This is a genomic window from Streptomyces sp. NPDC051219 (assembly GCF_040682335.1).
GTDB lineage: Bacteria > Actinomycetota > Actinomycetes > Streptomycetales > Streptomycetaceae > Streptomyces.
Genome location: NZ_JBFBAS010000016.1, coordinates 56,450 through 111,739, shown reverse-complemented (window position 1 = coordinate 111,739; position 55,290 = coordinate 56,450). Strand labels below are relative to the sequence as shown.

Below are 55,290 nucleotides of genomic sequence, written 5' to 3'. Positions count from 1 at the left end.
CCAGGTCAACCCGGGCGGCCCGGGCGGCTCGGCGATCGGCTACCTCCAGGCGTATGCGGGCATCGGCTACCCCGCCCCGGTGCGCGCCCAGTACGACATGGTGGCGATCGACCCGCGCGGGGTGGCCCGCAGCGAGCCCGTCGAGTGCCTGAACGGCAAGGAGATGGACGCGTACACACAGGTCGACCAGACTCCGGACGACCAGGCCGAGACGGACCGGCTCGTGGCCGCCTACAAGAACTTCGCCGAGGGCTGTGTGAAGCGGTCCGGCGAGATCCTTCCACACGTGTCCACGGTCGAGGCGGCCAAGGACATGGATGTGCTGCGCGCGGTGCTGGGTGACAAGAAGCTGGCGTATGTCGGCGCCTCGTACGGCACCTTCCTCGGCGCCATGTACGCGGACCTCTTCCCCAGCCGCGTCGGCCGGCTCGTCCTGGACGGCGCGATGGATCCGACGCTGCCGGCGATCGAGCTGAACCGCGACCAGACGGGCGGCTTCGAGACGGCGTTCCAGTCCTTCGCGAAGGACTGTGCCGCACAGGCGGACTGCCCGCTGGGCAAGGGCGGCACAGCCGACGCCGGCAAGAAGCTCACGGCGTTCCTCAACGAGCTCGACGCCGACCCCGCGCCGACCGGCGAGAGCCGCGTCCTCACGGAGTCCCTCGCCACCACGGGAGTGATCGCCGCGATGTACGACGAGTCCGCCTGGCCGCAGCTGCGGGAGGCGCTCAGCCGGGCCATGGAGGGCGACGGCGCCGGGCTCCTCGCCCTCGCCGACAGCTACTACGAGCGCGAAGAGGACGGCTCGTACGCGAATCTGATGTTCGCGAACGCCGCCGTTAACTGTGTCGACCTGCCGCCCGCGTTCACCGGGCCGGAGGCGGTCGCGGCGGCCGTGCCCTCCTTCGACAAGGCATCCCCGGTCTTCGGCAAGGGTCTTGCGTGGGCCTCGCTGAACTGCACGTACTGGCCGGTGAAGGCCACCGGAAAACCCCAGCGCCTGGAGGCGAAGGGGGCGGACCCGATCGTGGTCGTCGGTACGACGCGGGATCCGGCCACCCCCTACAAGTGGGCCGAGGCGCTGGCCGGCCAGCTCTCCTCCGGCGCACTCCTCACGTACGACGGCGACGGCCACACGGCGTACGGGCGCGGCAGCGACTGCATCGATACCGCGATCAACCGCTACCTGCTGGAGGGCAAGGCTCCGGCCGACGGCACGAAGTGCTGAGCGTGAGGGCCCCCGCCGGACACCGGTGCGGGGCACCCTCAGGAACCCTGTAGACTTGGCGCCGCTGCTGATGCGAACCTCTTCGTGCCCGGAGGGGTATTTCTGCAGCTTGCCGCCTTAGCTCAGTTGGCCAGAGCAACGCACTCGTAATGCGTAGGTCTCGGGTTCGAATCCCGAAGGCGGCTCAGAGAAACCCCAGGACTCACTCGCCGTGACCTGGGGTTTTTCCTTGCTCGGGGCATGCCGCATCACACGGCCGGGGTGCCGCGAGATGGCTTGCGTGAGCGATGCGTGAGCGGAGGGGTTTTGAGGGGCTCGGTGGATGGGTCGGCGTCCCTCCTTGGCAGTCCGAGTTGGAGCGAGCAGCGTGAACTCTGCGGCTGGCCTGGCCCCTCGACGGCTGGTGAGACGGCATGCCTCCTATGATCACTTGTCGCGTTGACGTGTCCTAGGGGGGAACATGCCGTCACGTCCATCCAAGATCAGAGAGTATCGTCTCGCTCTCCTCGTGCCGCTCGCCATGCTTGCCCTTACCGCATGCACCTCGACGCTTCCCGATATGGCGGGCCGTGAGCTGCAGGCCGCCCAGGACGAGGCGCAGGAGGCCGGGTTCACCAACCTCAGGTCGGAGGATGCTCTCGGTCAGGGCCGAGCGCAGGTCTGGGACCGGAACTGGGTGGTCTGCGATCAGGATCCCAAGCCGGGAGAAGCGGACCCCGACGAGCTCGTCACCTTCACCGTGGTGAAAACGGATGAGCAGTGCCCCGCGGGCACCCCCGGATTCAGGGTCCGCCCGGGTGACGAGATGCCGGACCTTACGGGCAGGAGCTTGTTCGATGCGGAGGAGGTCCTCGTGCTTGTCGATGGGGTCGAGGACGAGGACGCTACGGGGAAGGGGCGCAGCACTCTGGCCCAGGCGCGTGACTGGAAGGTCTGCTCTCACGAGCCCGCCGCTGGAGATGTGATCGAGGAAGTGATCTCGCAGATCGGCGAGCCGGTGGAGGACCCTGCTGTCACCCTGCATGTCGTGAAGGTGGAGGAGAAGTGCCCGTAGGGGCGGACCTACGCGGAGGGGCGGATCGGCGCTGCCGTCCATATCGGTGGCGAGCAAGAGCCTTGCCGTGCGGACACGAACGAGCAACATGCCGGCGTGCCCGCTGCTTGCCGCGAGTGCGATTCGCACTTGGCGATCTGGGCATGCAGTGGATTCCCCTGGGCGACCTCCACCCCTGCGGTAATCGATCACCACGGCCGATAGGGCAGTCGCAAGCCGGTCGCGACTGGGCGCATCCGTTCCCATCCGGCCTGACTCCCTACCGAAAAGTGAAAGTCATGCGCTGTCGGCATTGCCCGGCACAGGATGAGGCTTTGGGAGCACAACGGAGTCGTGCGCAAGCGGAGGGCAGCGTGGCCAAACTGACAGAGGAAGAGCGCCAGCGGCGGGCGGCTGCAAGGGCTCGGAAGCAGGCTCTCGTGGCTGAGGAGGAAGACCGGCAGGCCACCGAGCGACGCGAGATGTGGGCTCGGGAAGGGATGCGTTTGACCTGGGTGGAGTTTGAAGCCGACAAACCCTGCCGGGGCTGCGGAAAGCCCATGTATGACCGGTTGGGTAGTCAGGGGCGCCGTGTTCGGACAGGTCCTCGTCGACGATGACCTCGATGGACAGCTCGGCTGTCTGGAGTTCCTCGCGGAGTCTGCTGTAGGCGGCCGGGTCGGTGACCAGCAGTTCCGGGTGGTCTGAGGCGTTCCCGACTGCCCGCAGGTGGTGCAGCTTCAGCTGCTGGACGCCGAACGTCTGCAGGATGCGGGCCAGCGGCAGCACCTCATCGATGTTCCGCGATGTCACGGTCATGGTCGCGCCCGTCGTCACGCCGAGTTCTCGCGCGAGATTGAGTGCGCTGAGCGCTCCCTGGTAGCTGCCGAACCTGCGGATGCGGTCGTTGGTCGAGCCGACGCCTTCCAGCGAGACTCGCAACAGGTCCAGGTGGGGAGCGATTTCGGTCAGGCGGCGCTCGATGCGGTACCCGTTGGTGCAGATCTCGACGCGCTGCCCCAGCTCTTCCTTGGCGTACTGGACGATTTGGGCGAGGTCCCGGTAGACGAACGGCTCCCCGCCGAGCAGCGTGACGGCCTCGGTGCCGTACCGCTCGCGCATCAGGGCGAGGAGGCTGACGGCCTCGTCGGCGGTGAATGCGTCGGCGTGCTGGAGCCTCTTGCCGTGGAAGCAGTGCAGGCATTCGAAGTTGCAGCGGTACAGCAGCTGGAGGTACAGCATCCGGATCTTCCGGATCCCGGTGACTTCCCCGATCACGTGGGCTCCTTGGGCTGGTTGCCTGATGAGAGCCCTGATCGTGGCTGATCCTCCGGGGACCGCGTCACCGCGTCTAGGGACAGTTCGAGGACGTCCTGGGACGTTTTCCGTGCGCGGTGAAGCTCTCGAGGATGCCGAGAAGCTGCGCGGTGTCGGACAGATCGGGCAGTACCACGGATGCGCCGGCGGAGGTCAGCTCCTCGGCGCTGTGGACACCTGAGGCGACCGCGATGATCTCGGAGCCTGTGGCGAGGGCGGCCTCGACGTCTCGCGGTGTGTCCCCCACCAGCACCACGGCCACGTCGGCCGGCACCTTGTGGAGCCGGCCTGCGCGCTTGCGTGCGACGGCCACAAGGTCAGGACGAAGCTCGGCGTCCGCGCCGTATGCCCCGGCGGAGAGGTCCAGCACGGGGTCGAGACCGAAGGCGGACAGCTTCACGCGGGCGTTGGCCGCGATGTTGCCGGTCAGGACCGAAGACACCCATTCGTCGTGTGCCGAGGCCGCCTTGATGCCAGTCCCGGGAAGGCGGGCCCCACGTTGCCGTGAAGGTAGCCCTCCCGGTCGAGGGCGGCCAGGCGCTCGATCTGCTTGCTCCCGGTGAACTGGACGCGACCGCGGCGCACGAGATCGGAAGCGAGGGCCTCACCGAACTGCCAGGACTTGATCAGTGAGGTGTTCGGGTCGGTGAAGACGTTGGCCTCGGCGCCCGAGCCGTAGGCGACAAGCAGCGGCAGATGGTCGTACAGGAAACCGAAGTTGCGTGATGTGCGGGCGAGATCGGCGAGTCTGGGATCCGGCGTCTGTGCCGCGCCACCTGCGCTCATCAGAGGGGTACCGCTCTTCCTTGGCTGCTGTGCGACGTGTGGCTTACGAGGCTGCTGGAGTGCAGTGAAGGGATCATCGAGCCGAGCGCCGGGGACTGTTCGGGCGCCAGGATTTTCGCCGTCGCCGTCGCCGGTTGACGGAACACTTGGCGAGGGCCGGAGGCGGCGACGTCGAGTCGGGCGCACCGCGGCGGCCGGTCTCACGGCTTGCCGATGTCCACCGTCCATACCCCCGTGCCGTCGTACGCCTCCGGGGTCGCGGTCAGTACCTGACCTTCGCCCTGGCCGGCCGCCGAAGCGCAGACCGCGTGCGCGTGCCGCCAGTCGACGCCCGCGACGGTCGCCTGTTCCACGGCGGCCGCACCCGCGAAGTCGAGAGGCAGGAACTCCAGGCCGGGAAGCGCTCCCGTGTGCGCCGCCGCACCAGGAAGCTCCATGCTTGCCGCGAACAGACACAACGCGGGGACGTGCGCGCGTTGAAGGGGATCGTCGACCTCGACCACGGCCAGTCCGGACAGCAGGCGGTGCCCCCTGCACAGGGCGACCACCGCCGTGTGATCCAGGATGATCACCGGCGCTCGCCCAAGCGACCTGCGGCGATTTCCGCTCGCCAGGCCTGAGCCTCGCGTACGTCCTCATCGGTCAGATCCGGCCGCAGGTTCGCGCGGACGTACGCGATCGCTCGTGCCGTCCGCTCGGCCCGTTCGCCTTCGGTGGGAGTTGCCGCGACAACGCGTTCCACGTACGCGCGAGTACTGAGTCCTCGCTCTTCGGCCAGCGTGCGAAGGCGATCTCTTATACCTTCGTCGATCTTGATCGTCGTGTCAGCCATAGCGGGAGAATACCAATGAATACCACGGTCGGTGCCCGCGCTCGAAGGGTGACCTCGCGCGCACCCCGGACACGTCCACGGTCACCGATCTCCTTCAGGCGGATCGCGGGCCCGGCCGAGTGCGCCCCGCACGGCGCGCGAAGCGCGCAAAGTAGCACAGGGGGTGTGGGCCGGAGGGCGGGTTACCCGCACTGGTGCGAGTGCGGCAGACTGGTGCGGAACCCCGGCTGTCCGGCCGGGGCGAGCGCGTGTCCAGCCGCAGCAAGGAAGTCGCCAGATACGTGAGTGACGAGCCCGACGCCCCGGACCCCGTCGACGAGGGCGCGTTCGGCATCGACGCCTTCTCCCTCGACGACCGGCTGCGGCTGTTCCACTTCGCCGCCGCCGAGAAGCGCCACGAATACCTGTGGCTGCTGCGTGCCTTCGACCGCGGACGCGCCAACTACCAGGTGCTGCTGCACGCCTCGGACGCGGTGGGACTGCTGGAGCGGCTCGCGGCCGACCATCCCGCCGCGGGTACTGTCGGTGAGGTCCAGCCGCTGCTCGACGCGCTCGCGGAATGGCAGATCCTGGACCGGTCGTACGACGGGACGCGCGCCGCGAACCTCGCGGAGTACCGCAACCGCCACTACGTCTACCAGTTCACCCAGGCCGGATACCGGGCCTACCGGGCGGTGGAGGACGTACTCGGCGCGCGCCTGGAGGACGCCCAGCTCTCCCGCCTCGTCTTCCCCGACATCCTCGGTGACCTGCGCGCGCTGGCCGAGGCCAACGTCGCGGGGGACGCCGAGGAGGTGTACCGCAAGCTCGGCCGTCTCGACTCCGTGCTGAACGAGATGGCGCAGCGCGCCGCCCGTTTCTACCTCATGCTGGGTGACCTGGCGCGCACCAACGACACCCGGCCCGAGGTGTTCCTCACCCACAAGGACACGCTCCTCGCCCACATGCGGGAGTTCACTGCCGAACTCGGACGCTACGCCCCGCTGCTCGCCGAGGCCGTAGAGAAGGCCGCGGTCACCGGTGTGGACCGCATGATCGAGTACGCGGCCGAGGCCGACGAGCGGCTCTTCCGCAGCCCCGCCGAGCGCCTGGCGGACTGGCGGCACCGGTGGGACGGCATCGTCCACTGGTTCGCGGAGCGCGAGCACAGCGAGACCGAGCGGCTGCAGGACGCCACCGTCACCGCGATCCGCTCCGTCCTTGCCCTGCTGCGCCGCGTCACCGAGGCGCGCCGGGGCGGGGTGAGCCGGGAGAGCCAACTGCGTCACCTCGCCCAGTGGTTCACCTCCTGCGAGAGCGACGAGGACGCGCACGCCCTGTTCCAGGCGGTCTTCGGGCTCGGCGCACCCCGCCACATCGCCGTCCCGTACGCCGATCCCGAGCAGATCCCGGGGCGTACGTCCTGGTGGGAGGCCGAACCGGTGGAGCTGGCCCGCACCCTGGTGCAGTCCGGCCGCACCCCCGCCCTGCATGGTCCCGGCCGCATCGAGCGCAACAACGACCGGCGGGCCTTGCTCCGCGCCGGGCAACTGAAGGAGCAGGCCGAGCGCCGCAGCGCCGCGAACGCCCTCGCGTCGGACGGCGTGTACGGCCGGACGCTCGACGAGCCCGAGACGCGGGCTCTGCTCGCCCTGCTGGACGTGGCGCTCGCCGCCCGTGTCCCCGCCAGCCGTCTGGTCACCGCCGCCTCCGGCTCCGCCCACGGAGTACGGCTCACCCTCACCCCGGCCGAGGGCTCCACCACCGTCGACACCGTGCGCGGCCGCCTCCACCTCGACGGGCTGCGCCTGGAGGTCACCGCGGGAACCGCGTGCACCGTATGAAAGCGGCGGGTACTCCGACGGGCAGTCCGACCCACCAACAAGGCAGGACCGCATGAGCCGCGTCGCCGAGGGCGTCTCCCCGCTCGAACTCGCCGACTACCAGAAGGCGGTACGGCTCGTGCTGCGGCATCCGCTGGTCACGCCCGGTTATCCGGACAGGGTGGCGCTGGCGACCGTGCGCCGCTGGGCCGGGCAGCTGCGCACCGATCTGATGGAGGTGCTCGGCTACCGGCTCGTCACCACCGCCGACACCGCCCGGTTGCAGCGCGCCCAGGACGGCCTGGACGCCACCCGCCCGGCCCTCACCCGCGCGGGACGCCCCTTCGACCGCCGCCGCTACGCCTACCTCGTCCTCACCCTCGCCGCCCTGGGCCGCCACGGCGCGCAGGTGGCCCTGGGCGAGCTGGCCGACGCGGTCGCCGCCGACGCCGTACGCATCGACGGACTCGGGCTCGACACCGCACGCAAGCCCGACCGGGACGCCTTCGTCGACGCCGTCACCTGGCTCACCGAACGCGGCGCGCTCACCCTCGCCGACGGCTCCGCCACCGCCTGGGCCGGCGATCCCGAGCGCGCCGAGGCCCTGTACGACATCGACCGCGAGATCCTCCTCGCCGTCCACCACCCGACCCGCGTCCTGCAGCACCTGGCCTCCGTCACCGCGCTCCTCGACTCCGGCAGCGCGCTCGGCATGTCCGCCGGCCGCGCCGGTCGGCGCCGCGACCAGGCCCGCCGCGCCCGCCGTCTGGTGCTGGAGAACCCGGTCGCGTACTACGCCGACGCGGACACCGAACTCCTGGGCCAGTTGCGGGCCCCCGCCCTCGCCGAGGACCTGGAGCGCCTGACCGGGCTGACAGTGGAGCGGCGGGCCGAGGGCGTAGCGCTCATCGACACCTCCGGCAGGCTCTCCGACATCCGCTTCCCCGGCGGTGGCACGGTCGCACAGGCCGCGCTGCTACTTGCCGCCCGGATCAGCGCCGCCGTGCAGCGTTCCGGACGGCACGCCCTCGAACTGCTGCCCGCGCCCACCGCCGCCGAACGCCTCGCGGCCCGCGCCCGGCGTATCGACGCCGCCCTTCCGACGCGCTCGGTGATAGCCGAGTTCGCCGCGCCCGACGAGCCTGACACTGCGGCCGCGTACCAGACGCATGAGCCGTATGAGACTCATGACGAGGCGGGAGAAGAGCGGGGAGAGAGCCGGTATCCCTTCGTCACCGACTCCTGGCTGCGCGGCAGGCTCAAGGAGATCACCGGTGAGTACGGTGCGGGCTTCGCGGCCGATCTGCGCGGTGACCCTGGCCGGCTGCTCGACCAGGCTCTCGACCTGCTCGCCGCCATGTCGCTCATTGCCCGGGTCGACGGCGGAGCCCTCGCCCTTCCGCTGCTCGCCCGCTACCGCGGGGTCACCGCTCGGGTGAAGACTCGTACGGCGGCCCAACTCCCAGCCCAACTGCCCGCACAAACCGCTCTGTTCGCCGACGACCCTGTCAAGGACCCGACTCCGTGAGCACCCCCACCCCAACCGCCCGCTACGTTCCCACCCGCGCAGGGATCATCAACCTGTGGGACTACCGGGACGAGGAGTTCTCCTTCGCCGGTGGCTGGCTGGTGCTGCGCGGCCCCAACGGATCCGGCAAGACCAAGGCTCTGGAAGTCCTCTTCCCGTTCGTCCTCGACGGCCGTATCGATCCCAAGCGGCTCAACCCGTTCGCCGCCGAGGACCGCACGATGAAGTCCAACCTGCTCTTCCGCGGACAGGACAGCGCGCTCGGCTACGTCTGGATCGAGTTCACCCACCGGGAGACGGGCGAGGCCGTCACCTGCGGCATCGGGCTGCACGCCCAGCGGCACCGCGACACACCCGCTCGTTGGCACTTCGTCGCCGAAGGCCGCGTCGGCGAGGACTTCTCACTCCTCACCGACGACGACCGGCCGATGACGAGGAAGCAGCTCGCCGCCGAGCTCGGACGCGAGCTGATCGCCTCCACGGCCGACTACCGCGCCGCCGTCGACCAGCGCCTGTTCGGCCTCGGCCGGGAGCGGTACGAGCAGCTGCTCACCCTGATCCTCACGCTGCGCCGCCCGCAGCTCGCCAAGAACCTCGACCCGGCCAAGCTCTCCGACACCCTCATCGCGGGCCTGCGCCCGCTCGACGACGACCTGATCGCCGAGGCGGCCCGCTCCTTCGACGACATGGAGTCCGTGCAGCGCACCCTGGAGGGGCTGGCCGCCGCCGACGACGCCACCCGCGGCTTCCTCGCAAGCTACTCCACCTATCTGCGGGTCCACGCCCGCACCGCCGCGGACCGGCTCACCACCCGCCGCGCCGAAACCGCCGAGCGCGCCACCGCACTGCGCGCCGCCGCCGCGGACCTTGCGGCGGCCCGCGAGCAGCAGGCCGCCGCCGAGACGCGCGCCGAGTCGGCCGACGCCTCACTCGCCGCCCAGCGCGCCCGTCTCGACCAGCTGCGCTCCTCCGCCGCCTACCAGGCCATCGAGCAACTGGCCGACCTGGAACGCCTGGTGCGCACCTGCGAGCAGACCGCGCGGCAGACGAGCGCCGAACGCGAACGCCGCACCGCCGCCACCGGCCGCGCGCGAGCCGAGGCCGAACACGCCGCCCGGCTCGCCGCCGAACTCGACGCCGCCGTCTCCCGGGACGCCGCCACCGTCGCCGACCACGCCCACACCGCTGGCCTCCCCTGGACCCCGGCGGACGCCGAGCCCGCCCGCCTCGCCGAGCGCTCCGCCGCGCTGGCCGCCGCCCGCCACGAGGGCGTCGGGGCCGTGCGCGGCGCCCAGCAGGCGGCACGCGGGGCCGAGCAGACCCGTGACCTTGCCCGACTCTCCCTCGACCGCGCGCAGGAGGCCGTCGCCGCGGCCGAAACCGCCGAAACGGCCGCCGAGGCGGCCCTCGAATCCGCCCGTGAAGAGGCCCGTACGGCGCTCCGTCAGTGGACGGAGGTACACGGCGCGCTCCTCGCCCGAGCGGAGCGAGATGGGGGTCCCCCCGGCCGAAGGCTGGGGGAGGGGGCCGGCCGACTCGCCGAAGCCCTCGAACTCGTCGGCGAGGCCGAGGCGGTCACGCTTGCCGACGCCTTCACCGAGGCCACCGCTCCCGCCGTGCAGGAACTGCGCGACACCCTCGCCTCCCTGCGCGCCCTACGCACCGACGTCGAGCGCCGCCGCGCCGAGACGGAAGCCGAACGCGACCGGATCGCCGCCGAGCAGGACGATGCTCCACCTCCGGCCCGCGGACGTGCTGCCGAGCGCGCGCTCGGCGACGGTGTGCCGTTGTGGCAGCTCGTCGACTTCGACGACGACCTGACGAATCGTCAGAGAGCGTACCTGGAAGCGGCGTTGGAGGCGTCGGGCCTTCTCGACGCCCTCGTCACCGCCGATGACACCGTCGTGACGGCCGGGCGCAGCGAGGGCTACCTCCGTGCCGGTGCCCCGGTGAGCGGACCGAGCCTCGCCGACCTCCTGAAGCCCGACAACCCCGACAACCCCGGGGGCGCCGGGGACCCCGACAACACCGGGGACCCCGCCGTGGTCCCGGCCGCGCGGATCACCGCCGTACTGCGCTCCGTCGCCGTCACCGGCGACCTCGACACCGGGACCCCGCAGATCAGCCCCGACGGCCGGTACGCGGCCGGGGTCCTGGTCGGTGCCCACACCAAGGAGCACGCCGAGTACGTCGGCGCCACCGCCCGCGCGCGCCGACGCGCGGCCCGGATCGCCGCCTGCGAGACGCTGCTGGCCGAACTCGCCGACCGGCTCGACGAGGTGGCGCGCGAGCAGGCCCGTACGGAAGCCGCCCTGGAGGCGTACGCCGCCGCCCGAGCCGCCCTGCCCCGCACCACCGGCATCACGCAGGCCCTGCGCGAACTCGACAAGGCCACGGCGAGGCTGCGCGCCACCCGCGACACCGCCGACGCCGCCCAGGCGTCGTACGACGAGTCGGTGGCCGCCTGTTCGGTCGCCGAGCGTGCCCTGCGCCGTACCGCAGCCGAGCACGCCATCGAGATCGAGCGCGTCGACGCCGTCGAGACCGCCACCCGCGCTTTTGAGGCGGCGGTACGCGAACTCACCGTCCGCCGCCGCGAACACGTCCGCCAGCTTGAGGCCGCCCAGGCAGCCGCCGACCGGCTCACCGCCGCCGCCGAGGACGAGGAGGCGGCGCTGGACGCCGAGCGCGCGGCGCGCCGCCGGCACACCGAGGAGGCGGCGGGACTTCAGGCCCTTCAGGAGGCCGTCGGGGCCGAGGCGCAGGAGGTGATGCGCCAGGTGCAGGAGGCCGAGGACGGGATCGACGCCCTGATGAGGGAGGCCGAGGCGGCTCGCACGGCCCAGCACGCCGCGATCGCGGGCACCGCCGCGGCCGAGGCCCGCCGTACGGCCGCCGCCGAGGCCCGGTCGGTCGCCGCGGCGGAGGAGAAGGACACCGCCCGCGGCCTGCGCCCGTACGCCGCCCGCGAACTCCTCGACATCCTGCGCTGTCCGCCCGGTCTCGCCTGGCCCGCCCAGGAGGCCGACTGGGCCGGCGAGGCACTCCCGCCGGCCGTGATCGCCGTACACGAGGCGATCCTCTCCGCGACCCGCGACCTCACCCCCACCGAAACCAGCCTCAAGCAGTCCGTCACCCGTCTCACCAAGGCGCTGGACGACCTGCAGGCGCAGCTCGCCGCCGCCGGCCAGGACTACCGGCCCGAATGGGACGGCTCCGACGGGGTCATCCTCGTCCGCGTGGCCGACGAGGAGGGCCCGCTGCCCGTCGCCGCCTTCGCCCAGAAGATCGCGGCACACCGCCGTGACCAGGCCGAACTGCTCTCCGATTCCGAGCAGCGCATCCTGGAGGACGCCCTGCTCACCCGGCTCGCCCAGCAGATCCACGACCGCACCGTCGACGCCCGTGACCTGATCCGGCGGATGAACACCGACATGCGGGCACGCACGATGTCCTCGGGGACGACGGTCGGCGTGAGCTGGCTGCTCGCCGACCATCTCGACGACGAGCAGCGCGCCGTCTGCGTCCTCCTCGACGCCGACGCCGCCCGCCTCGGCCCCGAAGGTCTCGCCCGGGTGCGCACCCATTTCGCCGCGCAGATCAAGACCGCCCGCGCCCGCCACCGCGACCAGCCCTACCGGGAACTCCTCGCCGAGGTCCTCGACTACCGGCGCTGGCGGCAGTTCGCGTTCCAGCTGGTACGTCCCGACAAGACGGAGGAGAGGCTCACCCGCGCCCGGCACAGCCGTCTGTCGGGCGGGGAGCAGTCCGTGTCGCTGCACCTGCCGCTGTTCGCCGCCGCGCACGCCATGCTCAACTCCGCCGACCCGCACGCCCCGCGCCTGCTCGCCCTCGACGAGGCCTTCGCGGGCGTGGACGACACCGGGCGCGGCGAACTCATGTCGCTGGCCGCCCAGTTCGACCTCGACCTGTTCATGACCGGCTACGACCTGTGGGCCGCCCACGCCTCCGTGTCCGCCTCCGCCCACTACGACCTCGCGCACACCGCCGTCGACCACACCGTCTCCGCGCTGCTGCTCGTCTGGGACGGCGACCGGCTCCTCGCCGATGACACCGGCGATCTCACCGCCGCCCTCGGCTCGCCCGGCACCCGGCGCGTCCCGACGCCCGAGGAGGCCGCGGTTGTCGACTGAACCGCGTGAGCACCGTGAGTACGACGAGTTGCGGGGCGAGGGATGGACTCGGCTGCTCGCCGCCGCCCGCCGCAGGCTGGAGCGCACCGGGGGCGTGCTCGACGGCGACATCGGGCTCGCGCGGCCCAGCGAGGCCGAACGTCGCACCGTCATCGGTATCACCGGCCGCTACCGGCCCGAGACCGCCCAGCGCCTCGCCGTACCCCTGCGCGACCTGGACGGGTATCTGCACGACCGCTACGGCACCGGCCTCCTGACGACCCTCGGCCGGCTCCACGGCCCGCTGCGCGACCGGCCGGCCGAACGGGCCGACGAGGACGCGCGCCGCGAACAGGCCCTGAAATCCGCCCACTCCAGCCGGCTCGCCGGAGAGGGATGGTTCGCCGCGTGGTTGGAGCGGATCGCCGCCGACGGCACTCTCACCCGTCTCGTACGCCGCGGGGACGCACCCCTCCTCGACGCGGCGGTACGCGTCCTGGAAAGGCTCCCCGGTGACCGAAACCGGTTCCCCGGTGACCAGGAACGGCCCCGCGCGCACCCGACCGGCCTCCTGCCGCTTCCGGTCCTCGCGGAGTGGGCGACCGGCGACACCAAGGCCCTCGTTCCCGGCACCCCGCTCGAACAGCTCGTCCTGCGCGCCCTCGCCCAGCGCGGCGGCGACAGTTCTGCCGTACCGCGCGAGCGGGCCGGGCGGCGCGCCCTGTGGGAGAGCGCCGGAGCCATTGCCGACGACCTCGCCAGCCAGGTACTCGTCCTCAACATCGGGGCCGAGGGCGACACCGTGGTCTGCGACTGGCTGCGCGATGCCGCCGACTTCGGCATTCCCTTCCGGCTCACCCTCCACCAGCTCGCGACCGACCCCGTCGTCCCCGCCGCCCGCACCATTTTCGTCTGCGAGAACCCGGCCGTACTGCGCGCCGCGGCCGGCGAACTCGAGGACACCGGCGCCGCCCTCGTCTGCACCGAGGGCGTCCCGTCCGCCGCCTGCCACAAACTGCTCGGCGACGCCGTAGGCGCGGGAGCCCGGCTGCACTGGCGCGCCGACTTCGACTGGGCCGGCCTGCGTATCACCGCGGACGCCGTGGCCCGCCACGGTGCCCGCCCCTGGCGGATGACCGCCGCCGACTACACGGCGGCACTCAGCAAGGGCGAGTCCACACCGCTCGCGGGACCGCCCGCGGCCAGCCCCTGGGACCCCGAACTGGCACGTGCCATGGAGGAGTCGGGCAGCACGGTCATGGAGGAACGCCTCCTCCCGGCGCTCCTGTCCGACCTCATCCGCACCTGACCCGGCGAGTCCGGTGGCCGGCTCGATCTGTTCACCCGGGAGTGTCGTCCGGTGTTCACCCACGAGTGGGGGCCTGGGGTCGAGGACGAGTTCGAGGACGCGGACGAAGGCCTTGGCCAGGAGCTGTTGATTCAGCTTGGGCACTCTCGATTGAGACCTTCATCGGCCGGAACCGGTGCGTCAGGCGCCTTCGCCGGTTCGTTCGCGTTCCGTGTCCGGGGAGAAGCGGAGTCGGTGGGGGACCAGCGATACCCGCGTTCCGTTGCGACGCTGCCTCGCAGAGTCAGACCTTGACGACGCGGACGTCGGGGCCGCACAGCATGAGGAGGTCTTCTGGGTCCGAGGTCAGGACGGTCACCGGCGCGGGCGAGGCCAGCGCGGTGGCGGCCACGATGGCGTCGAGGGCGTACTTGTGGCCGTGCAGGCCGGCTGCGGCGAGGAGTTTGCCGGCGTGGCGGGCGATGGCTTCGGTGGGCGGGATGATGTTGACGCGGGAGACTGCGTAGTCGAAGCGGGCCTGGTTGGTCTTCGGGTCACGGGCTTCGACGAGGGTTACGGAACTGGTGACGACACGGATGTCCTCGGCCTCGGCCGCGGCCAGCCACTCGGTGAGCTCGGGAGTGCGCCGTACGAGTTTGGACAGGCCCTCGCAGTCCAGGACGAGCGCGCCGCTCACGCGGCGTCCGCCGAGCCGGCCGAGTCACCGCGCAGGATCGCTCGCTTGGCCTCGACCGCGGCCTGGTCGACGGGGCCGTGTTCGGCTTCGGCGTCCTCGATGAGTTCACGCAGTCGGTCCCGTTCCAGTTGGCGCTGGATGAGGGCTTCGACGTAGGCGGACATGCCGCGCTTGCCAGTACGTGCCTTGAGGGCGGCGATGGTGCCTTCGTGGAGCGAGACGGAGACCGGACGGACGGGGCCTTCGCCGGGGGCGGGGTCGGGAGACGCAACCATGAAGTCATTTTAACAAAACTCTTGTTATTCGGTGGGTGCTTCCGTGTCTCCGTAGCCGTCTGGAGGCGGGTGGTGGACTGCGCTGCGGGGTAGAGAGGATCGGTGATCGCCAAGCATGCCGACACGTCCCGCGGGATGACGCGCGAGGAGCTGCTCGCACTTCCTGCGGCCGTGGACCTGGAGACAGCGAACCGCGCACTGTCCCTCAGCCGGACTACCGGGTACGACCTTGCCAAGCGCGGCCGGTATCCGTGCACGGTCCTCCGCCTGGGTAACGCCTATCGGGTGGTCACCGCCGACTTGCTCAACCTGCTCCACATCGAGGAACCGGAGAGCGTGAGGGCCGAAGAGCCGGCTGGCATGACGCCGACGGCCGAGTCCAGTCGTCCCCCTTTGGGCTGTTGCTGTTGTTGCGCGTGCCGCTGCGCTCGTCGGTGCGAGGGGTGCACGCGATGGGCCTGCGAATCCTGAGCGCCGACTCACCTGTGCGATGTCGACAAGCTGTGTCAGCATGGTGCAACGAGGGGCTGTTCAGGCAGGTGTCTTGCCTCGCCGGGTGGCGGGGAGCGCAAGGGGAGCGCGGACGCCTTTGGACCGTGCAACACGGGATGCGGACGGCTGGACCGCTACACGTGCTCTGATCTGCGAAAACAGGATCTGATGCGACCACGAGGCACACCCCATCACGATCTCTATCGACCTCGTAATGCGTAGGTCTCGGTTCGAATCCCGAGACGGATCCGCTGAAGCCCAGCTCAGATCTTGTCTGAGCTGGGCTTCTTGGTTCAGCGGATGCGACCGCGACGCTGGGCGCGTGCCGCGGGGCTGTCGGTGAACGCGTCTCCCATGCGCCGCATCACGTCGTCCGACAGGGCGATCTCCCCTTCACGTACCGCCGGGTCCGACTTGATCCGAGTGTGCCGAAGGATCTCCATGGGCTGCCGACGGGACTACTTCGCGTCGGCATAGCACTCCACCACCGCCGTCGTGAACGGGAACCGCACCGGTGTCTCGCCGAAGGCGATCCGCCCGGCCAGATCTCCGGCGGCGCGGACAGCCTCCGCGACTGCCTGTGCCTCCTCGGCCGGGCAGTGCACGATCACCTCGTCGTGCTGGAAGAAGACCAGTTCGGCCTTCATGTCTGAGATCGTCCGGCGCAGGGCGGCCATCATCAGCAGCGCCCAGTCGGCGGCGCTGCCCTGGACGACGAAATTCCGGGTGAAGCGGCCCCGGGCGCGTGAGTTGCGTGAGGCGTATCCCGGGGTGAACTGCTCGTCGTGGCCCACGGCTTGGGCGTCCTCCTGCGGCATACCCGCCTCGCCGTCGTCCCCCGATCCCGCGGCAGGTGGACACGTGCGGCCCAGCCAGGTCCGTACGAGGCGCCCCTCTTCGCCCGCCCTTGCCGCGTCGTCGACGTATGCCACGGCCCGCGGGAAGCGGCGGCGTAGTGCGGCGAGGTTCTTCAGGCCGTCGCCGGAGGTCTGCCCGTACACCGCGCCCAGCACGGCGATCTTCGCCATGTCGCGGTCGCCCGAGAACGCCCGGTCCGACACCGCCTTGTAGAGGTCGCCGGGCTGTCCGGCCACCTCCATCAGACCCGGGTCGCGGGAGATCGCGGCCAGCACTCGCGGCTCCATCTGATCGGCGTCCGCGACGACGAGGCGCCAGCCCGGATCCGCGACGACCGCCCGCCGGATCACCTTCGGGATCTGCAACGCGCCGCCGCCGTTGGTCACCCAGCGGCCGGTGACCGTCCCGCCCGGTACGTACTCGGCTCTGAAGCGGCCGTCCCGGACCCAGTTCTGCAACCAGCCCCACCCGTGTGCCGTGTAGATCCGGTACAGCTTCTTGTACGCGATGAGCGGGGCGACGGCGGGGTGGTCGATCTCCGCCAGCTCCCGGCGCCGGGTGGATCCGACCTTGATGCCCGCCTGAGCAAAGGCCTTGATGACGTCCGCCGGCAGCTCGGGCCGCACGCGTCGGCCGAACGCGGCCGACACCTCGTCCGCCAGCTCGGTCATCCGGCGCGGCTCGCCGCCGCCCGCGTACCGCTCGCCGAGCAGTTCGTTCAGCACGCCCCGGTGCACATCGGCCCGCCACGGCAGGCCCGCCCGGTTCATCTCGGCGGCCACCAGCATCCCCGCGGACTCGGCCGCCGTGAGCAGCCGCATGCGGTCCGGGTGCTCCGCCGTTTCGTGCCGTCGCTGCTGGTCGGCGTACACCTGCAGCAGTGCCTCGAGCGGGACGGGCACAGGCAGCGGCTCGAAGAGCGAGGACTGCGAGCCGGGCTCGGGCGACCGCTGCGGCGGATCGGGCGGTACGGGTGTGTTGCGCAGCCGGGCCCAGGCCGCGGCCGCGGAACGGGGCTCGCCGAGCCGGCCCTCGTGGCCGAGCAGCAGCAGCTCCGCGTCCTCGATGTCGTAGCACCGCTCGACGCGGACGCCCGCGGCGAGCAGGCGCGGGTAGATCTCATGCGTGGACCGCCAGACCCAGCGGGCGGCCCCGGGCCGCGCGCGGACGGCCTCGGCCAGGTCGTTCTCCCTACGAACGGGCCCAGCAGGTAGCCCGTCGGGCCCCAGGGGTACGACGTGCACCTCGCCCTCGCCCTCGACGAGGGCCCACCGGTCGCTCATGGTTTCGAGTGTGACAGCGGGCACTGACAAAGACCGGCGCGAAGGGGCCGTCCCCGGCCGCACCGGCATGCCCGGCCCGAATCGGGTCTCTCAATTCGCAGAACTCTCTTGCGACCACATCCCGGTGCCGGGATCCTCCCACCATGGCTGTGGAACCGCACTGCTCGAAGTGCTGCCCGGTGGAGGAGCCCGCACTGGCCGAGCCCGACCGGCTCTCCAGTGGCGCGGCGGCCTGGGTGCTCGGCGTCGCGACGCTGCTTGTGGGCGGATACGTGCTGCTGATGTGGGGAGCGAGTCGGCTGTTCGGGTGAGGGGAGGGCCGAGGTGCCTGGGACGGGGCGGGCCGGGATGGAGCCGATCGAGTAGCGGTGGTCGTCGACGGGCCAGCCCGGCGGTACTTCGCGCGGCTGCGGGCACACCTGAGGTGCGTGCCCGGCCGGGCACGCACCTCAGGTTCGGACCGCGGTCAGCTCTGCTTCGGCCGGCCCTTGCCCTGCATGTGGGACGGCGCAGCCTGCGTCTCCGGCCGGCCGGGCTGCGTCTCCAGCGACTCGTTGTGCTGCTGGGTGCCGCGCTCGGCCGCGTGGCGGGCCTGCTGCTGCTTGCGGTCGCGGTTCTTGTTCTTCGCCATGTCGTTTCTCCTGAGAGAGACTTGGGGGAATGGTGCGTCGTCCCCACGAATGGGGGCGAGGTTCACGTCAGTCACCTTCGCAGGACCCGGCCAAGAGCACACTTCGAAGCGTCACAGCGCGTAATGACGGCCGGTCAGGCTACCTGCGCATCGCTCGTACGGCGGCAGCAGCGAGGCCGTCACGGCGATCACCGCGCACGCCGAGGCCGTTGCGCCCAGCGACTGCCACGGCACCGCCACCGTGACCGGCGCGGACAGCCTGGCGAGTGCCGCGCCCAGGCCCGCCAGGTTCACCGCCGTCACGGGGACGCCGAGCACCACGCCGATCGCGACGCCGAGCAGGCTCTCGCCCGCGACCACCCGCAGCACCTGGGCCCCGGGTGGCGTCCGCCAGCCGTAGAGCTGCCAGTTCACCGCATCGGACCGAGGTGGCCATGACGAGGGTGTTGGCGAGGGCCGTCGCCGTGTACACCAGGGCGATCCCCAGCACCACCAACAGGCCGAGCCGGGTCTGTGGGCTGGTACGCGGGTGGGTGTCGCGGAGGTCACCGGCCACCAGCGGCAGCCTGCCGACCGTTTCCCCCGCGCCCGGATCGGTCACCGCGCGGGCGTGGGACTTGGTGAGCGCCGTGCCCTCCTCCCGTACGAAAACCGCCGTAGTCGCCGACGGCGACAGGACGGTTCCCGGCACGTCCACCGGATTCAAGTCCGGTCCAGTCACGACCAGTTCGGCTGCCGTCCGCGTCCGTGCCTCTGCCGCCGTCGCCTCTGCCACGCTCCAGGCCGAGCCCAGCAGGGACCCGGCCAGCGTCACGGTGACACCAGTACCCGGCCCAGCCACGGTGCACCTTGCGCGCCCAGCACACAGCCCGCCGCCGAGGCGGCCGCCCCCACGGCCAATGCCTCCGCCAGCAGCAGCCGCCGCAGCTGCCCGGGGGTCGCCCCGGCCGTACGCAGCAGGCCGAACTCCTGCCTGCGCAGCGCCACCGCGAAGGCGAACGTCGACGCGACGACGAAGACCGAGACGAAGCCGGTGACTCCGGCGGCCGTGCCTAGCAGGGCATTGACCGCCATCAGTGCCTCCGCGTCGCGCTCCGGGCCTACGTCGGCGGCCGCGGCGTCGACGCCCACGGCGTCCCGCGCACCGTCCTGCGTGACCGGGCCGAGGGTGCGCAGCTCGCGCACGAGTTCAATATCCACAGGCTGTGGATGGGTGAGCTTCTTTGCCACCCGGGTCGTCGAAGGGCCCCGCTCCACCCTGCCCAACAGCGAACCCAAGCTGCGGGCCCTAATCGACAAGCTGAGCGCGAAGTACGGCACCGTGCTGGTGGTCGTCGACCAGCCCGCCAACATCGGCGCCCTGCCGCTGGCCGTCGCCCGCGACGCGGGCTGCCTGGTCGCCTACCTGCCCGGGCTGACTATGCGCCGGATCGCCGACCTCTACCCCGGCGAGGCCAAGACCGACGCCCGCGACGCGTTCATCATCGCCGACGCCGCCCGCACCATGCCCCACACCCTGCGCGCCCTGGCCGCCACCGACGAGACCATCGCCGAGCTCGACATGCTCGCCGGATACGACGACGACCTCGCCGGCGAAGTCACCCGCACCGCCAACCGGCTGCGCGGCCTGCTCACCCAGATCCTGACGATCCTGCATGCCAAGGCTGAAAGCGCCGGACGGGAAGTCATCGCCGTGGACCCCCGCAACACCTCCCGCGAGTGCCCCGAATGCGGGCACACCGCGAAGGAGAACCGGCCCACACAGGAGAAGTTCCACTGCGTCTCGTGCGGCCACCACGCGCACGCTGACACGGTGGGCGCTCTCAACGTTCTACGGGCCGGGCTGGTCCGTCGCGACGCCAACCCGGCATAGCGAGAACCCCCGTCCTTCAGGGCGGGGAGGAGTCACGCTGTGGTCCACGAAGCACGACCACCACGGCGACCGACCCTTGACGAAAGAGATAGGGGCACCCCCCGGTGTATTGACCTACCGCCCGGCCGAGCGCACCAGCTGGGCGTACGTCTCCGGCGCCGGACGCAGCCGCCGGCTTAGCAGGGTGCCCGGGTCGACCCCGTACCGTCCATGAAGCCCGCCGCGATCGCCGAGTAGGCCGATTCGGCGGCCCGGGGTAACTGCGACCATCCTGGTAGCGGCGGCCCATTCTCGTGAGGAGGCACATCCATGTCAGCAGGGCACACGGTGGTAACCACCGGGCCCGCGCCGGAGTCCGAGCCAGGGCCCGGGCCCGGGCCCGCGTCACAGCCCGCGGCCGGGGCAGACCCCGTGGTCAAGGAGATGCAGCGCGCGGTCGACGGCATCTCGCAGCGCATGCTCGCGCTCACCGTCCGCCGCCTGGAGCGCGACGTCCTGGTGTCGCGGACCGTGTGTCCCACCGTGCCGGCGCGGGTGGAGTACGAGCTGACCGAGGTGGGCCCCAGCCTCACCCGCCTCATCAAGCCCCTCACCGACCGGTCCCTCTGTCACCGCTCCGCGGTCGCCGGTGCGCGACGCGCCTGGGACGGGGACACCGGCTGATGGAGACGGTCGAGCGGGCCTTCGGGGCCGCGCTGTACGCCCACGACGACACCGGTCTCGACGCGGGCGCGTCGCTGCTCGCCGCCGATTCGGCGCGCTGGCCGGACATCGGCCGGGAAGTGCTGCGGCGCGGCGAGGGGTTTGTACGGCAGGCGTGGGAGCGCGGCTGGCAGCCGGCCGACGTCGTACGCCTGGTCCGGCGCGACCTCGATGACCGGCACGTACGGCTCCTCGCCGATCTGGTCGCCGCCGAGGGCCGGCGGTACGCCGGGCTCCCGCCCCGCTGGTCCGGTCAGTTGCGCGATCTCGACGCCCGGGTGTGGTGGGAGAGCGACGGTGAGTACGCCCAAGGCCTCGCCCGGCGCGAGTCCGCCGACCGGTTCTCGCTGACCACCGCGTTGCTGGAGCTGCTGCGCCTGCTCATCCGGCTCCCGTCGATCGAACCGGTCGGCCCCGTTCCGGGCGACCCGGTGCACGTACCGCCGCCGGCGCACGACGAGCCGCGCATGCTCACCCGGATCCGGGCGCTGCTCGCCAAGGCGGAGGCGACGGAGTACCCGGAGGAGGCGGAGGCGCTGAGTGGCAAGGCGCAGGAGCTGATGGCCCGGCACAGTGTCGACGAGGCCGTGCTCGCGGCCGCCCGTGGGGGTACGAAGGACGCGCCCGGCGCCTGCCGGATCGGTGTGGACGCCCCGTACGAAGAGGCCAAGGCCGTACTGCTCGACGCGGTGGCCTCGGCGAACCGTTGCCGCGCGGTGTGGAACGGCGCTTTCGGTTTCTCCACGGTCGTCGGTTTCGAGGGGGACCTGGAGGCGGTCGAACTGCTCTATACCTCGCTCCTCGTCCAGGGCACGGCGGCGATGAGCCGTGCGGAGGCGGGCCAGCGTGCCGGCGGCCGTAAACGGACGAAGACGTTCCGGCAGTCGTTCCTGCTGGCGTACGCGACCCGCCTCGGCCAGCGGCTGGCCGCCGTCACCGGGCATGTCATCGAGGAGGCGTCCGGGACGCTCCTCCCGGTGCTGGCGGCACGGGAGGTGGCGGTCGCCGACCGCGCGGAGCGGATGTTCCCCGAGACCACGACCACGAGGCTGCGTGGCGCGACAGACCGGGACGGCTGGGAACACGGCACAGCGGCGGCGGACGACGCCCACATGTCGAAGCAGCCCCGCCCCCGGATCCGCCCACCGGCCTGACCGGCTGAGCCCGGCCCCCGTCCCCGGCTCCCACGTCCCCGGCCCCCGTCCTCGGCCCTCGCCACGGCGCCGGCCCCGACGGTAGGACGCGGCCCCCCCCGCACATGGCAGGGCGGGCCTGCGCCCCGTCGTGCCCGACATGGAATGCCGGAGCAGCTCCGAGGGGCAGGCCCGCCCCTGAACGACAGCCTGACGTCAGGTCAGGGCGTCGGGAAGCCGGACGGCAGCTCGGACGGCAGGTCCGACGGCAGACCGGTCCCCGGCTGTCCTTCCGTCCGGGCGAAGGTCTCCTTCAGCCCCGCGCTCCACGAAACCTGCAGCGTCTTGCCGTCGCTCGCCGCCATCGTGCCGCTGGTGCGGTCGGTGTTCCCGTCCATGCACTTGAGCGTCAGCGTCTGCTCCGCGACCGTCCCGGTGCACACGTGCTCGCCGGCCAGCGCGACCTGCTTTCCGTCGATGACCATCGCGACAGTCTTGCCGCCGGTCGTCGAGAGCCAGCTGCCGTCGACACCACCGGGCTTCGTGTCCCCGCCGCCGGACGGAGCACTGGGCTGAGTGGTACCGCCCGCGCCTTCCTTGCCCGCGTCGCCGCCACCGTCCTTGTCGCTGCTGCTGCAGCCGGTCAGTACGAGCGCGCCGGCGAGGGCCGCCGCGGCAGCGATGGTGCGTACGTGCGTGAACACTGGACTCCCCTGGGTCGGTTGCAACGCGCCAAGCTACCAGGAGGACTTGCGCACGCCGGGAAGGAACCCTGCGTGTGCCTCCTCACGCACGCGGACCCGGGACAGCCCGAACTTGCGGAGATGTCCGCGCGGCCGGCCGTCCACGCTGTCGCGATTGCGGACGCGCGTGGCGCTCGCGTCCCGCGGCTGGCGCCGCAACTCCTCCAGCGTGGACCGCCGTTCGGTGTCGGACGTGAAGGGACTGCGCATCAGTTCCTTGAGTTCGGCGCGCCGGGCCGCGTACCGCTCGACGATCGCCTTGCGCTGCTCGTTCTTCGCGATCTTGCTCTTCTTTGCCATCAGACCTTCACTCCCCGCGCGCGGATCCGGGACACGGCGGCCTCGATGCCGATGGCGTCGATCGTCTTGACGGCCTTGGCGGACAGGGTCAGCCGGACGTACCGGCGCTCGCTCGCCAGCCAGTAGCGCTTGCGCTGGATGTTCGGGTCGAAGCGGCGGGACGTGCGCCGGTGTGAGTGGGAGATCTGGTGGCCGAAACCCGGCTTGGCGCCGGTCAGTTGGCAGTGGGCGGACAAGGGTGACGCACCTCTCTCGTTCCGTCGTGGGCGTTCATGTTGAACATGGAAACCATTTCCATATACTACCCACATGGCCCGCAACGAACTCCGCCCGATCATCAAGCTCAGGTCCACAGCCGGGACCGGCTACACGTACGTCACCCGCAAGAACCGCCGTAACGACCCCGACCGACTGACCCTGCGCAAGTACGACCCGGTCGTCGGCCGGCACGCCGACTTCCGCGAAGAGCGCTAGAGGAGGCCCGCAGACATGCAGACCGGAATCCACCCCGCGTACGGCCCCGTCGTCTTCCGCGACAAGGCGGCCGACTTCGCCTTCCTCACTCGCTCGACCGCCACCAGTGACAAGACGGTCGAGTGGGAGGACGGCAACACGTACCCCGTCATCGACGTCGAGATCTCCTCGGCGAGCCACCCCTTCTACACGGGCACGGCACGTGTGCTCGACACCGCCGGTCGCGTCGAGCGGTTCGAGCGCCGCTACGGGCGGAGCCGGGGATGAAGCTGCCCGTCGTCATCGTCGGCGGGCTCCACTCGGACGCCCGCAAGGAGGTCGTGGACCGGCTGCTGCGTACCGTGCCGAGCAGTGTCGCGCTGCACCACGACCTCTCCACGGCGGCCGGGGGAACCGTGCGGCGCACGGTCCGCGACGCGCTCGGCGAGCGGGACGCGGGCGATGCCCCCCTGGTCAACGACTGCGCCTGCTGCGCGCTGCGGGAGGATCTGGTCCCGGAGCTGGAACGGCTGGCCGACGCGGGCCGCACCCGGCTGGCCGTGGTCGAGCTCTGGGACTCGGTCGAACCGAAGGCGATGGCCGAGGTGGTCGTCGCACACGGGGGTGACGTCCTGGACCTCACAAATGTGATCACTGCCGTCGACCCCGCGCTGCTGCTGCCGTACCTCGGCTGCGGTGACGACCTCGCCGAAGCCGGGCTCGAGGCCGCCGCCACCGACCAGCGCACGGTGGGGGACACCTGGGCGCGCCAGCTGGAGTACGCGCCGGTGCTCGCCGTGGTCGACAGTGAGGAGGCCGAGGAGGCGGACGCGGCGCTGCTCGGGCAGCTCCACCCGACCGCCCGCCGAGTGGCGGCCGGCTCCGGCGAACTCGCCGAGGCGGCCTTTGCCGGCTTCGACGTGGAGGCGGCGGCGGCCCGCCAGCACCCGGCCTGCGCGCTGCTGCCGCAGGACGCGGAGGAGTCGGGCGTCGGTACGTTCGTGTGGCACCGCCGCAGGCCCTTCCACCCGGAGCGGCTCTACTCGGCGCTGGAGGACCTGACCTGCGCCGCCGCCCGCAGCCGCGGCCGGTTCTGGCTCGCCGACCGACCGGACACACTGCTGGCCTGGGACGCGGCGGGCGGCGCACTGTGCGTCGAGAACGCCGGCCCCTGGCTCGCTTCGCTGCCCGACGCCGCGTGGGACCTGGTCCCCGCGGTACGCCGGGCCGCCGCAGCGCTCGATTGGCACCCCGAGCACGGTGACTGCTGCCAGCACCTCGTCTTCACCTCGCCCGGCCTCGACCGGGAGGGGCTGGGGCGGCTCCTGGACTCGTGCCTGCTGACCGACGCGGAGTACGCGGCCGGCCCCGAGGCGTGGAGGCGCCTGCCGCATGCCTTCGACTCCCTGCTCGACCCGGTTTCCTGACCCCCTGTCCGCTGCATACCCGTCCGCTGCATACCTGTCCGCTGCACGCCTGTCCCTGCACGTCGCATCCGCTGCACACTCATCCGCTTCCAGGAGGAGAACCATGGCCCGTCGTCCCGACCCCCGCAAGCCGCTGAAGGCCCGCCCCAATCCGCTCGACGCGGCCGGCATTACGTACATCGACTACAAGGACACCGACCTGCTGCGGAAGTTCGTCTCGGACCGAGGGAAGATCCGCAGCCGCCGGGTGACGCGGATCACCGCCCAGCAGCAGCGGCAGCTGGCCCGCGCGGTGAAGAACGCCCGGGAGATGGCCCTGCTGTCGTACTCGGCCTCGGCGCGGTGATGCAGTTGCCGGCTGGACGAGGGATCCTGAACGGCTCGAACCGCGTCTGAGTAACCGAGAAGCGACCCGCCGTGCACGTGCATCTGCCCATGCAGGCGCACGTGAACACAGCTATGATCCGGTGCAGTCGACATCTGCACGATCGGGAGCGAGCTGTGGACGCGTACAACGGCATGGCAGCCACAGAGCTCGACGGGGTCGTCTGGCAGAAGAGCCGGCACAGCAACTCCCAGGGATCGTGCGTGGAGTTCGCCAAATTGCCGGGCGGGAATGTGGCGGTCCGTAACTCACGCCACCCGGAAGGGCCCGCGCTCGTGTACACCCCGGCCGAGATAGAGGCGATGCTGCTCGGCATAAAGGACGGGGAGTTCGACCATCTCGTGGCCGGCGGCTGACCACGGGCAGCGAAAAGCCGGCAGCCGATGGCTGCCGGCCTACTTGTCCTGAAGGCGGAAGAGCGCCCAGACCACCTTGCCGCTGAGCCGGCCCGCCAGCGGATGCCACCCCCAGCTGTCGCTGAACGAGTCGACAAGGAACAGCCCCCGGCCCGATTCGGCGGAGCTGTTCGTCTCGGTGGAGTAGGGCGTCCCGTCCGTGGCCGGGCTCTGGTCGCTGGGGTCGCGTACCGCGCACACCAGCCGGCTCGTCCAGCGCATCAGATGCAATCGCACCGGCGGGTCCTGGTCGCGTGGGGTGTCGGCGGGCAGCGCGTGCCGCAGTGCGTTGGTGACGAGTTCGGAGACAACCAGCGCGACATCGTCGAACCGCTCGTCGAGACCCCATTGGTCCAGTGTCGACTGCGTGAACTTCCGCGCGCCGCGCACCGCTTCGTAGCGGGGAGGCAAGGCGCACGACGCCGAGCCCGACACGGCTGAAGGGTCGATCGGTGGAAGCCCCTGCCTTAACGGCTCGAGCATGGTCGATCCATTCGTCCCCATGCGAGGCTCCCGGGATTCGCGGCCGTAGCGATACTGCGGTGGGTACAGCGTCAACACGAACGAGCACGCAGGTGCGCGAGGACCATGGTTCCGAATGCGTACGGCGGATGCAAGGGCAGATGCACGTGCACGCGCCGGACCTGTCCGGCCCCGTGCCGGTTCTTGCTCATATATTCCTCGCACCATTCGGCGGTCTCCCGGTGCGCTCTCCATTTCCGTAACCGAATGAGTACGGGCTGAAGCGTTTTGATGGCAGACTGCGGAACTCGGGGTTCGGGGGTCCTCGCAGCACACCGTCGGGATGGGGAGGGTTGGAGAAGTGACCGCAGGCGAGTCCTGGGGATTCCCCCAGGCCGAAGGCACTGGCGGAGGATCTGTGGTGCGGCGCATCCTCCTGGGATCACAGCTCAGGCGACTGCGCGAATCCCGTGGCATCACCCGTGAGGCGGCCGGCTACTCGATCCGCGCGTCCGAATCGAAGATCAGCCGCATGGAGTTGGGACGGGTGAGCTTCAAGGCCAGGGATGTCGAGGACCTCCTCACGCTCTACGGAGTCAGCGACGAAGCGGAACGCGCATCCCTGCTGGGCCTGGCCCGCGAGGCCAACGTGGCGGGCTGGTGGCACAGCTTCGGCGACGTTCTGCCCGGGTGGTTCCAGACGTACATCGGCCTGGAGGGAGCGGCCTCGCTCATCCGGATCTACGAAGTGCAGTTCGTCCACGGTCTGTTGCAGACCGAGGCGTACGCACACGCTGTCGTCAGCCGAGGCATCCCCGACGCCCCCAAGGCGGAGATCGAGCGCCGCGTCGCGCTCCGGCTGGAGCGGCAGAAGATACTGGTGTCGGAACGTGCCCCGCTCTTCCATGCCGTACTCGACGAGGCCGCGCTGCGACGGCCGTACGGTGACCGGTCCGTGATGCGGGGGCAGTTGGAGCATCTCGTCGAGATTTCCGAGCGGCCCAACATCACGCTGCAGGTGATGCCGTTCAGTTTCGGCGGCCACGCGGGCGAGGGCGGTGCCTTCACCATGCTGCGGTTTCCCGAGTCCGACCTGCAGGACCTTGTCTATCTGGAGCAGCTGACCAGCGCCCTGTACCTCGACAAGCGCGAGGAGGTCGCCCTGTACGAGCGGGTGATGACGCGCCTCCAGCAGGACAGTCCCGATCCTGACGGCACGCGGGATTTGCTTCGCGGTCTACTCCAACACTCCTGATGCGCAAGTACGATGAGAGATCATCAGGTACGCGCACCCGAAGTAAGGGATGAGATGTCCTTCTTCACCGATCTGGCCCATCAGTACATAGACGGCGAATGGCGGACCGGCAGCGGTTCGTGGGACATCATCGACTTCAGTCCGTACGACGGTGAGAAGCTCGCCGCCATCACGGTGGCCACGGTCGAAGAGGTGGACCAGGCCTACCGGGCGGCGGAGCGGGCCCAGAAGCCCTGGGCGGAGACCAACCCGTACACCAGACGGCTCGTCTTCGAGCGCGCGCTCAGGATCACCGAGGAGCGCGAGGACGAGATCATCGAGGCGATCATCGACGAGCTCGGTGGGACGCGCCTCAAGGCGGTGTACGAGGTCCATCTCGCCAAGGAGTTCCTGCGGGAGGCCATACAGCTCGCGCTGCGTCCGGAGGGCCGGATCCTGCCCTCGCCGGTGGACGGCAAGGAGAACCGCGTCTACCGGCTGCCGGTGGGTGTCATCGGGGTCATCACCCCCTTCAACTTCCCCTTCCTCGTGACGATGAAGTCGGTCGCTCCGGCGCTGGCCCTCGGAAACGCCGTCGTCATCAAGCCCAACCAGAACACCCCGGTGGTGGGCGGCGGCCTGATCGCCAAGATCTTCGAGGACGCGGAGCTGCCGGCCGGGCTGCTCAACGTGCTGGTCACGGATATCGCCGAGATCGGGGACGCGCTCATCGCGCACCCGGTGCCCAAGGTGATCTCGTTCGCGGGTTCCGACCGCGTCGGACGGCATGTCGGCGCGGTGGCCGGGAGCCACTTCAAGCGCACGATTCTGGAGCTGAGCGGCAACAGCGCGCTTGTTGTCCTGGACGACGCGGACATCGACTACGCCGTGGACGCGGCGGTGTTCAGCCGCTTCGTGTACCAGGGCCAGGTCTGCATGGCGGCCAACCGCATCCTGGTCGACCGCAGGGTCGAGCAGGAGTTCACCGAAAAGTTCGTCGCCAGGGTGAAGGCCCTGAAGACCGGCGACCCGCACGACCGGGACACCCAGATCGGTCCGGTCATCAACTCCTTCCAGGCGGAGGCCCTGACGGGTCTGGTGGACGAGGCGCTGGCGGAGGGGGCGACTGCCCTGGTGCACGGGCGGACGCGCGGCAACTTGGTCGAGCCGACCGTACTGGCCGGGCTGCCGGAGGGCTCGCCGATCCTGACGCAGGAGATCTTCGGGCCGGTGGTGCTGCTGGTGCCGTTCGACGGCGAGGACGAGGCCGTACGGATCGCCAACGACAGTCCGTACGGGCTGAGCGGGGCGGTGCACACGGGGAATGTCGAGCGGGGTGTGCGGTTCGCCAAGCGCATCGAGACGGGCATGATCCACGTCAATGACTCGACGATCCAGGACGAGCCGCTGGTGGCCTTCGGCGGCGAGAAGTATTCGGGGATCGGCCGGCTGAACGGGGATTCGACGGTGGAGGCGTTCACCACCCAGAAGTGGATCTCGGTGCAGCACGGGCGGACGCGGTTCCCCTTCTGACTTCCGCGTGTCCGGTGGTTGAGGACAGAAGCTGACCGCAAGGGTCCGTAGCTTTGAGGGTGTCAGGACGGCAAGGCCGGAAGCATGCGTGCGGCACTGGCCGGCACAGCTTCCAGGGCTTCCCAAGCCTCCCGGAAAGGCGGACACCATGGTCACTCACGTTCCCGCAGAGGCCCCCGGCGACGAGCGCGGCGCGCTCCTCTCCTTCGTCGAGGCACAGCGCGGCGCGATCCGGCGCTCGGTCCTCGGGCTGACCGAGGAGCAGGCCGCGAGCCGGCCCAGCGCCAGCGAACTCAGCCTCTCCGGGCTGCTCAAGCATGTCGCCGAGACCGAACTGAACTGGCTGCGAATGGCTCAGCAGAGACCGAACGAGAAGCAGCGCGACGAGGAGACCTGGGCGGACGGCTTCCGGCTGGCCGAAGGGGAGTCGATCCCGGCGATGCTGGCGTTCTGGAACGGCGTCGCCAAAGAGACCGAGGAGTTCATCCGGTCGGTGCCCAGCCTCGACGACACCTTCCCGCTGCCCGAGGCACCCTGGTTTCCGAAGGAGGGCGCGGTCTCGATGCGGTGGCTCGCGCTGCACCTGGCGAGGAGATCGGGCGGCACGCCGGCCACGCGGACATCATCCGGGAGTCGCTGGACGGGAAGGGCGCGTTCGACCTGGTGGCAGAGGAGCAGGAGTACCCTAGTCAAAGTTGATTAAAGGGGTATGGGGATGTCGGCGATCCGGCTGCTGGTGCTCGGTGCGGTCCGTCAGCACGGGCGGGCGCATGGCTATCAGGTGCGCAACGACCTGGAGTACTGGGGCGCGCACGAATGGTCGAACGCCAAGCCCGGCTCGATTTACCACGCGCTGAAGCAGATGGCCAAGCAGGGGCTGCTGCACGCGCACGAGGTCGCGCCGAGCACGGTCGGCGGGCCGCCGCGTACGGAGTACACCATCACCGAGCAGGGCGCCGAGGAGTTCTTCAGGCTGCTGCGCGACGCGCTCACGGCGCACGACCAGAAGACGGACGTGCTCTCGGCGGGCGTCGGCTTCATCGTCGAACTGGAGAGGTCGGAGGCGGTTGCCCTGCTCAACGAGCGGGTGCGGGGCCTGGAGGAGTGGCGGGCGGCGGTCACCGAGTACTACACGCCGCAGGACGGCCCCGAGCAGCTCGGCCACATCGGCGAAATCATGAACATGTGGGTCCACTCGGCGGATGGCGGTGCCGAGTGGACACGCGGCCTGATCGAGCGGATCGAGGGCGGGGCGTACACGTTCGCGGGTGAGGGCGAGAGGTTTGTGGGGGTGCTTGCGGAGGGCGAGGTGAACCCCTTCGCCACCGGGACCCCGCATCCCGGGGATACGGGTTAATCAAGTTTGACTAGATGCTCGGCACCGGCTACGTTCGGAGGTGGTAGTCAAGTTTGACTACTGCTATTGGGCGGGAGGAGCTGGGATTGGTGACGAACGCGATCGTTGTCGAAGGGCTGCACAAGAGGTACGGGGAGAAGCGTGCGCTGGACGGACTCGATCTGACCGTCGAGAGCGGCACGGTGTACGGCGTGCTCGGGCCCAACGGGGCGGGCAAGACCACAGCCGTACGGATCCTCTCGACGCTGCTGCGCCCCGACGGGGGACGTGCGGAGGTCGCGGGATTCGACGTGGCCCGCGAAGCCGCCGAGGTGCGGCAGCGGATCGGGCTGCTGGGACAACACGCGGCGGTGGACGAGGAGCTGAGCGGCCGGCAGAACCTGGAGATGTTCGGCCGCCTGTATCACCTCGGCGCCCGCCGGGCCGGTGTACGGGCGGACGAGCTGCTCGAGCGGTTCGGGCTCGCGGACACCGGGCGCAAGGCGGTCAAGCGGTACAGCGGCGGTATGCGGCGGCGGCTGGACCTGGCGGCCTCCCTGATCACCGAGCCGAAGATCCTCTTTCTGGACGAGCCGACGACCGGGCTCGACCCGCGCGGCCGTACGGAGGTGTGGAACGCGGTGCGCGCGCTGGTCGGCGGCGGGACGACCGTGCTGTTGACCACGCAATACCTGGAGGAGGCCGACCAGCTGGCCGGCCGGATCGCGGTGATCGACCAAGGGCGGGTGGTCGCCGACGGTACACCGGACGAGCTGAAGGGCAAGGTGGGCGGAGACCGGATCGACGTCGTGCTGCACGACGCGGGCCAACTGCGCGCCGCCGCCTCGGTGGTCGGCATGGCCACGCGGGCCGAGCGGGTCGAGACCGACGAGGACCGCCGGGTGGTCAGCGCGCCGGTGGGCGACCGGATGGCCGCACTCACCGAGACGGTACGGGCCCTGGCGGCGGCCGGTATCGAGCCGGAGGACATCGCGGTGCGCAGGCCCACCCTGGACGAGGTGTTCCTGTATCTGACACAGGATCAGAAGGAAGAGGAGGTCGCCGTATGAGTGCGACGACGGCGGGCTGGACGGTCGCGGACTCCTGGACCATGACCAGGCGGGAGCTGGCGCACTGGGCACGGCAGCCGGTGCAGGTTCTCGTCGGGCTGGTCTTTCCGGTGATGCTGCTGCTGATGTTCGGCTATCTGATGGGCGGCGGGAAGGGCATCGAAGGCGACTACGTCGACTTCCTGGTGCCGGGCATGCTCGTACTGACCATGGCGTTCGGCCTGGAGGCGACGATGCTCGCCGTCACGCAGGACCTCAACAAGGGCGTGATCGACCGCTTCCGGTCGATGCCGATGGCGCCGTCGGCCGTACTCGTCGGCCGCAGCTTCGCCGACATGCTGCAGTCGGCGCTCAGCCTGCTGGTCATGATTGGAGTCGGGCTGCTGATCGGCTGGCGCTGGCACGGCGGTCCGGGGGCGGCGCTGGGAGCGGTGGGCCTGCTGCTCCTGTTGAGGTTCGCCATGCTGTGGATCGGCATCCATCTGGCGATGGTGGCCGGAAAGCCGGAGATGGTGCAGGCGGTACAGATCCTCGTCTGGCCGGTCGGCTTCCTCTCCAACGCCTTCGCAGCGCCCGGGTCGATGCCCGGCTGGCTGGGCGCGTTCGTGGAGTGGAACCCCATGTCGGCGACGGCCACGGCGGTACGGGAACTCTTCGGCAACCCGGCCGCGGCCGGCACGTCGTGGGCGGCGGAGCACGCGGGACTGCTGGCGGTGGCATGGCCGGTGGCGCTGGTGGCGGTCTTCTTCCCGCTGGCGGTGCGGCGGTTCAGGCGGCTGAGCCACTGAGTGGACTTGCGGGGGCGGGGCCGGGCGGGCGGCTGGGCGCGCCCGGCGGGGTCCGGCCCGGCGGTGAGTGGAACCTGCCGGGTGTCCGCGGTGTATCAGAGGTAGTTGCATCCACCGCGGACACCAGGGGGGACCATGCGTGGGGGAATCGCTGCAGTGAGGGCGCTGGTCGCGGCCGGCCGCAAATCAGTGGTGGAAGGCGGTCGCCCTGTCTTCGTCGTGGCTCAGCGGGTGGGTCTGGCTGCGCAGTTCGGGCAGGATCCGTTCGAAGTCCTCCAGCAGGAGGTCGCTGAGGTCGGCCGAGAAGCCGTTGCGGCAGACCACCCGGAGCACGGAGAGATCGGTGCGGTTTTCCGGGAAGGTGTAAGCGGGCACGAGCCAGCCGTGCTCGCGCAGTCTGCGGGACACGTCGAAGACATCGAAGGCCGTCACGTCGGGCGCGGTGGTGAAGGCGAACACCGGCAGCTCGTCGCCACGGGTCAGGAGCCGGAAGTCGTCCAGCCTCTCGATCCGGTCGGCGAGGCCGCGCGCCACGTCCCGGGTCGTCTGCTGGACTGCTCGGTAGCCGTCCCGGCCCAGTCGCAGGAAGGTGTAGTACTGCGCCACCACCTGGGCGCCGGGACGGGAGAAGTTGAGGGCGAAGGTAGGCATGTCGCCACCCAGGTAGTTGACGCGGAAGACCAGTTCCTCGGGGAGTTCGGCGGGCGAGCGCCACAGCGCCCAGCCGACCCCCGGGTAGACCAGCCCGTACTTGTGACCAGAGGTGTTGATGGAGGCGACCCTCGGCAGCCGGAAGTCCCAGATCAGGTCTTCGTCGATGAAGGGAGCGACCATCGCGCCGGAGGCGCCGTCCACATGCACCGGCACATCGAGGCCCGTGCGTTCCTGGAGGGCGTCCAGTGCGGCGCAGACTTCGCCCACCGGCTCGTACGAACCGTCGAAGGTGGACCCGAGTACCGTCACCACACCAATGGTGTTCTCGTCGCAGAGAGCGGCCGCGGCCTCGGGGTCGAGGTGGAAGCGGTCTCCCTCCATGGGCACCTGGCGCATCTCCACCTCCCAGAAGTTGCAGAACTTCTCCCAGCAGACCTGGACGTTGACGCCCATGACGAGATTCGGCCGGGCGGTTCCGGGATAGCGGCCTCCCTCCTTCCGCGTGGCGGCGTGCCGCGCCCAGCGGCGCTTGAGAGCCATGCCCGCCAGCATGCAGGCCTCGCTGGAGCCCGTGGTCGAACAGCCCACCGCCGTACCGGGGTCCGGGGCGTGCCAGAGATCGGCGAGCATCGCCACACAGCGCCGCTCGAGCTCGGCGGTGCGCGGGTACTCATCCTTGTCGATCATGTTTTTGTCCCGGCACTCGCCCAGCAAAACGTCGGCCTGCGCCTCCATCCAGGTGGTGACGAAGGTGGCCAGATTGAGCCGGGAGTTCCCGTCGAGCATCAGCTCGTCGTGCACCAGTTGGTAGGCGGTGGCGGGCGGCAGCGGGGCGTCCGGGAGCTGGTGCTTGGGCGGGGCAGTGGTCATGCCGCCCACCGGATTGGCCTCGCCGAAGAAGGGGTTGAGAGCGAGTCGTCTCCGCTCGTCGCTTTCGGTTTCGTCGCGGCGGGTGCCGCCCTGGTGAAGCGCCATATCTGCTGTCTCCTAGCGAAGTGGGGTGCCGTCGTCGTGGAGTTGCATCTGGGGGCGGCCGGTGACCAGCAGCCAGGCGGGGAGTGTCGCCACACAGAGGAGAGGGAACACGGTGGGGTCGGCGACCAGCACCGCGGCGGTGAACAGGCTCAGCCAGCCCTGCCGGGTGACGGCGAGCAGCACACCCAGCACCCCGCAGACCACGCCCAGCGTCGGGTGCACGGACGGGACGAGCGCGTAGGCGCACAGCCCCAGCGCGGCGCCGACGAAGACGGAAGGAAAGATCCGGCCGCCGCGGAGCCCGCAGGACGCGGCGGTCAGCACCGCGGCGAGCTTCACCACGGTCAGCAGCGCCAGCTCTCCCGCCGAGTAGGCCCCCGGGTCGGCGGCCAGCTCCTTGACCTGGTCGAGGCCCTTGAAGAGGGTGAGTGGGCCGCCGAGGGCACCGAGCAGCCCGAGCGCCAGTCCGCCGGCCGTGAGCACCAGCAGGGGATGCTTCAGCCGGTGGAACGTCCGGTGGAGGTGCGGGAAGGCGTATACAGCAGCCATGGTGAGCGCGGCGGCCACCGAGGTGATCACCATGGCCGCCAGGACATCCCCCCAATGCGGCCGCGGAAGGGCGGGCAGCCCGAGATCGAAGGTCGGACTGCCGACCAGCACCGTGGTCAGTGCACCCGCCCCGGCGGCGACCAGGGGGCCGAAGAGCTTGTCCCACAGCGAGCCGGGCCCCGGCCGTGCGGTGAGCGCTTCGGAGAGGACCAGCGCGGCCGCGACCGGCGTGCCGAACAGCGCGCCGATCGTGCCGGCTGCTGCGAGGTGGAGCCAGAGCGCTGCCGGGACGCGCGGCAGAGCTCTGCCGCCGAGCCAGTAGGCGAGGGCGATGTTGGCCGCGGTGATCGGGTTCTCAGGGCCGAGGCTGACCCCGCCGGCCAGGGCGAGTGTGGAGGCCAGCAGAAGGCTGGGCACCGTCCCGGCCGGGAGCGGGGGATCGACGAGTCCGGTAGTGGCGGGGTCGGGTCCGGCGTGCCCGTGCACCTTCCACACCACGAGCCCTACCGCGAAGCCGGTCGCGGTGAGCATGACGATCATCCAGAGCGAGGAGTACCGACCGACGCCAAGGGCGTCGGGGAGTGTCTCCCAGAGCACGTTGCGGAACTTCTCCGCCAGCGCGCTCACCCCGAGGAGCACAAGGCTTGCTCCGACCCCGACCACGAGGGAGGGCACGATCAGCGGCAGCAACGTGCGCGCGCTCGGGGTGGGTCGCGTCTCGAGGGCCACGGGCTCACGTTAATGGGAGAAATGCGACAAAGCAGGTCAATGTATTCGGCGCGCGGGCTGGTCCGTTGGAGCGGAAGTCGTATGGCCGGGAGGCGGGCGGGCCGGGGGCCGCGGCCCGTACGCCCCGACCTGTACGCGCGTCCTCACAGTTTGGAGATCACGACCGCCGTGCCGTACGCGCACACCTCGGTGCCGACGTCGGCCGCCTCCGTCACGTCGAAGCGGAACATCAGCACGGCATTAGCGCCGCGCGCCTTCGCCTGCTCGACCAGCCGGTCCATCGCCTGGTTCCGAGTCTCCACCAGCGTCTTGGTGAGTCCCTTGAGCTCACCGCCGATCATCGACTTAAGGCCGGCGCCGATCTGGCTGCCCAGGTGCCGCGAGCGTACGGTCAGACCGAACACTTCCCCGATGACCTGCTGCACCTGGTGGCCCGGCACATCATTGGTCGTCACCACCAGTACCTCGGACTGGAGTCCCTGTCCGCCGCCGTAGTCCTCGATGCCCATGCGCTCGACCTCCTGAGGCACAGCTTCGTACCGGCCCGCCCGCCCCGCATCCCGGGCGGTGGGCTGGAACCTGGCAGAGTCACCTGGCGTTGATAGCTTTGGGCAGCCCACTCAGACGACCGACCCAGGAGCCCGGAACCCGTGAATACGCTTGCGCTCGGACCGAGCTGGCTGGACCCGGACTATCTGATCGGGACCTTCGGACTGATCGGTGTCCTCGTCATCGTCTTCGCCGAGTCGGGGCTGCTCATCGGCTTCTTCCTGCCCGGCGACTCGCTCCTGTTCACCACCGGCCTGCTGGTGACGGCCGACAAGCTGGACTACCCGCTCTGGCTGGTGTGCACGCTGATCGTGCTCGCGGCCGTCATCGGGGACCAGGTCGGCTATCTTTTCGGCCGCAAGGTCGGCCCGGCGCTCTTCAAGCGACCGGACTCGAAGTTCTTCAAGCAGGAGAACGTCGAGAAGGCCCACGACTTCTTCGAGAAGTACGGACCGAAGTCGCTGGTCCTGGCCCGCTTTGTGCCCATCGTGCGTACGTTCACCCCGATCATCGCGGGTGTGAGCCAGATGAACTACCGCTCGTTCATCACGTACAACGTCATCGGCGGCACGCTCTGGGGCGCCGGGGTGACCCTGCTCGGCGCCGCCCTCGGCAAGATCGACTTCGTCCACCAGCACATCGAGGCGATCCTCATCGCCATCGTGCTGATCTCGGTGGTTCCGATCGCGATCGAGTTCCTGCGGGCTCGTGGCAAGTCCAAGAAGGCCGTCGCAGACAGTCCCGAGGGCAGTGTGCCCGCGGCGCAGCGCGGCCGCCACGCCAAGCGCTGACCGCAGGACCGGAGTCGGCGAAGAGGTCCTCAGAAGCCGCGCGTCCGCTTGGCCGCGCGGCGGTTCTCCCTACTGACCGCGCCCGGCAGCCGGATGAACAGCCGGGAGATCTCCCCACCCAGGTTCACGCCGATCGCGATGGCCATGGCCAGTGCGGCCGCGTTGCTGAGCGAGATCAGGCCCGCGTCCAGCCGGTTCTGGGCGATGGCGAGCAGCCCGAAGTACGTCGCCGAGCCCGGCAGCAGCGGACCGATGGCAGCGGTGACATAGGGCAGGGCGGAAGCGAACCGGTACCGCGAGAACAACTGCCCGAAAAGGCCCACGAGACCGGCGGCAACGGCGGTGGAGGGCACCTGCGGAATTCCGGCCGCGTAGTACATCGCTCCGTAGATCACCCAGGCGACCCCGCCGTTGAGGGTCACCATCAGCACCGTGCTGCGTTCCTGCTGGAGCAGGATCGCGAAGGTGAAGCAGAGCAGCATGGACGCGAGGATCTGCGTGACCGGCCTCTCGGTGAGCGTCAGCGCGGCGTCAGGGTCCAGCGTGGCACCGAGTTGCAGCCCGAGGTAGAGCACCAGCAGCACGCCGACGACGATGCCCACGAACAGGTACATGACTTCGAGGAGCCGGGCGGCCGCGGTGATGTAGTAGCCGGTCAGACCATCCTGCACACCGGCGACCAGGGCCCGCCCCGGCAGCAGGGCGAACAGGCCGCCGGTGATCACCGCGGAGGCGCGCACGTTCGAATGCGCCAGCGTCAGGGCCACACCCATCGCGGCCGGCGGCATCGCAGCGGCCATGAACTGGTAGAACTCCGGCAGCCCGCGCCCGGCACACATCCAGGCCAGCCGGTCGCCGAGCACCGCACCGACCGCCGCCGCCAGGAAGACCACCACGCCGCCGCCGACCAGCGTGGAAGCCGCACCCGCGAGCAGACCGCTCGCCGTGGTGAGCACCCAGCCGGGGTACGGGTGCCGGTTGCGCCGGATCTCCGCGAGCCGCCGGTACGCCTCCTCGAGCGACACCTCGATGTCCTCGGCGCTGATGTCGGCGACGAGCCGGAACACGGCGGCCAGCCGTGTGTAGTCGGTACCCCGCCTGCGGACGGTCCGGCTGGCCGTCACCGGGTCGTCGACCAGCGACGGCTGGTGGGAGATCGACAGAAGGGTGAAGGTGACCGTGGGCTCGCAGCGGTCCAGACCGTATGCCTGGGTCACGGCGAGCATCGCCGCCTCCACGTCCTCGGCGCCCTCGCCGCCGGCCAGCAGCAGTTCACCGATACGCAGGGTCATGTCCAGCACGCGTGGCACCGCGGGACCGGCGTCGTCCTGCTTCTGCACCGGCTCGGCCACCGGCCGCTCGCCCACCGGCATACGCAGCATGGTGCGCATCCGGTCCTGCCAGGGCGCCTCCTTGATCAGCTTGACCGTGGGGAAGCCCTGAGCGGGGGTGAAGGCGGGGGGTGAGTGCTGTGCGCTGTAGGTTCTCGGCGGTGCGAACGCGGAACCCTCGGGCTCGGCCGCCGCCTCGGGAGCCAACCCGGCCGGAACAGCGAACTCCGAGGTCGGATGTTCCTCCTCGGCCACCACCGGCTGATCGAGCCCGGCGGGTGGCGCGAAGGCGCTCCGCGCCTCGTCCGACTGCGGTTTGCGGTCCTCGGGCCCTTCCGGCTCCGCCACCAACACACTCCTTCTTTCCGTACCCGGGCCTCATGCGGTCTCGCACGTTCCGCATGCCCAGTATGTCCAGGGATACCGCAGGGAGCTGCGTGGCCCCAGGTGCGGTCCGGGCCGGAGTCCAAGGACGTGACCCTGGTGCGGTCCGAGACGCGGTCCGGGGACGTGGTCCGTCAGGCCGGATGCGACGACGGGCGGTGCGCCCCTAGTGGGGTGCACCGCCCGCCCTGTCGTCACACGAGCCGCTCGGCTCGTCAGTGGCTGCCACCCTGCGCCTGAAGACGCTTGTAGGAGGCCTCGATCTCGGCCTCGGCCTCGGTCCGGCCGACCCAGTTCGCACCCTCGACCGACTTGCCCGGCTCCAGGTCCTTGTAGACCTCGAAGAAGTGCTGGATCTCCAGACGGTCGAACTCCGACACGTGGTGGATGTCGCGCAGGTGCTCCACGCGGGGGTCGGACGCCGGTACGCACAGCAGCTTGTCGTCGCCGCCGGCCTCGTCCGTCATCCGGAACATGCCGATCGCGCGGCACTTGATGAGGCAGCCGGGGAACGTCGGCTCGTCCAGGATGACCAGGGCGTCAAGCGGGTCGCCGTCCTCGCCGAGGGTGTTCTCGACGAAGCCGTAGTCCGCCGGGTAACTGGTCGAGGTGAAGAGTCGACGGTCCAGGCGGATCCGACCGGTCTCGTGGTCCACCTCGTACTTGTTCCGCGAACCCTTCGGGATCTCGATGGTGACGTCGAACTCCACGGGTGGCTCCTCCATGATCAGCACATACTTCGGGTGATTAAGTGTCCCTCACGCACATGAGTGATCGCGAAAGGGGCTGGTCCGAGGTGCCAGTGATCAGAACGTGGCAACTCGCGACGGGCGCCGCCGTGGTCGGCCTCGCCCTCTCGGCCGGGGCGGTGACCGCGGCAGGCCCGTGGGACTCCGGTCAGCGTAAGGCCGAGCGGCAATGGGCCGCGTCCCAAGAACCGGCGGGTGGCGGACATCACGGCCGCAGCGCGCCCGGAGCCCTCGTGCCGGCTCCCGCCCCGAGCGCCCCCGGAGTGCTCTCCGTCCTCGGCGTACCGGCCGCACCGCCGGCCGGTGGCAGCCCACTCGGTGCCACGCTCGGGCCGCTGCTCAACGTTGCCGCGCTCGGGACGCTGCACACAGCGTCGGTCGTCGAGACGGCCACGGGCAAGCAGCTGTACGGCTCCGGGGCCGGGGAAGCCATGACACCGGCCTCCACGGTCAAGATCGCCACAGCCGCGGCCGTACTGTCCGCGCTCGGCCCGGAGCACCGGATCGCCACGACGGTCATGGCGGCTCCCGGCGCCGGCGCTGAGGACGCCGGCATCGTGCTCGTCGGCGGCGGCGACCCGACGCTGACCGCCCGAGAGCCCGGCAAGCCCGGCAAGTCCGGCAAGCCCGGCAAGCCGGGAACCGGGGCGAGCCTGCCCGCGCTCGCCGACGACACCGCCCGCGCCCTGAAGGCTCGGGGCATCACGGAGGTCGCCCTCCGGTACGACGCCTCGCTGTACTCGGGCCCGGAGTACCACCCCATCGGCGCCGGCAACGAGAACATCGCCAGGATCAGCGCGCTGATGGCCGACGAGGGCCGCCTCGACGACTCGGACGCGGGCGTGGCGAAACGTACCGGCGACCCGGCCGGCGACGCGGCCCGCAAGTTCGCCGGGATGCTGCGGGACCGCGGGATCCGTACCACCGGCGAGCCCGCCCCCGGAAAGCCGGCCGCCACCGCGAAACCACTGGCCAGGACCCTTTCCGCGCCTCTGTCCGCCCTGGTCGAGCGGATGCTGACCAACAGCGACAACGACATCGCCGAGGCCCTGGCCCGCCAGACCGCCCTCGCGGCGGGCGAGCCCGCGAGCTTCGAGGGCGCGGAGCGGGCGGTGGCCGCCCAGCTGGGCAAGCTCGGGCTGGAGACCCGGGGTACGCGCTTCGCGGACGGCAGCGGACTGAACCGCGACGACAAGGTCTCCGCCGCCCTTCTCACCGGCATCCTCGTACGCGCCGCCGACCCGGCCCGTCCCCAGCTGCGTCCTGTGCTGACCGGCCTGCCGGTGGCCGGCTTCACGGGCACGCTGAGCGAGCGTTACGAGGACGGCTCTCCCGCAGGCGGGCTGGTCCGTGCCAAGACGGGCACCCTGCATGGCGTGAACACCCTCGCGGGCACCGTGGTGGACGCGGACGGACGACTGCTCGCCTTCGCGTTCATGGCTTCGGGGACCCCGGGCAAGGAGGCGGCCCAGTCGGCTCTGGACCGGCTGGCCTCGGCCGTCACAGGAGCCCCCTAGGGGGTCGGACCGGGGCGGAGCCGGGTCCGACCCCTCACCGCAGGAGGACCCGAGCACGTACGGTTGACGCATGACGAGCATCGGTGGTGTGGAGATGGTCGACTGGAATCTTGCGGTGGCGACCGCGACCCGGCTGGTACGGCCGGGTCCGGAGGTGACCCGGGACGAGGCGCGTGCCGTCGTCGCCGAGCTGCGCAGGCACGCCAAAGCCTCGGAGGAGCACGTCCGTGCGTTCACCCGGATGATGCCCGAGGGTACCGAGGCGGAGGACACTCCCGTTCTCGTCGTGGACCGGGCGGGCTGGGTCAAGGCGAACGTCGCGGGCTTCCGCGAGCTGCTGCGGCCCCTTCTGGACAAGATGCAGGAGCGCCGGGGCAGCAGCCCCGGCGGCGCCGTACTGGGCGCGGTCGGCGGCAAGGTGACCGGCGTCGAGCTGGGCATGCTGCTGTCGTTCCTGGCCTCGCGCGTGCTGGGTCAGTACGAGACCTTCGCCCCCACCTCGCGCGACCTGCCCGGCTCCGAGCGCGGCGGCGGCCGGCTGCTGCTCGTCGCCCCGAACGTCGTGCACGTCGAGCGCGAGCTGGACGTCGACCCGCACGACTTTCGCCTCTGGGTGTGCCTGCACGAGGAGACCCACCGGACCCAGTTCACGGCGGTGCACTGGCTGCGCGACCACCTCGAGGGCGAAATCCAGTCATTTCTCGACCAGACCGAGGTCGACCCGATGACGATCCTCGAGCGGCTGCGGGAAGCGGCCCAGTCGCTGTCCGGGGCCCGCGACGAGGACGACGAGAACGGCCGGTCCATCGTCGAGCTGGTGCAGACCCCGGCCCAGCGGGAGATCCTGGGCCGGCTGACGGCCGTGATGTCTCTGCTGGAGGGGCACGCGGACTTTGTGATGGACGGGGTCGGACCGGACGTCGTGGCTTCCGTGGCGGAGATCCGGGAGAAGTTCCAGAAGCGCCGCGCCAGCGGAGCCAGCCGACTCGACCAGGCCCTCCGCAAGCTGCTTGGCCTGGACGCCAAGCTCCGCCAGTACCGGGACGGCGAACGCTTCGTGCGGGCTGTGGTGGAGGAGGTCGGCATGGACGGTTTCAACCGGGTCTGGACCTCGCCGAACACGCTGCCCACCAAGGCGGAAATCGCCAAACCGGCGGACTGGATCGCGAGGGTGCACCGTAAAGCAGAGGGGTGAGGGGGCGCTGCCGACGGCAGGAGAACGCCTCCCCAATCACCCATCCGAGGGACCGTGGGCGATGGATAGGCGTGCGATGCTCGGGGAACGGCTCGGCTCTGTCACCATCGACGCACTCTGAGTGACTGATCTGCCTCCCCGACGCTCCTCCTCAACTTCACCGAAGGGCACCGGACATGGGTCCCCATCCTGCGGTCGCGGCGATACGCCTGGCGGTCCGCCGCGTACTTCACGACGTACTCACCGACTACCAGCCGCACGAGCCAGGCGCGACGCCCCTCGTGCTCGTCGCATGCTCCGGCGGCGCCGATTCGATGGCGCTCGCCTCCGCTCTCGCCTTCGAAGCCCCGAAACTGTCCGTCCGCGCCGGCGGTGTCACTGTGGACCACGGCCTCCAGGCCGGCTCCGATCTGCGGGCCGCCGAGGTCGTCTCGCGCATGACCGCGCTGCGGCTGGACCCGGTCGAGTCGGTCGCCGTCACCGTCGGCCGCGACGGTGGCCCCGAAGCCGCCGCCCGCGACGCCCGGTACGCCGCCCTCGACGAGGCCGCGCAGCGCCTCGGCGCCGCCGCCGTGCTCCTCGGCCACACCCGTGACGACCAGGCCGAGACGGTCCTGCTGGGCCTCGCCCGCGGCTCAGGCATCCGCTCCCTGTCCGGCATGGCCTCGGTTTCCGGCGGCCCCGGCTCCGAGCGCCGCTACCGCCGCCCCTTCCTGGGTATCGACCGGCAGACGGCCCGCAAGGCCTGCATGGTCCAGTCGCTCCCCGTCTGGGACGACCCGCACAACGCCGACCCCGCGTACACCCGCTCCCGGCTGCGCCACGAGGGCCTGCCCGTGCTGGAGAAGGCGCTGGGCAAGGGCGTCATCGAGGCGCTCGCCCGCACCGCCCAGCTCTGCCGCGACGACGCCGACGCCCTGGACGCCTGGGCCGCCGACGCGGACGCCTCCGTACGCGACGGATCCGGGCAGCTCGACTGCGCGAAGCTCTTCGTCCTGCCGCCCGCCGTCCGCCGCCGCGTGCTGCGCCGGGCCGTCATCGCGGCCGGTTCACCCGCCGGCTCGCTCTTCGCCCGGCACATCGAGGAAGTGGATCGGCTGATCACCGGCTGGCGCGGGCAGGGAGCCATCAACCTCCCCGGCCGGGTGGAGGCACAGCGGCAGGGTGGCAGACTTGTCATTCGGCAGGGCTGACCCCCCGCCGTAAAGACAGGTCGGCCGGGGCGGCCGGCGCCGCAGGGCAGGGCGAACCCCAGGAAAGTGACGTACGTGGACGAGAAGGACATGGGCGCCGACCTCAAGTCGGTGCTCATCACCAAGGAAGAGATCGACGCGAAGCTTGCCGAGCTGGCTGCGAAGATCGATGCGGAGTACGCGGGCAAGGACCTGCTCATCGTCGGTGTGCTGAAGGGCGCCGTGATGGTGATGGCAGACCTGGGGCGTGCGCTGTCCACCCCCGTCACCATGGACTGGATGGCGGTGTCCTCGTACGGCGCGGGCACCCAGTCGTCCGGCGTGGTCCGGATCCTCAAGGACCTGGACACCGACATCAAGGGCAAGCACGTCCTGATCGTCGAGGACATCATCGACTCCGGTCTGACGCTGTCCTGGCTGCTGTCGAACCTCGGTTCGCGGGAGCCCGCCTCGCTCGAGGTCTGCACCCTGCTGCGCAAGCCGGACGCCGCGAAGGTCGCGATCGACGTGAAGTGGATCGGCTTCGACATTCCGAACGAGTTCGTGGTGGGCTACGGCCTGGACTATGCGGAGAAGTACCGGAATCTCCCGTTCGTGGGGACTCTCGAGCCGCACGTCTACGGCGGCTGAGGACCGGGCCCGCCGTTCGGGGAACCCTCACCCATTTCGCGCCGTTGGAGCAGGGGAAGGGGCCGTTGCCAGCCGCACCGTGCAGTCGCGGGTGACAATGCTGGGGTACCTTCCGAAGAACAGTCTTTTCTCACAGCAGCATTTACCTACGGGCAGGAGGGACGGGGCGACACCGCCCCGTATGGATGGACGTGAAGCGATACTTCCGTGGGCCGGTCATGTGGATCGTGCTGGCCGTCCTCGCCGTGGTCGTGTTGATGCAGGTTGTCGGCTCGTCCGGCGGCTACAAGACGGTGGACACCAGCAAGGTCATCCAGGCGATCAGCAAGAACCAGGTCGAGTCCGCCGAGCTGACGACCGGCGACTCCCAGATGATCAAGGTCGATCTCAAGGACGGCCAGAAGCTCGAAGGCGAGAAGTCCGGCGACAAGTTCCAGGCGAACTACATCGGCGACCAGGGCGCCGAGCTCGCCAAGGACCTCCAGGCCAGGTCCGAGGGTGGCCAGATCACCGACGGCTACTCGGTCAAGCCGGACAAGCAGAACCCGTTCCTCGGGATCCTGCTCTCGCTGCTGCCCTTCGTCCTCATCGTCGTGGTCTTCCTGTTCCTGATGAATCAGATGCAGGGCGGCGGCTCCCGGGTCATGAACTTCGGGAAGTCCAAGGCAAAGCTGATCACCAAGGACACTCCGAAGACGACGTTCGCCGATGTGGCGGGGTCTGACGAAGCGGTCGAAGAACTCCACGAGATCAAGGAGTTCCTCCAGGAGCCGGCGAAGTTCCAGGCCGTCGGAGCCAAGATTCCGAAGGGTGTGCTGCTGTACGGCCCGCCCGGTACGGGCAAGACGCTGCTGGCGCGCGCCGTGGCGGGCGAGGCCGGGGTCCCGTTCTACTCGATCTCCGGTTCCGACTTCGTCGAGATGTTCGTCGGTGTCGGTGCCTCCCGGGTCCGCGACCTCTTCGAGCAGGCCAAGGCGAACGCTCCGGCGATCGTCTTCGTCGATGAGATCGACGCCGTCGGCCGGCACCGTGGTGCGGGTCTCGGCGGTGGCCACGACGAGCGTGAGCAGACTCTCAACCAGCTGCTCGTCGAGATGGACGGCTTCGACGTGAAGGGCGGCGTCATCCTGATCGCCGCCACCAACCGGCCCGACATCCTCGACCCCGCGCTGCTGCGCCCGGGCCGTTTCGACCGGCAGATCGCCGTCGACCGTCCGGACATGCAGGGCCGGCTTGAGATCCTCAAGGTCCACCAGAAGGGCAAGCCGGTCGCCCCGGACGTCGATCTGGGCGCTGTCGCCCGGCGTACGCCCGGCTTCACCGGAGCGGACCTGTCGAACGTGCTGAACGAAGCCGCGCTGCTCACCGCGCGCAGCGACAAGAAGCTGATCGACAACCACTCCCTGGACGAGGCCATCGACCGCGTCGTGGCGGGCCCGCAGAAGCGGACCCGGATCATGTCCGACAAGGAGAAGAAGATCACCGCGTACCACGAGGGCGGACACGCCCTGGTCGCGGCGGCTTCGCCCAACTCCGACCCGGTCCACAAGATCACGATCCTGTCCCGCGGCCGGGCGCTCGGCTACACCATGGTGCTGCCGGACGAGGACAAGTACTCCACCACGCGCAACGAGATGCTCGACCAGCTCGCGTACATGCTGGGCGGGCGCGCAGCCGAGGAGCTCGTCTTCCACGACCCGACCACGGGTGCGGCGAACGACATCGAGAAGGCCACTGCCACGGCTCGCGCGATGGTCACGCAGTACGGCATGACCGAGCGGCTGGGTGCGATCAAGTTCGGCGGTGACAACACCGAGCCGTTCCTGGGCCGCGAGATGTCCCACCCGCGCGACTACTCGGAAGAGGTCGCGGCGCTGGTCGACGAAGAGGTCAAGAAGCTCATCGAGGCGGCGCACAACGAGGCCTGGGAGATCCTCGTCGAGAACCGCGACGTTCTCGACAACCTGGTCCTCGCGCTGCTGGAGAAGGAAACGCTGAACAAGGAGGAGATCGCCGAGGTCTTCTCGACGATCGTGAAGCGCCCGGCCCGCCCGGCGTGGACCGGCTCTTCCCGGCGTACACCCTCCACCCGGCCGCCGGTGCTGTCCCCGAAGGAACTCTCGCTGACCAATGGCGCGAACGGCGCCACGCCCGCGGTGACAGCCGCTCCGGCGGAAAAGGTCATCGAGGTGGTCCCCGAGGAGCGTCCCGAGAGCTGAACCGGGATCTGATCACGCAGGGCCCCCGGGCCCCGCACCCCGGAATGAATGCCGCGCCCCCCAGGTTTTAACCTGGGGGGCGCGGCATTTTTCGGGCGCTCCCCTTTTCGTACTGCCGCAGGCGAAAGCACAGGAACGAGGCACAGATGACCGACCCGGTGACGTTGGACGGCGAAGGCACGATCGGCGAGTTCGACGAGAAGCGGGCCGAGAATGCTGTACGCGAGCTCCTCATCGCCGTCGGGGAGGACCCGGACCGTGAAGGCCTGCGGGAGACGCCGGGGCGGGTTGCCCGGGCGTACAAGGAGATATTCGGCGGGCTGTGGCAGAAGCCCGAGGACGTACTGACCACGACGTTCGACCTCGGTCACGACGAACTGGTGCTGGTCCGCGACATCGAGGTGTTCTCGACCTGTGAGCACCACCTCGTGCCGTTCCGCGGCGTGGCCCACGTCGGCTACATCCCGGCCATCAGCGGCAAGATCACCGGCCTCTCCAAGCTGGCCCGGCTCGTGGACGTCTTCGCCCGCCGGCCGCAGGTGCAGGAGCGGCTCACCACGCAGGTCGCCGACTCGCTGATGGAGATTCTGGAGCCGCGCGGCGTCATCGTGGTCATCGAGTGCGAGCACATGTGCATGTCGATGCGCGGGATCCGCAAGCCGGGCGCGAAGACCATCACCTCGGCGGTTCGCGGTCAGCTGCGCGACGCGGCCACCCGTAATGAGGCGATGAGCCTGATCATGGCCCGCTGATCACCGGGCGCCTACGCCGGCGCCATGGTGTCGTCCTCGTCCTCCGGGAGTTTGCAGACCCGCTCCAGGAACATCGCCGCGGCGACGACCCCGGCGCCGGCCAGGACCGCCAGGCCCGCGTAGATGGCCTGGTCGCGAAGCGCGGGTACGTCGAGGCCGTCGAGCAGGAGGAACAGGCCTGTCCCGCCGTACATCCCGCAGACCAGCGCGGCGACCAGAGCACTCGCCTGGCCGAAGACCACCGCTCGGGCGGCCATCAGCGGCTCGACGCCCTTCGCGCCGGGGCGACGCTCGCGCTGCGCCTTCAGTCGCGCGCGCAGCGAGAGTGCCGTCGCGAGCAGCACGGCGGCGATCACCGCCAGCACGATGGGGGCCGCGAGCGGGATGCTGGGCGGGTCGCCGAGCGAGTGCCACAGGCGGGCGCCCGCCCAGGACAGCACTCCGGCCACGACGAAGAGTCCGGCCAATACACCGAGCCGTAGTTGCTTCACTGACGCTGCCTCGCGATGTCGTGTCGGGCAGGCCCGCCCGCCTGCTTTTCAGCTCCTGTTGGAGCCGCAGCCCCACAGGCTAACGACTACTCGGGCAGGCGGAGTTCCAGATCGGCGCGCGGCGCGACACCGTCCCGGCCGAGTCCGGCCAGCAGGTCACCGACCGGTCCCTGGCCCGGCAGGGCAGCCTCCGGTTCCACGTCGTGCCACGGGGCGAGGACGAAGGCGCGCTGGTGGGCGCGCGGGTGGGGCAGGGTGAGCAGCGGATCGTCGGAGACCACGTCGGCGTAGGCGACGATGTCGACGTCGATCGTGCGCGGACCCCAGCGCTCCTCGCGCACCCGGTCGAAGGCCTCCTCGATGGCCTGACCGCGCTCCAGGAGAGAGCCGGGCGGCAGGGTGGTCTTCACGACAACCACCGCGTTGAAGTACGACGGCTGGGACTCGGGGTCCACACCCCACGGCTCCGTCTCGTACACCGGGGAGACCGCTTTGACCCGCAGGCCGGGCGTGTCCTCCAGGGCGTCGATCGCTCCCTGGAGCGTCTCCAGGCGGTTGCCCAGATTGGCGCCGAGAGCGATCACGGCCCGTTTCGGGTTGGAGAGGGTCACATCGGCAGCGTCCACCTGCTCCACCACGGAGGCAGGCACCGGCTGGACGGTCGGGTCGCTCTGCCCCTCGGTGGAAAACGCAGTCATACTCGGCTCCGGGTGATGGTGACGGTCACATCGTCGAACGGCACGGTGATCGGGGCATCGGGCTTGTGCACGACCACCTCGACCTCCACCACGCCCTCGTGCTTGAGGCACTGCTGGGCGATCCGCTCCGCGAGAGTCTCGATCAGGTCGACCGGTTCGCCCTGGACGACGTCGACGACTTCCTCGGCCACCACGCCGTAGTGCACGGTCTTCGCCAGGTCGTCGTCGGCCGCCGCGGGGCGGGTGTCGAGGCCGAGCACCAGATCCACGATGAAGGTCTGACCTTCCTCGCGCTCCCGGGGGAAGACGCCATGGTGCCCGCGGGCCTTGAGGCCGCGCAGCGCGACACGATCCACGCGAATCACTCCTGCTTTCGTAGTTCACACGGGTGGGCGCCGAGTGCGGCCGGCGCACCGCCCTTATTCGAATCTACCTGCGCGCACGGACAGTCCTTGCCCGTGGGGGCCGTGGACAGGTGCGTGGCGGAGCAGGTAGTCGCCCATACCCCGGGCCCCGGAAGCCGGCCCTCGAAAGGCCCCTACCCACTTACGAGGGAGCTTCGTCGTCCTCTTCCTCATCGGATTCGGCGAGTACGGGAGAGCCGTGGTGTGACCAGACCTTCCATCCGTCCGGTGTGCGGCGAAACACATTCGTCGCGACGACCAGCTGCCCAACGAGCGGACCCAGCTCGCCCGCCTCCTCGGCGGGGCCGCCGCTGAGGATGTTCTCCGTACACGTCACCAGAGCGGTGTCGCCGGCGACGGAGACTTTGGTGTCGGTCAGGAAGAACTGGATGTAGTCGGTGTTCGCCATGATCAGCGCGTATGAGCGGAGCACCTCGCCCCGCCCGGAGAGCACCGGCCAGCCCGGGTGGACGCAGGAGATCTCGGAGTCGTCGTCGTTCAGCCAGAGGTCGGAGAGCTCGTCGAAGTCCCCTCGCTCCATGGCCTCGTAGAAGGCGGTGTTGGCGCGTTCGATCTGTTCGGCGTCGGTACGGGGACGGTTCACCGGGCGGCGCCCTCGACGGCCCGCGCCACACGGACGGCGTCCGCCGTCGCCCGTACCTCGTGCACGCGGACTGCCCAGGCGCCCGCGTGCGCGGCGAGGGCGGAGACGGCGGCGGTGGCCGCGTCGCGCTCCCGGGCGGGCGGCGGAGAGCCGTTCTCCCCGGCCAGTACGCGGCCGAGGAACCGTTTGCGGGAGGCGGCCACCAGCAGCGGGCGGCCCAGCCCGAGGAGCTCGTCGAGGTGCGCGACCAGGGCGAGGTCGTGCCCGGCGTCCTTGGCGAAGCCGAGGCCCGGGTCGATGACGATCCGCTCGGGGGCGATGCCGCCGTCGACCACGGCGTCCATACGGGTCCGGAGTTCCGCGGTGACTTCGGCCACCACATCGCCGTACACGGCGCGGCTGTTCATGTCCTGGCTGAAGCCGCGCCAGTGCATGAGGACGAAGGGGACGCCGGCCGCGGCGACCGCCGGGATCATCGCGGGATCGGCAAGGCCGCCGCTGACGTCGTTGACCAGGACCGCGCCGGCGGAGACGGCCTGCTCGGCGACGGAGGCGCGCATGGTGTCCACCGAGACGGTGACGCCATCGGAGGCGAGCCCGCGGACGACGGGGATGACGCGGCGCAGTTCCTCGTCCTCATCGACCCGGGAGGCGCCGGGGCGGGTGGACTCACCGCCCACGTCCACCAGATCGGCGCCCTCGGACACCAGTTCCAGGCCGTGTTTGACCGCCGAAGTGGTGTCGAACCAGCGGCCGCCGTCGGAGAAGGAGTCGGGCGTCACATTGACGACCCCCATCACCGCACAGCGGTCCCACTGCGGCAGCCCCTCGACCCGGCCGCGCCCGCGCAACGTACTCATGCCTCCAGACTAGGGGGTGTCCTGGTGGCCGAACCTGACTCGCTGATCCACCGGGGCCCCCGGCGCACTACGCCGCGCGCATCTCCCGTTCGCCACTCACCGGCGGCGTCAGATGCGCGCAGGCGCGGAGCTGTGCGGCGGGGCGGCGGCGGGCGAACGGGCGGGGGAGCGCCAGCGTGACGAATCCCTCCGCCTGCATCGCGGCGAAGCCGATGCGCGGCAGGTCACGGGTGGAACGGAACACCACGAAGCGGGGCTCCCAGCGGGGGCGGAATTTCGCGTTGAACTTGTACAGCGACTCGATCTGGAACCAGCGCGAGAGGAAGACCAGCAGTCCGCGCCAGCCGCGCAGGACAGGTCCCGCGCCCAGTTTCTCGCCGCGGGCGAGAGCCGAGCGGAACATCGCGAAGTTGAGCGACACCTTGTCGACGCCGAGCCCGGGGGCGGCCTGGAGGGCGGCGACGATCAGGAGTTCGTTCATCCCCGGGTCGGCGGCGCGGTCGCGGCGCATCAGGTCGAGCGACATGCCGTCCGGGCCCCACGGGACGAAATGGAGGACAGCTTTCAGGTCTCCGTACGGGCCGGGCTCGCCGGCGTCCTCGTCCGCCTTGTGGGCGGTGGCGATCACACAGTCGCCGTCGTCCGGATCGCCGATCCGGCCGAGCGCCATCGAGAACCCGCGCTCGGTGTCGGTGCCGCGCCAGTCGGCGGCGGCGTTCCGGATGCGCTCCAGCTCGGCGGCGGAGAGGTCACGGACGCGCCGGACCCGCGTTTCGTAACCGTTGCGCTCGATGCGTTTGACCATCTGGCGTACGTTCCGCATGGCCCGGCCGGACAGGGAGAAATCCCGCACGTCCACCACCGCTTCGTCGCCGAGTTCCAGCGCGTCCAGACCGGTCTCGCGCGTCCACACCTCGCCGCCCGTCTCACTGCAGCCCATCACAGCAGGGGTCCACGAGTGTGCCTTGGCTTCGTCCATGAACCGCTCGATCGCGCCGGGCCACGCCTCGACGTCGCCGATCGGGTCACCGGACGCCAGCATCACTCCGGAGACGACGCGGTAGGTGACCGCGGCTTTGCCGCTGGGGGAAAAGATCACGCCCTTGTCACGGCGGAGTGCGAAGTGGCCCAGCGAGTCCCGGCCGCCGTGCCGCTCCAGCAGTTCACGCAGCCGGTGTTCGTCGTCGGCGGTCAGCCGGGCGGCCGGGTGTTCGGGACGGAAGGCCAGGTAGATCGTGGTGATGGCGGTGAGCAGGCCCAGTGCCCCGAGCGAGTAGCCGACGGTCCAGGAGACCTGGCCCGCGTAGTCGATGGGGCCCTCGAAGCCGAACAGGCCGTACATCACGTGCTCGAGCTCGTCGGCGAGGCTGGGGTCGCCCAGCATCCGGCGCGGATGGGAGTTGACGATCACCAGGCCGAGGCCGATGGATCCGGCGCCCAGGACGACGAAGTTGGCGACGGCCTTCCAGCGGCTGCGGGGATCCGGCAGCGCCGCGAACTCGCCGCGGTGGCGCAGCAGTAGCGCGAGGAGCGCGAGCGATATGACTACGCCGATGACGGAGTGACGGTACGTGAACTGCGCCACGGCTCCGGCCGGCAGCAGCACCACGGCGGCGCGCCAGGCACGGCGCTTGCGGCGCTTGAGTCCGTGCGCGAGGAGCAGCAGCAGTACGCCCGCACTGAGGGCCAGCGCCGCCGCGAAGGGCCCGAGCGTACCGGGCAGGACCTCCGCCACCGCGTGCATCCGGCTGTGCCGGAAGCGGGGGAAGACCCCGGCCGCTATGTCGAGCAGGCCCACGAGCATGCAGGCCGTGCCGACCAGGGCGGGGACGGATTCCGGGCGCGGGCCGCTGAGGACGCGGCGTACCCGATTCGGAACCAGTCCGGACTTAACGCCATCTATCCTGACAGACATCGCTTCCCAGAGCTCCGCAAGAGATCCTGTGTCCGAACGTCGCATCCGGACGATTTGCGCCCACTAGGACGGCAGTCAGGGGGAGCGGGTTCACTCGCTCTCAGGAAAAACTCATCCAGAAGGTCTTGAACTGCTCATGGGTCTCACCAGTAACAAGGTTCTGGGGCTGGCCGTTTTGGTGGCTGTGCTGCTGTTCGTCGCCACGGTGTGGTGCTGGCCGCGGCTCGCGAGTAGCGGTTGGCGCGCCGTGCTCGGCCGCGTCGGCCTGCTGCTCGCGGCGCAGCTCGCGCTCTTCTCCGCGGTGGGCCTCGCCGCCAACAAGTCGTTCCTCTTCTACGGTTCCTGGGCCGACCTCCTCGGACAGGAAACCGAGTTGGGGGTGGTCGAGAACCACTCCGCCGGAGCCAAGGACGTCAAGGTGGTCGGGACGCAGAAGCTGGATGTCCCGGGCGGCTCCGACCCGGCGGTCGGCGGCCAGATCCAGAAGGTGGTGATCGAGGGGGAGCGGTCGAGAATCGTCGGCGCGGCGTACGTCTATCTGCCGCCGGAGTACTTCCAGCCGGAGCACCGCAAGGAGAACTTCCCCGCCGCTGTGGTGCTCACCGGATACCCCGGCACCGCGGAGAACCTGATCAAAGGACTCAAGTACCCTCAGACTGCGCACAAGCAGGCCAAGGCGGGCAGGATGAAGCCGATGATCCTGGTGATGCTGCGTCCGACGGTCGCGCCGCCGCGGGACACCGAGTGCGTGGACATACCGGGCGGACCGCAGACTGAGACCTTCTTCGCCAAGGACCTGCCGAAGGCGGTCTCCGGGTACTACCGCGTCGGTACCAAGCCGGAGAACTGGGGCTTCATCGGCAACTCGACCGGTGGCTACTGCGCGTTGAAGCTCGCCCTGCACCACCCGGACACCTTCGCCGCCGGCGCGGGACTGTCCGCGTATTACAAGGCCGCCGAAGACCCGACGACGGGCGACCTCTTCCACGGCGACAACAAGTTGCGACAGCGAGCCGATGTGTTGTGGAGCCTGGACCACCTGCCCCCCGCCAACACCTCCTTCCTGGTGACGAGCAGCAAGGAGGGCGAGGGCAACCTCAAGGACACCCTGAAGTTCATCGACAAGGTGAAGGCCCCCGGGCGGGTCTCGTCGATCATGCTCGACAGCGGCGGCCACAATTTCAACACCTGGCGGCGCGAGATCCCGCCCGCACTGGAGTGGCTCAGCGGCCGGATTACCGCCTGATCCCGCCGGTCAGGGGGTGCCCGGCCGTTTCCACCGCAACCTGCTCGCGCGGCACGTCCTGCGCGTCGGCGGCGGTGGAGCGGCGCAGCGCCTCGTGCAGCCTGGCGGGGGTGAGGACACCCAGGAACCGGCCGGCACTGCCCTCGTCGATGACCGCGATCCATCCGGCGTCGTGCTGGAGCATGGTGGCGAAGGCCTGCTTGAGCGAGGCCCCGACCGGCAGCCAGGCCTCCATCCGGCGGGCGTGCTCGCGTACGGGGCCGGTGGCGGACGCCGCCCGATCCGCCGAGATCCACCCGTGCAGGTTGTCGTCCCCGTCCAGGACCACGGCCCAGCGCGCATGCTCGGCGGCCAACTTGGCAGCCACCCGGCCGACCGGGTCGTCGAGGTGGACCACGGGCGGCTGTTCCAGGTCGCCCTGCTCGATCGGAGTCACCGAGAGCCGCTTGAGGCCACGGTCCGCGCCGACGAAATCCGCCACGTACGGGGTGGCGGGTGCACCCAGTACGGCGGCCGGCGGATCGAACTGCTCGATCCTGCCCTGCCCGTAAACGGCGATGCGGTCGCCGAGGCGGACCGCTTCCTCGATGTCGTGGGTGACGAAGAGGACGGTCTTGCGGACGGCCTTCTGGAGCGCGAGAAATTCGTTCTGCAGATGCTCACGGACGACCGGGTCGACGGCCCCGAACGGCTCGTCCATCAGCAGTACGGGCGGATCGGCCGCCAGCGCCCTCGCCACCCCTACGCGCTGGCGCTGGCCGCCTGAAAGCTGCTCGGGGTAGCGGTCGCCGTAGACCGAGGGGTCCAGCCCCACCAGGTCGAGCAGTTCGGCGGCTCGCTCGCGCCCCTTGGCGCGCTGCCAGCCGAGGAGGTGGGGGACGGTCGCGGTGTTCTCCAGGACCGTCTTGTGCGGGAACAGACCGACCTGCTGGATGACATAGCCGATACGGCGGCGGAGACGGACCGGGTCGGTGGCGGATATGTCCGCACCGTCGAGGAGTATCCGGCCCTCGGACGGCTCGATCAGCCGGTTCACCATCTTCATGGTGGTCGTCTTGCCGCAGCCCGACGGTCCGACGAACGTGACGAGTTCACCCTCGGCGACCTCGAAGGAAAGGTCGTCGACGGCGATTGTTCCGTCGTCGTACCGCTTGGTGACGTGCTCGAACCGGATCATGGTTCCCCATTGTCGCCGAGGACGGCCAAGGTTTTGTGAAGGCCGTGTTGCTGGAATGAAAGGGCTCTCGGCGATTGTCAGTGGCCGGGGATAGGGTCGCCGACAAGTGCTCATACGTGCGTTCGGGACGGGGGTGGGACGGAATGGCCGAGCAGAACTGCCTGGTGACGAACGACTGGATCTGCTGGGAGTACGTCCGTTCCCGGGGGCAGGAGCTGACGGACGCGACCGTGCAGCATGTCTGGATCACGGTGGTTTCGGTGCTGATAGGACTGGCGGTGGCATTCCCGCTGGCTTTGCTGGCGCGGCGCAGCCGGAGGCTCGCCGGCACGGTCCTGGGACTGACGACCGTGCTCTACACGATTCCCTCACTGGCCATGTTCTCGCTGCTGCTGCCGGTTTTCGGACTCTCGGCCGCGCTCGTGATCACCGGCCTGGTGCTCTATTCACTGACCATTCTCGTGCGGAACATCCTGGCCGGGCTGGAGGCGGTGCCCGCCGAGGCCCGGGAGGCCGCCGAGGGCATGGGGTACGGCGCTGGCCGGCTGCTGTGGGAGGTCGAACTCCCCTTGGCGCTCCCCGCGTTGCTGGCTGGCATCCGGATCGCCACGGTGTCGACGGTCGCGCTCACGACGGTCGGGGCGATTGTCGACAAGGGCGGTCTGGGCAATCTCATCGAGGGTGCGCTGCCGAGCTTCTTCAAGGCGCAGATACTCGCCGCCTCCGTGCTGTGTGTGCTGCTGGCGGTCGTCGCGGACCTGCTGCTCCTCGGGCTCCAGCGGCTGCTGACGCCCTGGACCCGAATACGCACACCTCGCTCGGCGAAGGTGGGCTGAGCGATGGGTGTCATGGCCGACGCGTGGTCCTGGCTGGCCACTGGCAGTCACTGGTCCGGTGAGGGCGGGGTCTGGAACCGGCTCGGAGAGCATGTGTACGTCAGCGGGGTGGCCCTCGCTCTCGCCTGCGTGATCGCGTTGCCGGTCGCGCTGTACCTCGGGCACATCGGCAAGGGAGGTGCGCTCGCGGTCAACATCTCCAACGTCGGGCGGGCGATACCCGTCTTCGCGGTGCTCGCCCTGTTCATGGTCTCGCCGCTGCGCGGCGCCGGGTATGTGCCGACGATCACCGCGCTGGTGTTGTTCGCCGTGCCGCCGCTGCTGACGAACACGTATGTGGGGATGCGAGAGGTGGACCGCGCGGTGGTGGAGGCTGCCCGGGGGATGGGGATGTCGGGCCGCCAGCTCTTCGTACGCGTCGAACTCCCCCTCGCCCGGCCGATGCTCATGACCGGGCTCCGGTCCGCGTCGGTCCAGGTCGTGGCCACCGCGACGATCGCCGCCATGGTCGGCCAGGGCGGGCTGGGCCGGATCATCACTGCGGGCTTCAACACGTACAACACCCCGCAGGTGGTCGCGGGCGCCCTGCTCGTCGCGCTGCTCGCCCTCCTTGTCGAGGGCGTGCTCGTAGCGGTGAACCGGCTGTTCGGCCCCTTGCGGAGGACCGTATGACGACTGTGCTCAACTCTTGCTGTTCAACCTGTGCTGTGGACGGAGAACCTCATGAGCAAGACCTCGCGCATAGCGGGTGCGGTACTGGGCGTGGCAGCTCTGGCGGGCTCCCTCGCCGCATGCGGCGGTGACAGCCTGGAGAAGGAGAAGGGC

55 protein-coding genes, 1 tRNA gene and 6 pseudogenes (2 of these 62 only partly in view) are annotated in these 55,290 nt (G+C 70.2%); 35 read left to right on the top strand and 27 right to left on the bottom strand.

Annotation, left to right across the window (positions count from 1 at the left end):
- The 3 genes from AB0M62_RS19915 to AB0M62_RS19905 all read left to right on the top strand — a co-directional run.
- A protein-coding gene (locus tag AB0M62_RS19915; protein WP_366075554.1) for an alpha/beta hydrolase crosses the window boundary here: on the top strand, positions 1-1,228 show its 3' portion. The gene continues 320 nt to the left of window position 1, outside the view; 1,228 of the gene's 1,548 nt are visible here — the last part of the coding sequence; its start codon lies off the left edge, out of view; it ends in the stop codon at positions 1,226-1,228.
- A 111-nt stretch (positions 1,229-1,339) separates the two neighbouring features.
- Positions 1,340-1,413 (top strand) — tRNA-Thr (locus AB0M62_RS19910).
- Positions 1,414-1,787: 374 nt separating this feature from the next.
- Entirely contained in the window at positions 1,788-2,282 is a 495-nt protein-coding gene (locus AB0M62_RS19905) for a hypothetical protein (protein WP_366075553.1), read from the top strand.
- A 276-nt stretch (positions 2,283-2,558) separates the two neighbouring features.
- Here the strand turns inward: AB0M62_RS19905 and AB0M62_RS19900 are convergent, their stop codons facing one another.
- The 5 genes and pseudogenes from AB0M62_RS19900 to AB0M62_RS19880 form a co-directional block, all read right to left on the bottom strand.
- On the bottom strand, positions 2,559-3,539 hold the full coding sequence (locus tag AB0M62_RS19900) for a radical SAM protein (protein ID WP_366075552.1): 981 nt from the start codon (positions 3,537-3,539) through the stop codon (positions 2,559-2,561).
- Between the two features lie 73 nt (positions 3,540-3,612).
- Positions 3,613-4,083 (bottom strand): annotated as a pseudogene (locus tag AB0M62_RS19895) (HAD hydrolase-like protein); the annotation flags it as partial.
- Complete coding sequence (locus AB0M62_RS19890; RefSeq protein ID WP_366075551.1) at positions 4,005-4,364, bottom strand: hypothetical protein; 360 nt, start codon at positions 4,362-4,364, stop codon at positions 4,005-4,007. The pseudogene AB0M62_RS19895 and the gene AB0M62_RS19890, both read right to left, overlap by 79 nt.
- Positions 4,365-4,564: 200 nt before the next feature.
- On the bottom strand, positions 4,565-4,936 hold the full coding sequence (locus AB0M62_RS19885; RefSeq protein WP_366075550.1) for a hypothetical protein: 372 nt from the start codon (positions 4,934-4,936) through the stop codon (positions 4,565-4,567).
- Positions 4,933-5,196, bottom strand: coding sequence for a hypothetical protein (locus AB0M62_RS19880; RefSeq protein WP_269649168.1), 264 nt, complete (start codon positions 5,194-5,196; stop codon positions 4,933-4,935). Before AB0M62_RS19880 ends, AB0M62_RS19885 begins: the two co-directional genes overlap by 4 nt.
- Before the next feature lie 281 nt (positions 5,197-5,477).
- Here AB0M62_RS19880 and AB0M62_RS19875 point away from each other — a divergent pair, with 281 nt between their 5' ends.
- Genes AB0M62_RS19875 through AB0M62_RS19860 form a run of 4 tightly spaced genes read left to right on the top strand, consistent with a single transcriptional unit; the run spans position 5,478 to position 13,968 of the window.
- Positions 5,478-7,019 (top strand): TIGR02677 family protein, encoded by a 1,542-nt coding sequence (locus AB0M62_RS19875; protein WP_366075549.1) that lies wholly within the window; start codon positions 5,478-5,480, stop codon positions 7,017-7,019.
- Positions 7,020-7,071: 52 nt separating this feature from the next.
- Positions 7,072-8,526 (top strand): TIGR02678 family protein, encoded by a 1,455-nt coding sequence (locus AB0M62_RS19870; RefSeq protein ID WP_366075548.1) that lies wholly within the window; start codon positions 7,072-7,074, stop codon positions 8,524-8,526.
- On the top strand, positions 8,523-12,680 hold the full coding sequence (locus AB0M62_RS19865) for a TIGR02680 family protein (RefSeq protein ID WP_366075547.1): 4,158 nt from the start codon (positions 8,523-8,525) through the stop codon (positions 12,678-12,680). Before AB0M62_RS19870 ends, AB0M62_RS19865 begins: the two co-directional genes overlap by 4 nt.
- Positions 12,670-13,968, top strand: coding sequence for a TIGR02679 family protein (locus tag AB0M62_RS19860; RefSeq protein WP_366075546.1), 1,299 nt, complete (start codon positions 12,670-12,672; stop codon positions 13,966-13,968). The genes AB0M62_RS19865 and AB0M62_RS19860 overlap by 11 nt, the downstream gene beginning before the upstream one ends.
- A gap of 283 nt (positions 13,969-14,251) precedes the next feature.
- On the opposite strand, the gene AB0M62_RS19855 is transcribed toward AB0M62_RS19860, so the two are convergent.
- Both AB0M62_RS19855 and AB0M62_RS19850 read right to left on the bottom strand, forming a co-directional pair.
- Positions 14,252-14,644, bottom strand: a complete 393-nt coding sequence (locus AB0M62_RS19855) for a PIN domain-containing protein (protein ID WP_366075545.1) — start codon at positions 14,642-14,644, stop codon at positions 14,252-14,254.
- Positions 14,641-14,919 (bottom strand): hypothetical protein, encoded by a 279-nt coding sequence (locus tag AB0M62_RS19850; protein WP_366075544.1) that lies wholly within the window; start codon positions 14,917-14,919, stop codon positions 14,641-14,643. Before AB0M62_RS19850 ends, AB0M62_RS19855 begins: the two co-directional genes overlap by 4 nt.
- A gap of 135 nt (positions 14,920-15,054) precedes the next feature.
- Between AB0M62_RS19850 and AB0M62_RS19845 the strand changes: the two are divergent.
- A pseudogene (locus AB0M62_RS19845) lies at positions 15,055-15,240 on the top strand (hypothetical protein); the annotation flags it as partial.
- A 464-nt stretch (positions 15,241-15,704) separates the two neighbouring features.
- On the opposite strand, the gene AB0M62_RS19840 reads toward AB0M62_RS19845, so the two are convergent.
- Positions 15,705-15,854: a hypothetical protein gene (locus AB0M62_RS19840; protein WP_366075543.1), complete on the bottom strand. Its 150-nt coding sequence runs from the start codon at positions 15,852-15,854 to the stop codon at positions 15,705-15,707.
- 15 nt (positions 15,855-15,869) lie between these two features.
- Complete coding sequence (locus AB0M62_RS19835) at positions 15,870-17,552, bottom strand: bifunctional 3'-5' exonuclease/DNA polymerase (RefSeq protein ID WP_366075542.1); 1,683 nt, start codon at positions 17,550-17,552, stop codon at positions 15,870-15,872.
- 143 nt (positions 17,553-17,695) lie between these two features.
- Here AB0M62_RS19835 and AB0M62_RS19830 point away from each other — a divergent pair, with 143 nt between their 5' ends.
- The gene (locus AB0M62_RS19830; protein ID WP_366075541.1) at positions 17,696-17,863 is read left to right on the top strand and encodes a hypothetical protein; all 168 of its coding nucleotides are present in this window, start codon (positions 17,696-17,698) and stop codon (positions 17,861-17,863) included.
- Between the two features lie 155 nt (positions 17,864-18,018).
- Here AB0M62_RS19830 and AB0M62_RS19825 read toward each other — a convergent pair whose 3' ends face one another.
- On the bottom strand, positions 18,019-18,183 hold the full coding sequence (locus tag AB0M62_RS19825; protein ID WP_366075540.1) for a hypothetical protein: 165 nt from the start codon (positions 18,181-18,183) through the stop codon (positions 18,019-18,021).
- A gap of 111 nt (positions 18,184-18,294) precedes the next feature.
- Positions 18,295-19,440: pseudogene (locus AB0M62_RS19820) on the bottom strand (ABC transporter permease); the annotation flags it as partial.
- Between AB0M62_RS19820 and AB0M62_RS19815 the strand changes: the two are divergent.
- From AB0M62_RS19815 to AB0M62_RS19800, 4 genes and pseudogenes are all read left to right on the top strand, one after another.
- Positions 19,397-19,825, top strand: a pseudogene (locus AB0M62_RS19815) (IS110 family transposase); the annotation flags it as partial. The pseudogenes AB0M62_RS19820 and AB0M62_RS19815 sit on opposite strands and share 44 nt — an antisense overlap.
- A pseudogene (locus AB0M62_RS19810) lies at positions 19,826-20,056 on the top strand (transposase); the annotation flags it as partial.
- 309 nt (positions 20,057-20,365) lie between these two features.
- The gene (locus AB0M62_RS19805) at positions 20,366-20,719 is read left to right on the top strand and encodes a helix-turn-helix domain-containing protein (RefSeq protein ID WP_366075539.1); all 354 of its coding nucleotides are present in this window, start codon (positions 20,366-20,368) and stop codon (positions 20,717-20,719) included.
- On the top strand, positions 20,719-21,912 hold the full coding sequence (locus AB0M62_RS19800; RefSeq protein WP_366075538.1) for a DUF2786 domain-containing protein: 1,194 nt from the start codon (positions 20,719-20,721) through the stop codon (positions 21,910-21,912). The genes AB0M62_RS19805 and AB0M62_RS19800 overlap by 1 nt, the downstream gene beginning before the upstream one ends.
- Before the next feature lie 200 nt (positions 21,913-22,112).
- Here the strand turns inward: AB0M62_RS19800 and AB0M62_RS19795 are convergent, their stop codons facing one another.
- From AB0M62_RS19795 to rpmB, 3 genes are read right to left on the bottom strand one after another with little or no spacing between them, the layout of a single operon-like run.
- A complete protein-coding gene (locus tag AB0M62_RS19795; RefSeq protein ID WP_366075537.1) occupies positions 22,113-22,595 on the bottom strand; it encodes a hypothetical protein in 483 nt (160 codons plus the stop codon).
- Between the two features lie 33 nt (positions 22,596-22,628).
- Entirely contained in the window at positions 22,629-22,934 is a 306-nt protein-coding gene (gene rpsN, locus AB0M62_RS19790) for a 30S ribosomal protein S14 (RefSeq protein ID WP_366075536.1), read from the bottom strand.
- The gene (rpmB, locus tag AB0M62_RS19785) at positions 22,934-23,170 is read right to left on the bottom strand and encodes a 50S ribosomal protein L28 (RefSeq protein ID WP_366075535.1); all 237 of its coding nucleotides are present in this window, start codon (positions 23,168-23,170) and stop codon (positions 22,934-22,936) included. The genes rpsN and rpmB overlap by 1 nt, the downstream gene beginning before the upstream one ends.
- 73 nt (positions 23,171-23,243) lie before the next feature.
- Here rpmB and rpmG point away from each other — a divergent pair, with 73 nt between their 5' ends.
- The 5 genes from rpmG (at position 23,244) to AB0M62_RS19760 (ending at position 25,555) form a co-directional block, all read left to right on the top strand.
- Complete coding sequence (gene rpmG / locus AB0M62_RS19780) at positions 23,244-23,408, top strand: 50S ribosomal protein L33 (RefSeq protein ID WP_366075534.1); 165 nt, start codon at positions 23,244-23,246, stop codon at positions 23,406-23,408.
- Between the two features lie 15 nt (positions 23,409-23,423).
- The gene (locus AB0M62_RS19775; RefSeq protein ID WP_254374458.1) at positions 23,424-23,675 is read left to right on the top strand and encodes a type B 50S ribosomal protein L31; all 252 of its coding nucleotides are present in this window, start codon (positions 23,424-23,426) and stop codon (positions 23,673-23,675) included.
- Positions 23,672-24,814: a GTP-binding protein gene (locus AB0M62_RS19770; RefSeq protein ID WP_366075532.1), complete on the top strand. Its 1,143-nt coding sequence runs from the start codon at positions 23,672-23,674 to the stop codon at positions 24,812-24,814. Before AB0M62_RS19775 ends, AB0M62_RS19770 begins: the two co-directional genes overlap by 4 nt.
- A 103-nt stretch (positions 24,815-24,917) precedes the next feature.
- Positions 24,918-25,160, top strand: coding sequence for a 30S ribosomal protein S18 (gene rpsR, locus AB0M62_RS19765; protein WP_366075531.1), 243 nt, complete (start codon positions 24,918-24,920; stop codon positions 25,158-25,160).
- A gap of 173 nt (positions 25,161-25,333) precedes the next feature.
- A complete protein-coding gene (locus AB0M62_RS19760) occupies positions 25,334-25,555 on the top strand; it encodes a DUF397 domain-containing protein (RefSeq protein ID WP_366075612.1) in 222 nt (73 codons plus the stop codon).
- A gap of 39 nt (positions 25,556-25,594) precedes the next feature.
- Here the strand turns inward: AB0M62_RS19760 and AB0M62_RS19755 are convergent, their stop codons facing one another.
- Entirely contained in the window at positions 25,595-26,098 is a 504-nt protein-coding gene (locus tag AB0M62_RS19755; RefSeq protein WP_366075530.1) for an ATP-binding protein, read from the bottom strand.
- Between the two features lie 301 nt (positions 26,099-26,399).
- On the opposite strand from AB0M62_RS19755, the gene AB0M62_RS19750 reads away from it, so the two are divergent.
- The 6 genes and pseudogenes from AB0M62_RS19750 (at position 26,400) to AB0M62_RS19725 (ending at position 32,017) form a co-directional block, all read left to right on the top strand.
- Complete coding sequence (locus AB0M62_RS19750; protein ID WP_366075529.1) at positions 26,400-27,311, top strand: helix-turn-helix transcriptional regulator; 912 nt, start codon at positions 26,400-26,402, stop codon at positions 27,309-27,311.
- 54 nt (positions 27,312-27,365) lie between these two features.
- Entirely contained in the window at positions 27,366-28,823 is a 1,458-nt protein-coding gene (locus AB0M62_RS19745; protein WP_366075528.1) for an aldehyde dehydrogenase family protein, read from the top strand.
- A gap of 148 nt (positions 28,824-28,971) precedes the next feature.
- Positions 28,972-29,522: pseudogene (locus tag AB0M62_RS19740) on the top strand (DinB family protein).
- A gap of 16 nt (positions 29,523-29,538) precedes the next feature.
- Positions 29,539-30,180 carry a PadR family transcriptional regulator gene (locus AB0M62_RS19735; protein WP_366075527.1) on the top strand — a complete coding sequence of 214 codons (642 nt, stop codon included), beginning with the start codon at positions 29,539-29,541 and terminating at the stop codon, positions 30,178-30,180.
- An 89-nt stretch (positions 30,181-30,269) separates the two neighbouring features.
- Positions 30,270-31,229, top strand: coding sequence for an ATP-binding cassette domain-containing protein (locus AB0M62_RS19730; protein ID WP_366075526.1), 960 nt, complete (start codon positions 30,270-30,272; stop codon positions 31,227-31,229).
- Positions 31,226-32,017 (top strand): ABC transporter permease, encoded by a 792-nt coding sequence (locus tag AB0M62_RS19725; protein WP_366075525.1) that lies wholly within the window; start codon positions 31,226-31,228, stop codon positions 32,015-32,017. The genes AB0M62_RS19730 and AB0M62_RS19725 overlap by 4 nt, the downstream gene beginning before the upstream one ends.
- Before the next feature lie 186 nt (positions 32,018-32,203).
- Here the strand turns inward: AB0M62_RS19725 and AB0M62_RS19720 are convergent, their stop codons facing one another.
- The 3 genes from AB0M62_RS19720 to AB0M62_RS19710 form a co-directional block, all read right to left on the bottom strand.
- Positions 32,204-33,646: a glutamate decarboxylase gene (locus AB0M62_RS19720; protein WP_366075524.1), complete on the bottom strand. Its 1,443-nt coding sequence runs from the start codon at positions 33,644-33,646 to the stop codon at positions 32,204-32,206.
- 12 nt (positions 33,647-33,658) lie between these two features.
- A complete protein-coding gene (locus AB0M62_RS19715; RefSeq protein WP_366075523.1) occupies positions 33,659-34,924 on the bottom strand; it encodes an ion channel protein in 1,266 nt (421 codons plus the stop codon).
- 143 nt (positions 34,925-35,067) lie between these two features.
- Positions 35,068-35,433: a YbjQ family protein gene (locus AB0M62_RS19710; RefSeq protein WP_366075522.1), complete on the bottom strand. Its 366-nt coding sequence runs from the start codon at positions 35,431-35,433 to the stop codon at positions 35,068-35,070.
- A gap of 141 nt (positions 35,434-35,574) precedes the next feature.
- Here AB0M62_RS19710 and AB0M62_RS19705 point away from each other — a divergent pair, with 141 nt between their 5' ends.
- Positions 35,575-36,264, top strand: a complete 690-nt coding sequence (locus AB0M62_RS19705; RefSeq protein WP_366075521.1) for a VTT domain-containing protein — start codon at positions 35,575-35,577, stop codon at positions 36,262-36,264.
- A gap of 29 nt (positions 36,265-36,293) precedes the next feature.
- Here the strand turns inward: AB0M62_RS19705 and AB0M62_RS19700 are convergent, their stop codons facing one another.
- Both AB0M62_RS19700 and AB0M62_RS19695 read right to left on the bottom strand, forming a co-directional pair.
- The gene (locus AB0M62_RS19700; RefSeq protein ID WP_366075610.1) at positions 36,294-37,946 is read right to left on the bottom strand and encodes a threonine/serine exporter family protein; all 1,653 of its coding nucleotides are present in this window, start codon (positions 37,944-37,946) and stop codon (positions 36,294-36,296) included.
- A 248-nt stretch (positions 37,947-38,194) separates the two neighbouring features.
- Entirely contained in the window at positions 38,195-38,689 is a 495-nt protein-coding gene (locus AB0M62_RS19695; protein ID WP_366075609.1) for an inorganic diphosphatase, read from the bottom strand.
- A 56-nt stretch (positions 38,690-38,745) separates the two neighbouring features.
- On the opposite strand from AB0M62_RS19695, the gene dacB reads away from it, so the two are divergent.
- The 6 genes from dacB to folE all read left to right on the top strand — a co-directional run bounded on the left by dacB (position 38,746) and on the right by folE (position 46,234).
- Positions 38,746-40,245 (top strand): D-alanyl-D-alanine carboxypeptidase/D-alanyl-D-alanine-endopeptidase, encoded by a 1,500-nt coding sequence (gene dacB, locus AB0M62_RS19690; protein WP_366075520.1) that lies wholly within the window; start codon positions 38,746-38,748, stop codon positions 40,243-40,245.
- Positions 40,246-40,315: 70 nt separating this feature from the next.
- Complete coding sequence (locus AB0M62_RS19685) at positions 40,316-41,440, top strand: zinc-dependent metalloprotease (RefSeq protein WP_366075519.1); 1,125 nt, start codon at positions 40,316-40,318, stop codon at positions 41,438-41,440.
- A gap of 176 nt (positions 41,441-41,616) precedes the next feature.
- Positions 41,617-42,633, top strand: a complete 1,017-nt coding sequence (tilS, locus tag AB0M62_RS19680; protein ID WP_366075518.1) for a tRNA lysidine(34) synthetase TilS — start codon at positions 41,617-41,619, stop codon at positions 42,631-42,633.
- Positions 42,634-42,723: 90 nt separating this feature from the next.
- The gene (hpt, locus tag AB0M62_RS19675) at positions 42,724-43,263 is read left to right on the top strand and encodes a hypoxanthine phosphoribosyltransferase (protein WP_366075608.1); all 540 of its coding nucleotides are present in this window, start codon (positions 42,724-42,726) and stop codon (positions 43,261-43,263) included.
- A 185-nt stretch (positions 43,264-43,448) separates the two neighbouring features.
- Positions 43,449-45,482 carry an ATP-dependent zinc metalloprotease FtsH gene (gene ftsH / locus AB0M62_RS19670; RefSeq protein WP_366075516.1) on the top strand — a complete coding sequence of 678 codons (2,034 nt, stop codon included), beginning with the start codon at positions 43,449-43,451 and terminating at the stop codon, positions 45,480-45,482.
- A 146-nt stretch (positions 45,483-45,628) separates the two neighbouring features.
- Entirely contained in the window at positions 45,629-46,234 is a 606-nt protein-coding gene (folE, locus tag AB0M62_RS19665) for a GTP cyclohydrolase I FolE (RefSeq protein ID WP_366075515.1), read from the top strand.
- Between the two features lie 11 nt (positions 46,235-46,245).
- Here folE and AB0M62_RS19660 read toward each other — a convergent pair whose 3' ends face one another.
- From AB0M62_RS19660 to AB0M62_RS19635, 6 genes are all read right to left on the bottom strand, one after another.
- Complete coding sequence (locus AB0M62_RS19660) at positions 46,246-46,725, bottom strand: DUF3180 domain-containing protein (protein WP_366075513.1); 480 nt, start codon at positions 46,723-46,725, stop codon at positions 46,246-46,248.
- An 86-nt stretch (positions 46,726-46,811) separates the two neighbouring features.
- Entirely contained in the window at positions 46,812-47,423 is a 612-nt protein-coding gene (folK, locus tag AB0M62_RS19655; RefSeq protein WP_366075512.1) for a 2-amino-4-hydroxy-6-hydroxymethyldihydropteridine diphosphokinase, read from the bottom strand.
- Positions 47,420-47,779, bottom strand: a complete 360-nt coding sequence (folB, locus tag AB0M62_RS19650; protein WP_366075511.1) for a dihydroneopterin aldolase — start codon at positions 47,777-47,779, stop codon at positions 47,420-47,422. Before folB ends, folK begins: the two co-directional genes overlap by 4 nt.
- Before the next feature lie 190 nt (positions 47,780-47,969).
- Positions 47,970-48,431, bottom strand: coding sequence for a nuclear transport factor 2 family protein (locus tag AB0M62_RS19645; RefSeq protein WP_366075510.1), 462 nt, complete (start codon positions 48,429-48,431; stop codon positions 47,970-47,972).
- Positions 48,428-49,291, bottom strand: coding sequence for a dihydropteroate synthase (folP, locus tag AB0M62_RS19640; RefSeq protein WP_366075509.1), 864 nt, complete (start codon positions 49,289-49,291; stop codon positions 48,428-48,430). Before folP ends, AB0M62_RS19645 begins: the two co-directional genes overlap by 4 nt.
- Positions 49,292-49,358: 67 nt before the next feature.
- On the bottom strand, positions 49,359-51,206 hold the full coding sequence (locus tag AB0M62_RS19635) for a phosphatidylglycerol lysyltransferase domain-containing protein (protein WP_366075508.1): 1,848 nt from the start codon (positions 51,204-51,206) through the stop codon (positions 49,359-49,361).
- Positions 51,207-51,342: 136 nt separating this feature from the next.
- Between AB0M62_RS19635 and AB0M62_RS19630 the strand changes: the two genes are divergently transcribed.
- A complete protein-coding gene (locus AB0M62_RS19630; protein WP_366075507.1) occupies positions 51,343-52,452 on the top strand; it encodes an alpha/beta hydrolase-fold protein in 1,110 nt (369 codons plus the stop codon).
- On the opposite strand, the gene AB0M62_RS19625 is transcribed toward AB0M62_RS19630, so the two are convergent.
- Complete coding sequence (locus AB0M62_RS19625) at positions 52,442-53,629, bottom strand: betaine/proline/choline family ABC transporter ATP-binding protein (protein ID WP_366075506.1); 1,188 nt, start codon at positions 53,627-53,629, stop codon at positions 52,442-52,444. The two genes, AB0M62_RS19630 and AB0M62_RS19625, sit on opposite strands and share 11 nt — an antisense overlap.
- A gap of 143 nt (positions 53,630-53,772) precedes the next feature.
- Between AB0M62_RS19625 and AB0M62_RS19620 the strand changes: the two genes are divergently transcribed.
- The 3 genes in view from AB0M62_RS19620 to AB0M62_RS19610 are tightly spaced (at most 51 nt apart) and all read left to right on the top strand, a layout consistent with a single transcriptional unit that may run on beyond the window.
- On the top strand, positions 53,773-54,465 hold the full coding sequence (locus tag AB0M62_RS19620; protein ID WP_366075505.1) for an ABC transporter permease: 693 nt from the start codon (positions 53,773-53,775) through the stop codon (positions 54,463-54,465).
- A 3-nt stretch (positions 54,466-54,468) separates the two neighbouring features.
- Entirely contained in the window at positions 54,469-55,137 is a 669-nt protein-coding gene (locus AB0M62_RS19615) for an ABC transporter permease (RefSeq protein ID WP_366075504.1), read from the top strand.
- A 51-nt stretch (positions 55,138-55,188) separates the two neighbouring features.
- Positions 55,189-55,290: the beginning of an ABC transporter substrate-binding protein gene (locus tag AB0M62_RS19610; protein WP_366075503.1), read on the top strand. Its footprint extends 876 nt past the window's final position; the window shows 102 of its 978 coding nt (coding positions 1-102); the start codon lies at positions 55,189-55,191; its stop codon lies beyond the right edge, outside the window.

Excerpts from the sequence above, each read along its gene's own strand:
- AB0M62_RS19905 (WP_366075553.1), top strand. The coding sequence starts at position 1,788 with ATGGCGGGCCGTGAGCTGCAGGCCGCCCAGGACGAGGCGCAGGAGGCC.
- AB0M62_RS19890 (WP_366075551.1), bottom strand. The coding sequence starts at position 4,364 with ATGAGCGCAGGTGGCGCGGCACAGACGCCGGATCCCAGACTCGCCGAT.
- AB0M62_RS19880 (WP_269649168.1), bottom strand. The coding sequence starts at position 5,196 with ATGGCTGACACGACGATCAAGATCGACGAAGGTATAAGAGATCGCCTT.
- AB0M62_RS19870 (WP_366075548.1), top strand. The coding sequence starts at position 7,072 with ATGAGCCGCGTCGCCGAGGGCGTCTCCCCGCTCGAACTCGCCGACTAC.
- AB0M62_RS19850 (WP_366075544.1), bottom strand. The coding sequence starts at position 14,919 with ATGGTTGCGTCTCCCGACCCCGCCCCCGGCGAAGGCCCCGTCCGTCCG.
- AB0M62_RS19840 (WP_366075543.1), bottom strand. The coding sequence starts at position 15,854 with ATGGAGATCCTTCGGCACACTCGGATCAAGTCGGACCCGGCGGTACGT.
- AB0M62_RS19835 (WP_366075542.1), bottom strand. The coding sequence starts at position 17,552 with ATGAGCGACCGGTGGGCCCTCGTCGAGGGCGAGGGCGAGGTGCACGTC.
- AB0M62_RS19830 (WP_366075541.1), top strand. The coding sequence starts at position 17,696 with ATGGCTGTGGAACCGCACTGCTCGAAGTGCTGCCCGGTGGAGGAGCCC.
- AB0M62_RS19825 (WP_366075540.1), bottom strand. The coding sequence starts at position 18,183 with ATGGCGAAGAACAAGAACCGCGACCGCAAGCAGCAGCAGGCCCGCCAC.
- AB0M62_RS19805 (WP_366075539.1), top strand. The coding sequence starts at position 20,366 with ATGTCAGCAGGGCACACGGTGGTAACCACCGGGCCCGCGCCGGAGTCC.
- AB0M62_RS19800 (WP_366075538.1), top strand. The coding sequence starts at position 20,719 with ATGGAGACGGTCGAGCGGGCCTTCGGGGCCGCGCTGTACGCCCACGAC.
- rpsN (WP_366075536.1), bottom strand. The coding sequence starts at position 22,934 with ATGGCAAAGAAGAGCAAGATCGCGAAGAACGAGCAGCGCAAGGCGATC.
- rpmG (WP_366075534.1), top strand. The coding sequence starts at position 23,244 with ATGGCCCGCAACGAACTCCGCCCGATCATCAAGCTCAGGTCCACAGCC.
- AB0M62_RS19775 (WP_254374458.1), top strand. The coding sequence starts at position 23,424 with ATGCAGACCGGAATCCACCCCGCGTACGGCCCCGTCGTCTTCCGCGAC.
- AB0M62_RS19770 (WP_366075532.1), top strand. The coding sequence starts at position 23,672 with ATGAAGCTGCCCGTCGTCATCGTCGGCGGGCTCCACTCGGACGCCCGC.
- rpsR (WP_366075531.1), top strand. The coding sequence starts at position 24,918 with ATGGCCCGTCGTCCCGACCCCCGCAAGCCGCTGAAGGCCCGCCCCAAT.
- AB0M62_RS19760 (WP_366075612.1), top strand. The coding sequence starts at position 25,334 with ATGGCAGCCACAGAGCTCGACGGGGTCGTCTGGCAGAAGAGCCGGCAC.
- AB0M62_RS19755 (WP_366075530.1), bottom strand. The coding sequence starts at position 26,098 with ATGGGGACGAATGGATCGACCATGCTCGAGCCGTTAAGGCAGGGGCTT.
- AB0M62_RS19750 (WP_366075529.1), top strand. The coding sequence starts at position 26,400 with ATGGGGAGGGTTGGAGAAGTGACCGCAGGCGAGTCCTGGGGATTCCCC.
- AB0M62_RS19745 (WP_366075528.1), top strand. The coding sequence starts at position 27,366 with ATGTCCTTCTTCACCGATCTGGCCCATCAGTACATAGACGGCGAATGG.
- AB0M62_RS19735 (WP_366075527.1), top strand. The coding sequence starts at position 29,539 with ATGTCGGCGATCCGGCTGCTGGTGCTCGGTGCGGTCCGTCAGCACGGG.
- AB0M62_RS19725 (WP_366075525.1), top strand. The coding sequence starts at position 31,226 with ATGAGTGCGACGACGGCGGGCTGGACGGTCGCGGACTCCTGGACCATG.
- AB0M62_RS19720 (WP_366075524.1), bottom strand. The coding sequence starts at position 33,646 with ATGGCGCTTCACCAGGGCGGCACCCGCCGCGACGAAACCGAAAGCGAC.
- AB0M62_RS19710 (WP_366075522.1), bottom strand. The coding sequence starts at position 35,433 with ATGGGCATCGAGGACTACGGCGGCGGACAGGGACTCCAGTCCGAGGTA.
- dacB (WP_366075520.1), top strand. The coding sequence starts at position 38,746 with ATGAGTGATCGCGAAAGGGGCTGGTCCGAGGTGCCAGTGATCAGAACG.
- AB0M62_RS19685 (WP_366075519.1), top strand. The coding sequence starts at position 40,316 with ATGACGAGCATCGGTGGTGTGGAGATGGTCGACTGGAATCTTGCGGTG.
- tilS (WP_366075518.1), top strand. The coding sequence starts at position 41,617 with ATGGGTCCCCATCCTGCGGTCGCGGCGATACGCCTGGCGGTCCGCCGC.
- hpt (WP_366075608.1), top strand. The coding sequence starts at position 42,724 with ATGGGCGCCGACCTCAAGTCGGTGCTCATCACCAAGGAAGAGATCGAC.
- ftsH (WP_366075516.1), top strand. The coding sequence starts at position 43,449 with ATGGACGTGAAGCGATACTTCCGTGGGCCGGTCATGTGGATCGTGCTG.
- folE (WP_366075515.1), top strand. The coding sequence starts at position 45,629 with ATGACCGACCCGGTGACGTTGGACGGCGAAGGCACGATCGGCGAGTTC.
- folK (WP_366075512.1), bottom strand. The coding sequence starts at position 47,423 with ATGACTGCGTTTTCCACCGAGGGGCAGAGCGACCCGACCGTCCAGCCG.
- folP (WP_366075509.1), bottom strand. The coding sequence starts at position 49,291 with ATGAGTACGTTGCGCGGGCGCGGCCGGGTCGAGGGGCTGCCGCAGTGG.
- AB0M62_RS19635 (WP_366075508.1), bottom strand. The coding sequence starts at position 51,206 with ATGTCTGTCAGGATAGATGGCGTTAAGTCCGGACTGGTTCCGAATCGG.
- AB0M62_RS19630 (WP_366075507.1), top strand. The coding sequence starts at position 51,343 with ATGGGTCTCACCAGTAACAAGGTTCTGGGGCTGGCCGTTTTGGTGGCT.
- AB0M62_RS19625 (WP_366075506.1), bottom strand. The coding sequence starts at position 53,629 with ATGATCCGGTTCGAGCACGTCACCAAGCGGTACGACGACGGAACAATC.
- AB0M62_RS19620 (WP_366075505.1), top strand. The coding sequence starts at position 53,773 with ATGGCCGAGCAGAACTGCCTGGTGACGAACGACTGGATCTGCTGGGAG.
- AB0M62_RS19615 (WP_366075504.1), top strand. The coding sequence starts at position 54,469 with ATGGGTGTCATGGCCGACGCGTGGTCCTGGCTGGCCACTGGCAGTCAC.